This window comes from Algoriphagus sp. 10J20-15 (assembly GCF_055809615.1).
The window spans coordinates 56,565-114,235 of sequence record NZ_JBVVUG010000019.1 but is presented as its reverse complement, the minus strand read 5'-3'; the positions used below and the strand labels follow the sequence as shown (position 1 = coordinate 114,235).

Here is a 57,671-nt window from a genome sequence, read left to right as displayed (position 1 = left end):
TCTCGACTTTTTTCTATAATCTATTTGAGAAAAATCCAAATCAGGCAATGTGAGTACTAAATCGAATTTCTTCGCTCCAGGATCTGTCCCGGATGTGATCAAAGCTATTTTTTTATTCCTGTGACGGGCTAGTTTCATTAATTCATAGCATGCCTTACCTTCAGCAGATTGATCATCATATCTTCCCTCACCTGTAATAATTCTATCTGCCCAATTTACTTTAGATTCCAAATCTACTTTTTCAAAAAAATAATCTGATCCAAACTTAACCTCTGTTTCGAAAAAAACAGATAACCCTAAGGCAATGCCCCCAGCTGCACCAAAACCTGACTTATCTTCAAAAACTTTTTTTTGTTTGGTGAAAAGGTGGCTAACTACGGATTCACAGATTAATTCATAGGATTCAATTTGCTCAGGTAGAAGTCCCTTTTGCGGGCCAAAAACAGGAACAGCCCCCCTTTGTCCAAAAAAGGTATTCTTCACATCGCAAAGACAAGTGAATTTAACTTTTGGAATCCTGGTGGATTTCTGGATATGATTGATTTTAGATAAAAATTGAGGTGAATACTTAGTTAATTCTCTCCCATTTTTATCCAAAAATCCAATTCCCAATTCAGACAATATCCCAATTCCAAGATCAATAGTGGCGCTACCTCCCAAACCTAATATGATCTCTTCAGCTCCAAGATTAATGGCATCACGTACTAGTAGCCCCGTACCATAGCTTGAAGATACATATGGATCCAATTCCTCACTCTGCAAAGAAGCAACTCCTGAAGCCATTGAAACGTCTATATAGGCCTTTTTTAACGAGTCATCCCATCCATACGAACAAGGAATAGGTCTACCAAAAGCATCCAGAGACCATATCGTCTTTTTCTCTAACTGAAGTATTTCTGTAAGTAATTCGCAAGTACCGTCACCTCCATCTGCAATAGGAAGTAACGTAGTCGAGATATTAGGATATTCACTCTCAATATATTCTCTTATAACTTCTCCAGCTTCGCGGGCAGTCATAGTGCCTTTAAATGCATTTGGAGAAATTAAGACATTCATATATTACGCTTTTTTCATTCTGAGAAAATAATCCTTCATTGCAATCCTTACTTTGGGAGCAAGGTAAATTGTCGAAATCATCGTTGGTACGGCCATAATTGCATACATACCATCTACCAAACTGATTACCACATCGAGCGATGCTACTGCACCAGCCACTATAGTAATCAAATAGAAGTAATTGTAATAATCTGCTCTTTTTGCTCCAAATAGATAACCAAAGCATTTGTGACCATAATAAGAATAGGTAAACATGGTAGATAAAGCAAAAACTAACACTGCAATCATGAGGAGGTATCTACCATAATAAGGAAGTGCCAAGTCAAATGCTGCCAATGTTAAACGCACCCCATCTTTCTCTGTTGATTCCCAAACTCCTGTCAGCATAATCACCAAAGCAGTAAGTGTACATACTACAATTGTGTCAATAAATGGCCCGAGCATGGCAATCAAACCTTCTCGAATAGGCTCGTTATTTTTGGAAGCACCATGAACCATAGGAGCTGTTCCTATACCGGCTTCATTTGAAAAAGCTGCCCTACGGGCTCCAATAATAATTACAGCTCCAACTGCACCTCCGGCGATCGCTTCTCCAGTAAATGCATCAGTAACAATTTTCAACAACATTTCAGGCACATCACCAATGTATTTGAATACAATAATAATCACTGTGACAAAATAAAGTCCAACCATAAAAGGCACCATCTTAGAAGCTACTCCAGCAATTCTTTTGATACCTCCTAGAATTACAATAGCAACTAATACCATCATCGTAATTCCTATGATCCAACGCGTTTTATCCCCTTCATCTAAGCCGGCAGGCTCTAAAATGACTGTTCGAAGTACTGCTGTTAATTGATTAGCTTGGAAAATAGCGAGCAAACCCAAGACTCCAGCTGTACAAAAAATAATAGAAAGGAATTTCCACTTTTTACCCATCCCCTCTTCAATTACATACATGGGACCACCTTGGAGTTGCCCTTCGGAATCTTTCCCCCGGTACATGATTGCAAGGCTACAGGTGTAAAATTTGGTTGCCATACCTACAAATGCGGAAACCCACATCCAAAAAATTGCACCTGGACCGCCCATATTGATTGCAATAGCAACACCACTGATATTCCCCAATCCTACCGTTGCAGCAATTGCTGACGATAATGCCTGAAATGAGGATATCTGTCCAGGCATTAAACTATCATCATATTTTCCTCTCAGCAAACTTATGGCATGTCCAATCTTCCGAAAAGGCACAAATCCTGAATGCACCAGAAGAATAAGTCCACCTCCCATTAAAATAACAAGCATTGGTGTACCCCAAATCCAGTCAGCAAAGGATATAATATAATCGCCCATAAAAATATTCTAGTTAAAGCAATCTAATTGATTGTGTGATTTTAAAATTAAGGTCCATATTAGGTTCATTTTAATGAAAATCAAAGAATATAGAAAGCTTAGCAAACAAAAACCCGACAGAAGCCGGGTTTCAAAATTCGCTTGTAATGATTACCAATCGACTTTTGGAGAACGATAGAAATCTATCCCATTGATATCCCAACGTTTACCTTGCATTGCAATTCTTTTTTTGAAATCATCCCAATTTCTCCGTTCAGTACTTGACCAAGACACTTCAGCCAAAGCTGCCAATCTAGGAAATGCCATGTATTCGATATCCGCACGGTTAGTAATCGTTTCGGTCCATAGTGGAGCTTCTACTCCAAGAATGTCAGACTTATTTATCCCATCTGCATAGGTAGCCGGATCCCAATTATAGGAATCATCAAGCTCTATATATGCTGCCCAGTGAAGACCAATTCTTGAAGTGGAATCGTACTGCATATCTAAATAAGCCCGCTTTGCTGGTGACATCAGGATTTGATTTCCTTGTTCTTTGGCCAACATGGCATTTTCCTCCAACGCCCAAAATTGAGCCACTGAACCAGGAGCTAGTTTAGCTGTGGCTATTTCATCCCACCCTATGCTGGTCTTACCATATTTGGTAACAATCTCCTGAACTCGCTCTACGAAATAGATGTAATCATCTTTTTCAGTCACATGCGATTCATCACCACCAATGTGAATGTAGGGTCCAGGTGTAAGTTCCACAAGTTCTTTAATCACATCTTCTACAAAGGTATAAGTAACCTCTTTATTGGTCGCAAATGTACTGAAGCCCACTTCAATGCCCGTATAAAGCTCTGCTGGTTGAGGGTTCTTATCAAGGATATCAAAGTCAATTTGCCCTTCCTTCAGGGTAGCAAAATCTCCATCTGGTAAATTCACTCCTGGGTTTAATTCCGCATAAGATGCCAATGCAGCATTTGTATGGCCTGGCATATCAATTTCAGGTACAACAGTAATAAATCGATCTGCTGCGTATTTTACAATCTCTTTGTAATCCTCTTGAGAGTAAAAACCTCCCTCGGTACCGCCAACTTCAGTTTTGCCTCCAATTTCAGTCAATTTCGGCCAAGATTTAATTTCTACTCTCCATCCTTGATCATCTGAAAGATGCAAATGCAGGTAATTCAATTTCAAACTTCCCATGTGGTCGATGTAATGCTTTACGTCTTCCAAACTTATAAAGTGTCTGGCTACATCTAGCATTGAACCCCTGTAAGAAAATTCAGGCTGATCTTCAATCTTACCATTCCCTATCGTCCAATCTATATCTACTACAGAAGTATTTTCAATTTCAACAGGTAACGCCTTAATTAATGTTTGCATGCCATAATAAAGGCCAGCTGCAGAGGTTGATGAAATCTTCACATGTTCATCCGAGATTTCAATCGTATATTTCTCAGAAGCCGCTCCAGAAGTCAACTCTAAAATCAAATCACCATTATCAGCTGAAACCGGAAGCTCAAAACCAGTTGCAGGACGTAATCTATCAGCCAAATAACCTCCAACTCTCGCTAAATCTTCGCCACTGCCAATCAATTGAATCGAGGAATTCGAAGTGATTTTCAAAACCACCTGATGATGGAGCTATTGAAGTTGGAATAGGAATGATGCCAGTTTCATCCAGTTTTACAGCTATTGGTGATTGGCAGGAACTGATAGAAAATGCTGCAAGTACAGCAAATGTCCAAATAGAGTATTTCATAAAGTTAAGATTTGGGTAAACTTAATTTATTTTTTTTAATAAGCTTACAGTAGCTAATTGAAATTATAATAAAACGGAATAATTGCAGTTCATTAAAAGTTGAACTCCAGTATTACCAGCAGTATTTTTATAAATGGGTTCGGTGATATGCTCAGTTTTTGATGATTTCAAATTTCGCTTAGTCAGATCAATTATTCATTTTAGAAAGTAATTACTGAAAAATTTCAAAAACCCTCTTTAACATAACTAGTAAACTAATGAAAAATAATAGCTCAGGTTCTGGGAGCTCTGGAGAAAATTCCTTAAGGGTGCTGCCTTGACTGCTGCCGGATTTTACATTGTCCCAAGAAATGTCCTAGGTGGACACAGGTTTTATTGCTCCAAGTGACAAACTTCGAGTAGCAAGTATTGGAGTTGGTGGCATGGGTGGTGGAGATGTCCGCGGAATTACCCGAACTGAAAAGGCTGATTTTATTGCCCTTTGTGATGTGGATGACTCTAGAGCAAAAGGTAGCAGGGAACTACATCCTAAAGCAAAATACTACAAAGACTTCAGAGAGATGCTGGAGAAGGAACAGAATAATATTGACGCAGTCACAGTTTCTACTCCTGATCACACCCACGCTGTAGCGGCTATGGCAGCCATGAAGATGGGAAAACATGTCTATGTACAAAAACCCCTTGCTCACGATATCTACGAGGCTAGAATGCTTACACAGGCTGCTGAAAAATACAAGGTCGTCACTCAAATGGGAAACCAGTTCTCAGGAGATGGGGTTCGTAAAATGGTTGAATGGTATGAAGCTGGACTAATAGGTGAAGCGACTAAGGTTTACTCTTGGACAAATAGACCTGTTTGGCCACAAGGTATCCAATGGCCAAAAGAGCCAGTAACTCCTCCATCCGATTTGGATTGGGATCTTTGGCTAGGAACTGCTCCTTATAAAGATTATGTAGGAAACTTGGTGCCGTTTAATTGGAGAGGTTGGTGGGATTATGGAACTGGTGCTCTTGGTGATATGGCTTGCCATATAATGGAACCACCTTTCCGTGTTCTTGGATTGGGCTATCCGAAATCAGCTGAATGCTCAGTTGGATCTGTGTATGTTGGAGAATTCCAGAGAGGATATTTTCCTGATAGCTGCCCTCCCATCTTCTCACATTACTTTGAGATTTGACAGACCAGGCAAGGAAGATCTTGAATTCCACTGGATGGATGGTGGTATTCAGCCAAACAGACCTGAAGAATTAGCTCCTAATGAACAAATGGGTGATGGTGGAAATGGAGTAATCATAGAAGGTACAAAAGGAAAAATGATGTGCTCTACCTATGGAATCAATCCACAACTTCTTCCAACTTCCAAGACAAAAGATATAAATGTACCAGAGACACTTTATAGAGTGCCGGGTGGAGATAATGGTCACTACAATAACTGGGTTGAAGCTTGTATTGCTGGACATGGATCAAAAGAGTATAAGAACCTGAGTTCGCCATTTTCAATTGCAGGACCATTGACAGAATCAGTTTTGATGGGTAATCTTGCAATTAGAAGCTATGACTACAGAACTCCTACTCCTGGAAAGCCTGATCAATACGATTACCCTGGAAGAGGTATCAAACTTGTATGGGATGGACCAAATATGAAGGTCACTAATTTCGAGCCTGCCAATCAATTTGTAAAGAGAGATTACAGAGGAGACTTTTCTCTATAAATCGAAAAGGGCTTTGAAAATTGATTTCAAAGCCCTTTTTTAAAAACTATCAATACTGCTAATATTTTTCCTATCAAACTGAGACTGAAAACTGAAACTGAAAACTGACACTGGCAACTCCCTACCGTTCAACCTCCAGCTCCACCCTTCTATTCTTAGACCTACCCGATTCAGTCGCATTTGAGGCAGTCGGTCTCGTTCCTCCCCAGCCTGAAATCCTCAAACTTTCAAAAGGCACTCCTTGCTCTATCAAAAAATCTCGTACACTTCCTGCTCTGTCCAGTGAAAGTGCCTTATTCAGTCCCGGATCTCCAGCACTATCTGTATGTCCATGAATTCTGAGTTTCATTGCAGGGTTTTCCAATAGGAACCCTGCTAGTTCAGTCAAAGAGGCTTTGGTGTCGCTTCCTTCCAATTCTGCTGTTCCTCGTTTAAAACTTACTTTGTCAAGTAAAAGCATGCTTCCTGACTCAGCTTTAGTCATTAGTACCACTGTCGGTTCTGCAGTTTTGATTTCACTGACTAAAACTGACTTAGGAAAATATCCTTCAGCACTGATCTTCACTTCTTTTTGCTGTGTTACTTTCAAATCTGATAATTTAAGAGAATCAGAAGCATTCTTTGAAATTGTTGTTTCGCCTACTTTCCAACTGATAGAAAAAGGAACTAGAGTTTTATTTTTAGCATCTACCACAAACCAAGAAATCGGCATTTCTATCTGCTCAACTTCCTGTTCCGTCACTTTTACTTCTGGAAAACCTACAGCTGAGGAAGGGTAAATTGGAACAATTGACACAGTTTTAGATTTAACTGGATTTTCAATTGGTGCTGAAGGTTCAGGAACAGCTGCGACAAATTCATCTGGAATCTCAAGTGGAATAATTGTCTCGAAAGTCAATAAATCTGCGAATCCATCACTATTCTGAGTACTTGTCCAAATCACCTCTTTCTCAGTTATGAAGGTGACAGAAACTTCTGATCCAGGAGAGCTTACTTGCTCCCATAGAACAGGCTGGCTCCAGTTGTTCCATCCTTCCCCCAACCTTTTGGCTATAAATATATCTTTGCCCTCTGCACCTTCGTGCATGTTGGAGGAGAAATACAATTCACCTGATTTATTGTCGTAATAAGGACTCATTTCCTGTCCAATCGTATTTACTGCAGACCCTATATTTACTGGCTTAGACCACTCTATAGGACTAATTTTTTCACTCACATAGATATCCTCATTCCCTTTTGAGTCTTTTGCTTTTCCAGAAAGAAAAATCACTTTCCCACCAGACCCTACTCTACCAGTGACTTGACCGGTTAGACCAGCTAGCCCCTCCATAGATACCTGACGGAGGAAATTCCAATCTTTTCCAAATTTCGAATATTGATAAATCCCGAATCGTTCTCCGCCTGTATGATAAACCAGAAGCGTAAGAAAATCTTCTAAACCCAAAGAAAAATCATAGCCATCAGTGCTTAAATCAGCTCGGTGAACAGCCTCTTGCCATTCGCCAGATTCTGATTTTTTGGTCATCCAGATATCTCCCGGATCGGTGATTCCGCCGATATTATCAGGGTGAAAAGCTCGGGTAAAAAGTAAGGTATTATCTCCAATCCAAACAGGATTCATATCATCCTGCGGACTATTAGCGCCAGAAAGTGAAATGACTTGCTGAGCTTGAAGATTAAATGAAAAGCAAAAAGCAAGTAGCATTGCGCCACTTGCTTTTTGAAATACGTTATTGAATTTTCTCATAATTTATTGATCCAGCACAATGGCAAATACCAAAGGTGCTACGATCGTTGCATCAGACTCGATAATGAACTTCGGAGTATCGATACCAAGTTTGCCCCATGTGATTTTTTCATTTGGCACAGCACCAGAATACGAACCATAAGAAGTGGTCGAATCAGAAATCTGGCAGAAATAACCCCACAGAGGCACATTTTCCCGTTGAAGATCCTGATGCAACATCGGCACCACACATATAGGGAAGTCTCCTGCAATTCCCCCGCCAATTTGGAAAAATCCGATAGTACTTTCGTCAGTAGCTGTATTTGTATACCATTCTGCGAGGTACATCATGTATTCAATTCCAGTACGAACTGTATGCACATTCTTCACATCACCAGAGATCACATGTCCTGCAAACATATTTCCCAAAGTGGAATCTTCCCACCCCGGAACAATAATTGGAATGTTCTTTTTGGCTGCTTCAAGTAACCAACTGTCTTTTGGATCGATTTGATACGAGTCTTCAAGCTTGCCTGAAAGTAAGATCTTGTAGAAAAATTCATGTGGAAAATAGGCTTCTCCCGCTTGATCTGCTTTCACCCACTCTTCCAAAATCACATCTTCAATTCTCCGCATAGCTTCCATTTCCGGAATACAAGTATCAGTGACACGATTCATATGCCTTTCTACCAAATCCTGCTCCTGAGCTGGAGTAAGCTCACGGTAATTTGGAATTCGCTCATAATAATCATGAGCTACCAAATTGAAAACATCCTCTTCCAAGTTTGCACCTGTACAGGTAATGATTTGGATTTTGTCCTGACGGATCATCTCAGCAAGGGAAATACCCAGCTCAGCGGTAGACATAGCACCTGCTAAAGTTACCATCATCTTACCACCATTGTCTAAATGGCTTTTATAACCTTCAGCCGCATCGATTAAGGCAGCTGCATTGAAGTGTCTATAATTGTGCTTTAAAAATTCAGTGATTTTCATTCTATAAATTTTCGTTGGAAGATCAAAATTACCCAATTTTTCCCCACAAAAAAACCCAGCCAAAGCCGGGTTTTAATAATTAGGGAAATGTATGTCAGCTTATTTTGCTGAATCTGCAGGAGCTGCAGTATAATCTTTATTTAAACCTTCAATAACAGACTCAGTGATATCCAAAGCATCATTACCATACCATACCGCACCACCTCTGGTGTAGCTTAGAATCATGGTAAGCTCATTTGTTTCAGCGTACTTTTTAAGGTAATTCTGAACCCTATCATAAACTTCACTATAAAGGGCTGCTTCGTCAGCAGATAATTCCTGCATCAAATTATCACGGTAAGTCATTAGATTTTGCTCTTTTTTAGCCAACTCTTCCTGCTTTGCTCGCTGTTGGTTTACAGTCATGTTACCGCCAGTTTGTTGGAATGTTTGAACTTCTTGCTGAAAACCTGTAGCTCTACCTTGAAGATCGCCTTCAAATTTCTTTCCTTTTTCAGTTAGCTCTTCTGATTTAGTTTTGAAGTAATCATATTTATTGATCACACTATCTGTATAAACAAAAGCAACCTTAAGATCGCCTTGTTTTACTTCAGTTGAAGTGGTTCCTTCAGACGGAGTAGAAGTTCCTGCAGTTTCGCAGCCGTATAAAAGCACTGTAGCTAGGCTCAATGCACCGATTAAATTTAGTCCTCTTTTCACTTTGTTGATGTTATTGATTACAAGGGCGCAAATATAAAGAAAGTATTGATTTTACAAGAATTGTGAGTTGATCTATGGATAAAATAAAGATTTGCTGACTAAAAAAAGATATCCTGAGCTAGCCTATAAACTTGAGTATGTGCATCTACTATTTGGGATACTTTCGATGAATATCCGCCTCCCATGCAACACATAATTGGCGAATCGAGTGATTTAGCAAGATTTAGAACCATAGCATCCCTCCTTTTTACTCCATCTAACGTCATAGACAACCTACCCAATTTATCGGTGGCCAATACATCTACTCCCGATTGATAAATAATAAAGTCAGGTGTAAAATTCTTCAGAATAACTTCAAGTTGAAATTCAAGAATCTTTAGGTATTCCTCATCTTTTGTCCCATCCGGAATAGCACAATCCAAGTCAGAAACTTCCTTTCGCATTGGATAATTCTTTTCTCCATGCATGCTGAAAGTAAAAACGTCTGGGTTTTCAGCAAATAAACTTGCTGTGCCATTTCCTTGGTGGACATCAAGATCAACAACTAGGACATTTTTAGATAATTGATTATCAATCAAATAATTAGCCGTGACTCCAATATCATTTAGCAAACAAAAACCTTCGCCGCGATTTGCATAGGCATGGTGAGTCCCGCCAGCAATATTCATAGCTATGCCGTATTTCAATGCAAATTCAGCAGCTTGGACAGATCCATTTAATATGGTAATTTCTCTATCCACCAGTTCTTTTGACAGAGGAAAACCTGTGGCTCTAACTTCAGATTTTGTTAAGGTCAGGTTTTTAAGTTTGTTCCAATATTCTTCGGTGTGGGTATTCAAAATCCATTTTTCCTCAATGGGTTTTGGTTCAAAAAAATTCTCCTCCTTTACTACACCTTCGTGGAGCAATTGTCCGGGAAGCAACTCATATTTCTCCATTGGAAACCTATGGCCCTCAGGCAAAGGATGCTTGTAAATAGGTGAAAATGCAATTTTTAGCATAAAAAAACGCTTGGGTTTAGCAAGCGTAGTAACTTAATTCTGTTTGAAATGGATCAATCTTCGATGTCTTCTTCTTCAGATTGAAATGCATACATAGTGTCGTCTAATTCCAGGGTATCATCATTGAACTCTCTGATAAAGTTAGAAATCACTTTCTCATCGATATGGTCAATATTCAAAGCTGCGTCTAGGCCAATTCCAAAATCGTGATGCGTATCTATATCCACGAATTCCTGAACTTTCACACTTTCTTCCTCCTCTATTTCCATGATGATCTCTGTGATAAACCAACCAATCTCTTCCTCTTCACTGGTCAATGGTTTTAAATTCCCATTTTCATCTTCTTCATAGGATATTCCTTTGAAATTCGGGAATTTCTGAGCGGCTTTATGTTCTGCCAATTCATATACCTCACTTGAGTGGTGCAACCTGAGCGTATACAAGGCAGCATCATAAATCACTTCTTTGCCTTGATACATTCCTATGAAATAGAAATTTACAAATTCATCAGTATTTTCTTCGTCGGGAATAATTTTAAACGTTTTATCGAGCTTCCCCAGCTCTTCCTTCAACGCAGCTATGCGAGTCGGTTCAAAACCTGGATTTGATATTGACATTGGGCAAATATTTAAAGAATATAAAATAGTAAGTGATTAGAAATTCAATAGTAATAAATGAAATAGTAATATAATACCAAAATCTAATTGAATTTCACCAATTGATCAAAGGCTTAACCCAAATTGAGTATTTTAAGCGATTACATTATTGAAAACGAGGTGTTTTTATTTTTGAACCTCAGCAATTAGGAGAAATTTTATCAAATTCCACTCTTTTTATCAATACGCACTCTTCTAACAAAAGAAAGGATAAAAGAGTTAACCTTGAAGAGATTATTTTCTATTTGATTAAAAATCTCCCTTAAACATAAATATTAATCACTGTTAATCAAATATTTACACTAAGCAGGTTTAATCTGTAGCATTCAAATTATTCCCAAAAAGCGAATTGATGATACTTAAGACAATGGCAAATAAAATTGCCCACCAAAAGCCATCAACTTGAAAGCCTGGAATAATTCGATCTGCAAGCATGATCATCAAGGCATTGATCACCAATAAAAACAAGCCTAGAGTCACTAGGGTAATAGGAAAAGTCAAAATGATCAATAGAGGTTTAATCGTGATATTGATTAAAATTATGACTGCAGCTAAAATGAATCCAGTTATAAAGGTGTCAATGTGAATACCTGATAAGAAGTATTCTGCAATCAAAACTGAAATACCTCCCAAAAGGATTTTAACTAAAAAATTCAAAGGTTTATTTGTGCTTTCCATAAGACTAAAAATACTGATTTACATGAATAATTGGTAAAACCTGACAAATATCATCTGCCAAAATGGAATGGAACCTGATCATAATTCGTTCATTGGAATACGATACACTATATTTGTAGCTTTAACATAAAACCTAGACTGAGTGATAATCATCATTTTCTTCCTTCTGCATTGGTATTTCTCTTTGTTTTGCCAAAGCTTCTTTCTACACAGATACGCTGCCCATCAGATGTTCTATATGAACAAGTATTGGGAGAAATTCTTCTATTTCTTTACTTGGATGTGGCAAGGCAGTTCTTACCTATCACCAAGAGCTTATGCTATCCTTCACAGAATGCATCATGCCTATAGCGATACACCTAAGGATCCGCATAGCCCACATCACACCGAAAATTTATTCACTATGATGTGGAAGACTAAAAATATTTATAACGAATATTTTTCATTCCGCCTGAAGCCAGAAGAGCGATTTTCAAAGGATATTCCTGATTGGAATAGGTTTGATAAATTTGCAGATACGATGCTGGTAAGAGTTGGCTGGGGCTTATTATATGTCTCCATCTACGTTCTTTGTATCTCAGTTTTCGATTTGCCGGGAACGCACTGGTGGATGTATTTTCTGCTACCAATACATTTTTTAATGGGCCCAGTGCATGGAGCCATTGTCAATTGGAGTGGGCATAAGTATGGGTATTCAAATTTTGATAATAATGACCATTCAAAAAACAGTCTATTATTAGACGTGCTGATGCTTGGGGAATTATTCCAAAACAATCACCATAAGCTTCCTAACCGTCCAAATTTTGCCGTGAAATGGTACGAGTTCGATCCTACTTACCCTATTGTCAAACTACTCCACCTAACACGAATAATTAAATTAAGATCTGCATAAATTGATGTCCACAAATGAGGCCATTTTTATGTGAAATGTTTAGATCAATATGCAAACTCCAAATCTAGTTGCATAAAAAAAATTAAAAGTAAAGGTGGTTTTTTTTGCAATTGTGAAACTAAACGAATAATTTTCTTTCAATTAAAACTTAACGCCTTATTTATGAAACCATTAACAAGAGCCGAAGAGGAGATCATGCAGATCCTCTGGCAAATCGAAAGAGGATTCGTCAAAGACATCCTCGATCCAATGACTGAACCTAAGCCTGCATATAACACTGTTTCAACCATTGTGAGGATATTAGAACGCAAAGGTTTTGTTAGTCACAAGTCTTACGGTAAAAGTCACGAATACTTTCCTATAGTATCAAAAGATGAGTATCGTTCTTTCATTATTAAAAAGATGTTGGATGGCTACTTCGAAAATTCTTTTGGAAAGCTTACTGATTTCTTCAAAAATGACGAAACGTTGAACACTAAGTCTTATCAATAAATTTTATTGATAGCAATGAAAAAAACCTGTATTGCTACCAGGCTTTTTTTGTGCTTAAAATTTTCAGTTTATCACTTTAAGCAATTCTTCAATTGCCTTTTCCAATTGTTGATCCACTCCTTGATCAATTTTTCCAGGCATATTTTTCACTATAAACTGCGGCCTAGTTTCGTTGTTTTCCAACCACTCTCCTGCTTTATTTTTGGCAGAAATAGGTACTGCTCCCCACCGGGATCCATCCGGTAATCCTTCCCATCCGGCAAATGAACAAGTACCCGGTGTAGGCATTCCGACTGTTTTACCAATATTCAAATCAGTATATCCACAAGCAAAACAATGACCGTCCGAATAATTGGCTTCATTGAACATAGCAAGTGTTGGCTTAGTCCAACGAGCAGTCGGCTCATACCCTACCGCCCTAGCTTCGGTAGCATAGGTTAAAAACTTTTCACCAGTAAAGAACATAGCCAAATCTGCTACCAAATCTCCGCCACCGTTAAATCTGGTATCTACTACTACTGCTTCTCTATCGTGATACTTTCCCATCATTTCTTCATACACATTTCTATACGGGCCATCACTCATCCCTGGAATATGTACATACCCAAGCTTGCCTCCAGATAAGCTATCCACCTCTGCTTGATTCATTTTGACCCAACGCTTATACAGCAACTGATTTTCTGCTCTAAGAGAGATTGGTTTGATGGTGAATTGTGTTCTTGCATTAGTGGTGGTAGGATTGAGAAGTTCAATCAATGTAAAAGTGTCAGCTTTTCGATTTAAATGCTTAGCAAGGTCAGTTTCCTCAGTTAACGCAATCCCATCGATTTTCTCGATGATCATCCCTTTTTTGATATCCAAATCGGCTTTATCCAAAGGTCCTCCAGCAATTACCTCTGTGATTTTGATGCCATTTCCATCGAAACCATAGTCCCAAAAGACACCTAAAGATGCTGTGGCATCAGCCATATCTATGGAGCGAGAATATCTAGAGCCGGCATGTGATACATTTAACTCACCAATCATCTCGGAAATCATTTCGGAAAATTCGTAGCTGTTACCAATCGAAGGAAGATATTTTTTATAATTAACTTTTGCTGCGTCCCAATCTACTCCATGCATGTCTGGCGTATAGAATATCCCTTTGGTACGCAACCACACGTGCTCAAACATATAGGCCATTTCTGCTTCCTTGTCATAGGTCATCTCCCCAGATATCTTAATAGCCTCTTTCTTCATTCCCTCTGGATTGATCTTGGAAATCGTTCCATTACTAAGTAGGTATAAGTTTTTCTGCTCCTTATCCCAAATTAAGCTAGCAGAATTGGCATCAAGACTAATCTCCTGCTTTGTTTCTTTTGTCCTGAAATTGGTACTCCATAGGTTCATTCCTTTCTCGAATGCTGCCAAATAATACAGTTTTTCTCCATCCTTTGACAAGACAGCGTCTCCCAAAGAAGAAGAATGTATGGTCAATTTAGCTTTGCGTTCCTCGATCCCATCCCAATCAAACTTCAGGTCCTCAACCTTCTTTTCTTTTTCCTTCTCGTCCTTAGCTTTATCGTCCTTTTCCTCTTTCTTATTCACCTTTTCAATTTCCTTCATCAAGTCAAAATCCTCCTTGGACATGCTGAATTTATCCCAGGCAGCCTCATCGAAAAATAATGTGTAAACATCATTTTGGCTTTGCCCACTTGTAGCATAGCTTTTCAATCCGTCTCTGTTGGAGAACCAAAGCATTTGCTTGCCCTCGTTCACCCACATTGCATTGTCATCACCGTAACCACTATTCGTTAGATTTCTCTTTTTTTGCTTTCCAGTTGCATCCAGTAATACAACTTCGGAGTTTGCCATCGTAGGTCTATACGTAGCCAAAAGCCATTTACTATCAGGCGCCCAAGTAAAGTATTGATCACCATCCCGCATATGAAATAGTTCATCAGGAGTCATCAATGTCACACTAGTATTCGTAGCCAAATCAAGAACTTTCAAAGTCCTTCTTCCTTCCACATAAGCCAATTTTTTACCATCAGGCGAATACTTAGGTAGATATGCATCAGACTCCACACTCACCAGAGGCTTTTCCTCAAGCAATGTAGAGGCAAAAAAGAATGGCTCCTCTGCTCTTACTTTTGAAGATTGGTAAATTTGCCATTTGCCATTTCTTTCACTGGCATAAACCAGGGATTTACCATCAGGAGCAAATTCCACGAATCTCTCTTGCTCAGGGGTATTAGTGATTCTCTTCGTCAAAGAACCATCTACAGAAGTCACAAAAACCTCTCCTCTGGCTACAAAAGCTATTTCTTTCCCATCAGGCGAAATAGACATTTCGCGGACTCCACCATTGATTGAGATATAATTATCAGAATTAGAAATCGCCTGAGTCTGGATAGATACTGCGACTTTCTTTGGAGATTCACCTTTGCGCAGCGTATAAAGTTCGCCATCGTATCCAAAACTCATCAATCCATCATCTGAAATACTTAGAAAGCGAACAGGAAAATCCGCAAGAGAAGTTAAGGCTTCAGTTTGAGTTGGATTGGAAGCATTCATGGAAAAAACATTGAAGCTCCCATTTGTTTCACTCAAGTAATAAATCTCTGATTCGTCAGGAGAGAAAACTGGATTTCTGTCTTCTCCATAGAAAGTGGTAAGCATCTCATGCGTATTATTTCCGGCATGCATTACCAACCATATATCCCGTGCAATTCCGGATTGATGATGCTTTCTCCCATTCATTTTCGCCTCCTTTTTTATCGTGATAAAGCATTTTGCTCCCATCCTTACTTACAGTTACATATTCGGCAGGAATAGTAAAAACCTGATCCACCCACTCTACCACCCTTTTTGGGGACAGAATATAACTCAGGCTGGGATCCAGTGGGATATTGCCTGTGTTCTGCGATATCCATTCGTTGACTTCCAAAAATAACCGATTTGATCATCCGCTGAGAATTCAAAAGGTTGTTCATCATTGGAGTGAAAAGTAAGTCTGGTGGCTGGACCACCTTCGGGGCTCATCGCAAATATGTCAAAGTTACCATAGCGATCCGAAGCGAAAGCCAAGGTTTTCCCATCTCCTACTCCATACAGCTTGGTAATCATGGGCCTCATGAAAAGTAATCTGTCGAGCTGCCCCGCCAGCGCTAGGAACTATGTACAAGTCACCTTTGAACGTAAACACAATCTGGCTACCATCAGGAGAAATAGCCGGATATCTCATCCATTGGGGTGAATTCTGGAGCCAAAGTGCAGTGGCCAAATAAGCAACTCAAAAGAATTGCAAAAATCTTAAGTCTAGTAAGTCATACGGTTCCGTGGATTTGGCTATTAAAGTAATCAAAATCACAAATTTTATTAGAGGACATTTTTTCGTATCGGAACTTTTCACGGCCCTAGCCATTAAAATACTTCAAAGGATTACAGGTTTGCTTCATTCCTTAGGCTGACAAGACTATATTTGCACCTCGAAAAATCAACTCATTAGATGAATTCATTCATAGAAGAATTACGCTGGAGAGGCATGCTCCAGGCCCTACATGACTCCCGATATTGAAGAACACCTTACTAAAGGAATGACTTCTGCCTATCTAGGATTTGATCCGACCGCAGATTCTCTACATATAGGTCACCTGGTCGGAGTGATGACCCTACTACACTTCCAGCGAGCTGGTCACAAGCCATTTGCTTTAGTTGGCGGTGCAACTGGGATGATTGGTGATCCTTCTTTCAAGTCGGCAGAACGTAATCTTTTAGACAAAGCCACTCTGGATCACAATATCTCTTGTATTCAGGATCAATTAGCCAAATTTCTTGATTTTGCTGGTACTACTTCAAATAAAGCCGAGCTGGTCAATAACTACGATTGGATGTCCAAATTTAGCTTTTTGGACTTTATCAGGGATATCGGCAAGCACATCACAGTGAACTACATGATGTCCAAAGACTCTGTTAAAAGACGTCTGGAAGATGGAAATGGACTTTCTTTTACCGAATTCACCTATCAGCTGATTCAGGGATACGATTTTTATCATTTGTGGAAAAATGAAAATTGCTCTATTCAGCTGGGTGGTTCTGACCAATGGGGAAATATCGTAACAGGTACGGAATTGATCAGAAGAATGGGCGGAGGATCTGCCTATGCACTGACTGTTCCTTTGATCACCAAAGCTGACGGAACGAAATTCGGTAAAACTGAGGGCGGTTCTGTTTGGCTGGATCCAGAAAAGACTTCTCCATATGCATTCTACCAGTTTTGGCTAAATGTATCTGATGCAGACGCTTCCAAATACATCAGGATTTTCACCATTTTGGATCAGGAAACCATTGTAAAACTTGAAGCTGAGCATGCAGAAGCTCCTCACCTCCGTATATTACAAAAGGAGATCGCTAAGCAAATCACAACGATGGTTCACGGCGAATCTGAATTAGAAATGGCTGTGAAAGCTTCTGATATCCTCTTTGGTAAATCATCTACTGAAGACCTAGCAGCTTTGAATGAACGTACTTTCTTGCAAGTTTTTGATGGAGTCCCGCAAGTTCAGGTTAGCAAATCTGACTATTCCGAATTAACGTCGATTTTAGATCTTTTCGGAGAAATTACTCAAGGTGTTGTTTTCTCGTCCAAAGGTGAAGCTAGAAAGATGATTCAGGGAGGAGGAGTTAGTATTAACAAAGAAAAGTTGTCGGATCCTAATGCCTCCATAAATTTGACTCTTCTTCAAAACAAATACCTTTTTGGTACAAAAAGGTAAGAAAAATTATTACATCGTAGAAGTGAAGTAAGTCTATGATAATCACTATAGAAAAGGCCTTAGGATTATCCTAAAGCCTTTTTTTTGTGAAATTATTCCAAATTAAAAAACATTAAAACCCGGTTTTTGACCCAAGTTTAATATCTTTGAATTTGATTTTTAGAAAATGAATATACCCCATGGCAGGAGATAAAAATAAAGAAAAACTCATTTTAGATTCGGCAGTTTCACTTTTCACTTCCAAAGGCTATTTGGCTACTCGAATGGAAGATGTAGCTAAAACAGCTGGAATAAGTAAAGGCCTTACCTACTTCTATTACAAAAACAAGGAGGATCTTTTTATGGCACTGACCAAAAAAGCCTTTGACCAATTCAAGGATGAATTTCGCGATGTGTATAGATCTAAAGGAAAGTCGGGCTTGGAAATGCTGAGTGATCTTTTGGTGAAAATCGTTGTCTTTGCCAAAGCAAATCAGGTCTATTACGATGCCATTCTTAATTTCTTGGATCTTCTGAAGAAGTACAATAATCCAGAAACCCGAAAGCTGATTGATCCCAAAACACTGGAATCTTCACACTTTCAAAAGCTTTTGGAAATTCATCATGAGCCAGCCAAAATCGGAATCATGATGGTGAGCCAAGGTATCAAAGACGGTAGTATTCGTGCAGAATTGCAGCCTGAAATCACCTTCTATACTGTTTGGAGTATGATTATAGGCTATGAAAAAATGCTGGGACCTATAGAGTATGAAGGCAAAGATCTTAAAATTCATTCTGAGAATTGGGAGCCCTGGATTTCTGCGATTGATGCAGGAAATGCTCAAAGGAACAATTCAAGCAACGAAAAAGACAACTGTCCAAGGAAGCCTTTTCTGATCATGAAAATAAAAAACATTCTAGTGGCTGGACTGATTGTCTCAGGATGCCATTCAAAAACGAACGTAGATCTTGTCATCAAGAATGCAACCGTGTTAAATATCGAAGCAGGTTCTCAAGTTGAGAACCGCTTTATTTTTATAAGCTCCGACAGCATTGTTGAGGTAGGTGATGAGTCCCTTCTGGAGAAATATAGGGCAATCAAAGAAGTCGATGCAGCAGGTAGATTTCTAATGCCAGGATTATGGGACAACCATGTACACTTTGGCGGGGCAGAATATATTGACGAAAATGAGCAGCTCTTGCCATTATACCTAGCATTTGGGGTGACCACTGTTCGAGATGCCGCAGGAGATATAAGTATGGAAGTGCTCAAATGGCGGGATGAGATAAATAATGGTCAGCGAATTGGACCTAAAATCCTGACTTCGGGGCCTAAGCTGGAAGGGATAGAATCTATTTGGCCAGGTGATCTGGAAGTAGGGACTGAAGAAGAACTCGATGCCGCGCTTGACTCTCTGGATAAATTGAATATTGACTTTGTCAAAATCACAGACAACACGCTAAAACCAGCACTTTTCCTTAAAGCAGTAGAAAAGGCTAAAGCTAGAGGATATAGCGTTTCCGGGCATATTCCAGCAGCATTGACACTGGATCAGGTCTCCAAGGCTGGACAAAAAACGGTAGAGCATTTGTCCTATATGATGAGAGCTACTACGCCTTTGGAAGCCGAAATATCCAACGGAAGGGCAAGTGGAAAACTCTCGGGATCGGAGGCAGCAGCACTTCAGGCTGATACATATAGCGATTCCGTTGCCTTTGCCAATTTCCAGCAACTTGCAAAGCAAGGTACAGGTGTTGTCCCTACTATTTTGATCAGTTATAATATCGCCTACCTGGATGAAAATGAGTTTGCCAGTGATACTATTCTCAATTATTTAGGACCAAAACTGAAAGAAAGTTACCAGTGGAGAATTGAAAGAATGGCCGGTGAATCTCCTGAAGTTACCCAATCTAGAAAAGAGAATTTCAAAAAAGTCTCATACCTCCTGCCTATGATCCAAAAATCAGGGATGAAAATCATCGCAGGAACAGACGCTGGATATTTGAATACCTATGATTTTCCAGGGCTAGCCATTCATCTAGAATTACAAAAGTTCGTGGAGTTTGGACTGACTCCTCAGGAAGCATTAGTCGCCTCAGTTATCAATGGTCCAGGTTGACTTCGGAATAACGGACTTTGAAACAGTAGAAGCTGGAAAGAAGGCAAACCTGATTTTATTGAATAAAAACCCTCTGGAAGATATTTCTGCTACCTTAAGTATCGAGGATGTGATTAAGGACGGGAAACTTTTTACTAGATCTGACTTGGACAAAATGCTATCCGAGATCAAGGCATGGGTAGCCGAAAAGGAGGGCAAGTAATAAACGTCGATGTTCTGATTTTTAGTAAAATCCATCACAATAAAAAGAGGCAATTGAATATCAATTGCCTCTTTTTAGTATAAGTAAGTCCTTTTATATCTAGTGTATGTCCCCCATTAATTTTTTAATAAAGGGAGAAGCAATCAGTATTAAAAGCCCTGCTCCTACCGAATACATTGCGATTAGTAAAAAACCATCAGTATAAACTTCTAGAGTTTCAAAACCTCCGATGTTTTTATCTGTACTTTCAATAGCTAGTTGTTTACCAATAAACCCTACTACTTGAAAAGCAAAGGCAGAGGATAAAAACCAGACACCCATCATAAAAGCTACAATTCGCTTAGGAGACAGATCGGTTATTTTAGATAGACCAACAGGAGACATAAAGAGTTCTCCAATAGAGATCAAAAAGTACATCAAGAGTAAGTAAGCAAACGGTACCAAACCAGCTTCATTTGCACTATTCTTACTAATATGTAAAATATAGAAGCTGAGGCCAGCAAATAAAAGTCCCATTCCAAATTTGAAAGGAGTTCTTGGATTCAGGTTCTTTTTGGATAAAAAAGTCCAAAGTAGTGAAATCGGAATTGCCAGAATTATAATCCACATTGAGTTTAATGAATTAGTCTGGGAAGCCGTCATAATCCCTCCCAAATCAATATTTCTAGCTGCAAAAAGTGTAATCACACTGCCCGAAAGCTCATGAAAGCCCCAGAAAATCGTCATAAAAACAGTAATAAGAACTGCCACTATTAACTTGCCTCTTTCCTCTTTAGTGGATTGGAAAATGATATATGCCAGATATCCCAAAATACTCACTCCAATAATTTTAAAGATTATGTTTACGATATTCTGGTCGCCAAAGAATCCCCCTTCGCTTCCAAAGGGCTTATAGGATGACAATAAGTACGCAACAACTGGCACAGTCAATACAGATAGCAGCGGAATTAGATACCTGTTTTTAATACCTAATACTTTTTGATCAATCTCTCCGCTTACTGGAGGCATTCCCCTATCGCCAAATACACCATTTCGAATCCCCGTCCAGAAGAAAATAAGACCTGAAAGCATGCCAAAACCTGCTAACGCAAATCCATAATGCCAGCCATAGGACACTGCAAGCCATCCACACAATAAGGGAGCAATCCATCCGCCGATATTTATACCCATATAGAAAATAGTAAATCCAGAATCCTTACGTGGATCACCATCTTGATACAATGTGCCGACAAAAGTTGAAATGTTTGGTTTGAAAAAACCATTTCCTACGATTATGAGAGATAGAGCAAGAAAAAAAGCAATGTTATGTTCTATTGCCAAAACAAAATGGCCAAGTGACATCAATATTCCACCTAGAAAAATAGAATTCCGCATGCCAAGAATCTTATCGGAAATCCTACCTCCAATGACTGTAGAGGCATAAACTAATGATCCATAAGAAGCATAAACAGCTGCCGTTGCATAATCCCTATCACTCAAAGCTTCAAAAATAACCTCAACCATGTACAAGGTGAGTAAAGCTCGCATACCGTAGAAACTAAATCGTTCCCACATTTCTGCAAAGAATAAGTAAAATAAGCCTTTAGGATGGCCAAACATCGTTGGCTCTTTCAATTCTGTGTTAAGGTCTTTTTCCAAGGAGAGTTTTATTTGGGTGAAATCAATTTTACAATGATAAAGCTTTTTAGCGCTTGTTTCCAAAGTTAAAGATGCTGAATTATAGCCTCATGATTAAAAATTACACTTTTGGAATGAAGGCATATCCCGACTTGACCACTACCCTAACCAGTAAACAAAATAAACATCTGTTTTTTCTACGCAACCGATTGTATTTAAAAATAAAGCACTTTTTATTGGTTTATTTAGTGTGTATTTGAGTAATTTTGTGAAGACAATTTTCAGATTGTAAACCCAAATACTTATGCAGGAACTAGATCTGGCTACCCAGACTTCTCCCCTGGCTTTTCTCAATCTACCCCAGAAAGAAAAGTTCATATCAACCTTCCACCAGCAGCACTGGTTGAATTTGCTTTGAAGCGAAAGGAAGGAAAACTCACATCCACTGGCGCTCTAATGGCTGACACTGGCAAATTCACTGGCAGATCACCAAAGGACCGATACATTGTCCAGGATGACAAGACCAAAGATGCAGTTTGGTGGGGTGATGTTAATATCCCTTTTGATCCGAAGAAATTTCAATCGCTACTAGGGAAGATGCAATCATTTCTTGCAGACAAAGAGCTATTTGTAAGAGATGCATATGCAGGAGCTGATGAAAATCATCGACTCAAAATAAAGGTGATAAATACCAAAGCTTGGCACAATCTATTCTGCCACAATATGTTCCTTAGACCTTCTGAGGATGAATTAAAGAGCTTCGAGCATGACTTTACCATTATTTGTGCTCCCGAATTCGAAAGCTAATCCTGAGACTGATGGCACCAAAAATTCAAATTTTGCTATTCTAAATTTAACAGAACGCATCATCCTAATCGGAGGTACCGGGTATGCCGGAGAAATGAAAAAAGGAATTTTCTCTGTTCTAAACTTCATTCTTCCCCACGACAAGCATATTCTTTCGATGCACTGCTCCGCAAATGTGGGTTCTAATGGTGATACAGCGATCTTCTTTGGGCTATCAGGCACAGGCAAAACCACCCTTTCTGCCGATCCAAAAAGAAACCTGATTGGGGATGATGAACATGGCTGGACAGAAAATGGAGTTTTTAACTTTGAGGGTGGCTGCTATGCAAAAGTAATTGACTTGAGTAGAGAAAAAGAGCCTGAAATCTGGGATGCAATTAGATTTGGGTCTATTGTGGAAAACACTAGATTCAAAGAAAATTCCCGAGAGGTAGATTTTGCAAACAAATCTGTAACAGAAAATACCAGAACTGCTTACCCAATTGACTTTATTCCAAATGCTCAAAACCCATCAGTGGGAGGTATTCCTAAGAATATTTTCTTTCTAACGGCAGATGCATTTGGAGTGATCCCTCCTATTTCTAAACTAAATAAAAGCCAGGCGATGTATCATTTCATTTCTGGTTACACAGCTAAAGTTGCTGGAACCGAAATGGGTGTTACTGAACCAAAATTGACATTTTCGGCCTGTTTCGGAGCTGCATTTCTGCCTCTTCACCCTGCCAAGTATGCTACCTTATTTGGTGAAAAAATGGAAAAATATGATACGAATGTTTGGCTGATCAATACTGGCTGGACTGGTGGACCATATGGAGTTGGCTCCAGAATGAAATTAGCTTACACTCGCGCCATGATATCTGCGGCATTGGAAGGGAAATTAGACCAAGTGGAATATAAAAAGCATCAGGTTTTCGGATTCGAAGTCCCTCAAGATTGTCCAAATGTCCCTTCGCAAATACTTAATCCACGAAAAACGTGGGCAGATACCGAAGGATATGACAAGCAAGCGAAAATTCTCGCAGAGGCCTTCAATTCAAATTTTGAAAAATTCAAAGAGTTTGCAACAGTTGAAATTCTAGACGGAGCTCCTCTACTATAATATTTATAAACCCTAATAACACCTGAGTCTGCATTTGGAATGCAGACTCTTTTTTTTTATAGGGCATTTAACGTATTGAGAGGCAATATCTAGAACTCTATTTTTGGATAGTATTATCTCTAACTATTTAAAAACTATGAAAAAAATTATTTTATCAACCATTGCATTTCTTTTTGCAGTCACAGTAATTAATGAGGTTCAGGCACAGCAATTTCAGCAAGGACAAATGGATCTAAATATTGGAGTTGGGTTAGTCCCTACTTTTGGTACTGGAGATGTAGGGATTCCGCTCAGCGCTTCTCTTGACTATGGTATAACTGACCAAATATCAATCGGAGGATATTTGGGTTACGCAGGTTCCAATGACAACATACCCTTCCTAGGCAAGATATCTTACACTTATTTGATTTTTGGGGCTAGAGGTGCTTATCATTTTGAATTAACAGAAAAACTCGACACTTACGCTGGCCTACTGCTGGGGTATAATGTAGCTTCAGTAAGTATAGAAAACTCTTCCCCTGGAAATGCCGGAACCTGATGCTGCCGGTGGATTCACTTATAGTGTTTTTGGTGGAGCACGATATCATTTTAATGAAAAAATAGGTGCATTTGGAGAGATTGGCTATGGCATTTCAGTTTTAAACTTAGGATTAACAGTTAAATTGAAATAGCTATCTGCACAACAGATGCTTTTAAATAGGATTTTAAAAACATTTTTCTGCACAATAAATTCAAAGTATGAGTTATTTTTGCTTCCATAAATTTTTATCAAAAACCTGAAAAAATGAAGACAGCGGAATTAATTACAGAGAAGGGAACAATGAAAGTTGAGTTTTACGAAAAGGACGCGCCAATTGCAGTTCAAAATTTCGTTGACCTTGCTAATAAAGGATTTTACGATGGATTGACTTTCCATAGAGTTATCCCAAATTTTGTAATTCAAGGTGGCTGTCCTAAAGGAAACGGAACTGGTGGGCCTGGTTACCACATTAAATGTGAACTAGACGGAGAAAATCAGTATCACGACCGAGGAGTTCTTTCGATGGCACACGCAGGTAGAAATACCGGCGGATCTCAGTTCTTCATTTGCCACAGCCGAGACAATACTGCTCACTTGGATAGAAACCACACTTGTTTTGGGAAAGTCGTTGAAGGGCTGGATGTGATCGATGAGATAAGAGCTGGAGACAAAATCGAAAAGATTGTCGTGTCAGAATCTTAATTCAACATAGACTATAATTACAAATGCCCTCATTAGCAATTAGCTTTTGAGGGCATTTTTTATAGGTATTGCAGAGAAAATCAAAGGTTGGAATAGTTATTGAACATGGGTCATTCCTTTTTGAAATCACTTATGAATAAACGTTTAGCTCTCCTCATACTTGTTATTTTCTTTAGCATCTCTTTAGCTAAGGCCCAGCGATATGGAACTGCAGTTGGGCTGAGATTCGGAAACAGCAACCAGTATAGAACCGTAGGATTCACAGCTCAGCAGCGAATTAGCAAGCGGCTTTCTATTGAGGGGATTATCCAATCCGATTTCAAGTTGAACACCACCCTTTCGGTGTTGATGGAAAAACACCATCCGATCATCTCGAAGAGATTCAATTATTATTATGGAATAGGGCCTTCCATCGGTGTAGAAGAAAGCTTTGTAAAAGATCCAGAGACCATGCAGATTTTGCATACTTATGGAAATTCCACTGTTGGACTAGACTTAATTGGTGGGTTGGAACTTACTGTCTTAAATACGGTAATCTCTTTAGACTACAAACCCAATATTAATTTGATGGGACGAGAAGAGTTTTATAGAGGTCAAGTCGGTATCTCTGCCCGGATGGTATTAGTGAAAAGTAAGGAACAAAAGAAAAAGCAACGGCAGCGTCAAAGAGCGAAAAACAAAGCTCAAAAAGTGCCTTTAAATGAACAGATCAACACGCTATTCACGAAGAAGAATTAACGATTTTTAGACTGTAAGTAGGCTTTTTCATGCAAATCAGCTCGTTTCACAACTGATTTGTACCACTTCATCCGGAGGCGTTGCTTTTCATCATCTGTTAAGAAAAAATCAGGATGATTATACTTCTCAACTTTTTTGACCAACTCGTAAAGAGAGATGGAAGCTGCCACGGAAATATTAAAACTCTCAGTGAAACCAAGCATAGGAATATGAACTAATCCGTCAACATTTTCCCGAACCTCTTCGCTTATCCCTTCATGTTCATTTCCAAACACAAGAGCAATCTTCTCATCAGGCTCTAAATCATGAATGGAAATTGACCCAGGTAATGGACTAGTTCCATAGATTTTATAACCATTTGCTTTTAGACTGGAAAAGCAATCCTGCACGGCTGACCCTTCTTTATTGTAATATTTATGCAAATCAATCCATTGGGATGCTCCTCTGGTCACAAAGGGGTTCACTTTATATTGATTTACCTTTTCAATGACATGCACATCTTGAATCCCAAAACAATCGCAGGTTCGAAGAACTGCACTTGCATTATGAGGCTTAAAAATATCTTCTAGAACAACCGTCAGGAAACGGGTTCTTTGCGCTAGAACCTTTTCCATTACCGATTTCTTATGGTCAGTAATGTATTGGCTCAAATAATCCAGCCAACCTTGATCGATAGTTTCTAATTGATTTGGGGTTTCCATTTAAAAAGTGGGACTAAAATAGCCCCAGTTGTTCTTCATCATCTTTTTTCACAGATAAATCTATAGTAGAGCCTACTTCAAGATTGTCCTCCGAATCGCTGTCATCTTCATTTTCTTCGGATTCGGAATCTTTCCCTTTATCTGATTTTTTAGATTCGATTAAGCTGACAGATTTAATCTCATATGTACTCAACTTATTCCCTAAGGCTTTCCATCCCTTCACATCGATGAGCATATCCAAATCGTATTCCATCTCCTCTTCTTCTTTTCCCTTAATCAGAGTAACCCGAGCCTGGGGCTGTTTTTCAGTGGAAATAAGTTTGAGATATGAGTTTTTGTGATCAGAAATAAAATTAAAATTCTTGTTTAGCGTCAGTTGTTTCTATCTGAAAACGCTTTATATAAAAGGTTTTACTACCACCATCAAAGTATATGGCAGACAAGACTTTATCAGGATCAAATTTCTCAATCAATACAACATTTGGAGCGTCATATCTATTTGTGGTTTCAAAGCTGGTTAATTCATAATCACCACTTTTGTAACATACCAAAATCCGATCGTCTCCCAGGAAATTGCCTATTAATTTGCCACGCTCATCCGTATTCAAACGGCCAACCGTAGGGTCGTAATAGATATTCAAACCTCCTAAAGTCGATACACCTTCCATTTTCAATTGGATCTTGCGGATAGGGTGTCGAGTTAAAATATTACCGCCTGCTCCTCTTCCTTTGATATCTATTGAGGCAAAGTCGAAGTCAAAAACCTTCACTCTGGCTTTCGCACCCTGAGTCAAATACACTGTAATGATTTCAGCTTCACCATTTGAATTGGCAGTCAGGTAAAGTGTCTTACTTCCTTTACTACCCTTGGTGAGCATATATTCTTTGTCTCGCGTAACAGCCAGCACCTGGAATCGCTTAACCATGGCACGGCCAGTTCCTCCATCCAAATAGATGAAGTTATAAACCATACGTTCATCACCCTTTCGGAATACCGCAACATGCAGAATATCCTTTCCCATGAAATTCTTCTCCTGGATCTTGGATACTACACAAACGCCATCCTTCCGGATCACTATGATATCATCCAGATCAGAGCAGTCGCAAACAAACTCATCTTTCTTCAAGCCATATCCGACGAAACCATCTGCTCGATTCACGTATAGTTTTGCATTGTTTGCGGCTACTACATTGGCCTGGATGGCATCAAAAGTTCTAATTTCTGTCTTGCGCTCTCTTCCTTTACCGTATTTTGTTAGGAGGTTTTCATAATATGCTATCGCAAAATCTGTCAAGTGTCTTAAGTGATGATTTACTTCCTTCAATTCATCCTGAAGGCGCTTCATAAGCTCATCTGCCTTGAAGGTATCAAATTTGGAAATTCGCTTGATCTTGATCTCAGTTAATCGAACCAAATCATCTGTTGTGATCTCTCTATAAAAATCTGGCTTATAAGGCTCCAAACCATCATCTATCGCCTTCAACACATCATCCCAAGTAGTACACTCTTCGATGTCACGATAGATTCTATTTTCTATAAATATTTTTTCCAAAGAGGAGAAGAGAAGCTTCTCCATTAATTCACCCTTACGGATTTCTAACTCCCGTTTAAGAAGTGATTCTGGTTTGCTTCGTATTATATTCCAGGATTTCATTGACTGTCAGGAACACAGGAGTATCCTTGATAATCACACAAGCATTTGGTGAAATAGAAACCTCACAATCAGTAAATGCATACAGCGCATCAATAGTAACGTCCGGCGAAACGCCTGGGGCTAATTGAATAGCAATCTCTACGTCCTTGGCCGTATTATCGACCACTTTTTTGATCTTAATCTTACCCTTATCGTTCGCTTTCAGGATAGAATCGATCAATGTATCCGTAGTCACGCCAAATGGTATATCCTTAATTAATAACGTCTTACTATCTTCTTCTTCAATTCTTGCTCTAACCTTAACTTTACCTCCTCGGAGGCCTTCGTTGTACTCAGAAAAGTCAGCATAACCACCAGTGATAAAATCAGGCAGCACATTGGTTTTGTTGCCTTTCAGAATCTCTATAGATGCAAGAATTAACTCGCAAAAGTTGTGAGGAAGTATTTTAGTCGAAAGCCCTACTGCAATTCCTTCTACACCTTGAGCCAATAAAAGTGGAAATTTGACAGGTAGCGTGACTGGCTCTCTCTTTCTACCATCGTAGGAAAGTTGCCACTCCGTAGTCTGGGCATTAAACAATACTTCAAGCGCGAATTTTGAAAGTCTCGCCTCAATGTATCTGGCAGCTGCAGCGCGGTCACCCGTTCTTACATCCCCCCAGTTTCCTTGGGTTTCAATGAGAAGGTCTTTTTGCCCGATATTTACAATGGCATCGCCAATAGAAGCGTCTCCATGTGGGTGAAATTGCATGGATTGACCGATGATATTGGCGACTTTATTAAATCGACCATCATCCATTTCCTTCATTGCGTGCAAAATTCTTCTCTGCACAGGTTTCAATCCATCCTCGATAGCCGGAACAGCTCTTTCTAGAATTACATAAGATGCATAATCCAGAAACCATTCCTTGTACATTCCAGTCACTGGGACTGAAGTGTGCAGGGATTCATCTCCGTTCGTAGGTAAATTGTTTTCTTCACTCATATTGTCGTACAGTATCTACAAAGTTGAAAGGTTCACACCCCTTCAAATCAAAATCATTTCTTGTGATCCCACTTTAGCTGATTGTTAGCTAAGCTGCTTCATTATCTTCTTCCGGCTCATCTGCTTTTTTAGGATCTTCAAGCGCCAAATCCTTCTCAATCTTTAAGTTTTTGATAATGAAGTTCTGACGGTTAGGGGTGTTTTTACCCATATAGAAAGTAAGCAAATCAACAATCTTGGTCTCCTTATTCAGAATGATTGGTTCCAAGCGAATGTCTTCACCTATAAAACCTCCAAATTCCTCTGGAGAAATCTCTCCCAACCCTTTAAATCGAGTGATTTCAGGCTTATTTCCAAGTTTATGAATCGCGCGTTGTCTTTCTTCGTCAGTATAGCAATAGATGGTTTCCTTCTTATTTCTCACGCGGAAAAGCGGCGTTTCCAAAATGAATAAATGTCCATTTTTCACCAAATCAGGGAAAAATTGCAAGAAATAAGTCATGATCAGCAAGCGAATATGCATACCATCGACATCGGCATCTGTTGCTATTACAATCTTTCTATATCGAAGGTTTTCAATTCCATCTTCTATATTCAAAGCATGTTGTAGAAGGTTGAATTCCTCATTCTCATACACCACTTTCTTAGTCATCCCAAAGCAATTCAAAGGCTTTCCTCGCAGGGAAAAAACTGCCTGAGTCTGCACATCACGGGATTTGGTAATAGATCCTGAAGCAGAGTCACCTTCCGTAAGGAAAAGCATAGTATTCGCCTTCACATCATCATTTGCCTTTGGATCGTCGTAGTGCACTCGGCAATCCCTTAGTTTTTTATTATGAAGATTGGCCTTTTTAGCACGCTCATTTGCTAATTTTTTAATTCCGGAAATCTCCTTACGCTCCCGCTCTGACTGTAAAATTCTCTTCAAAAGTGCGTCCGCAACAGCAGGATTTTTATGAAGGTAATTATCCAGTTCGGTTTTTAAGAAATCGTTGATAAACGTTCGCACAGTTGGTCCATCTGGTCCTACCGATTGAGATCCTAGTTTGGTTTTAGTCTGGGATTCGAAAACCGGCTCCTGAACTCGAATAGAAATTGCAGCTACGACACTTTGGCGAATGTCAGAAGCATCGTAATCTTTCTTAAAGAATTCTCTTACAGTCTTTACAACCGCCTCTCTGAATGCTGCCAAGTGAGTTCCACCTTGAGTGGTATATTGCCCATTTACGAAGGAATAGTACTCCTCCCCATACTGATTAGAGTGCGTGAGTGCCATTTCTATGTCATTCCCTTTCAGGTGAATGATTGGATAGCGCTGGCTTTCCTCGTCTATTTTATTAGATAGAAGATCGTATAATCCTCTGTCTGAAAAATATTTCTTACCATTATAATTGATCGTGAGACCGGCATTTAGATAAGCATAATTCCAGATTTGGTTTTCCAAGTATTCAGGAATGAAATGATAGTTTTTAAAAATCCCTCCATCAGGAGAAAAAACCACTTTGGTACCATTTCGATCTGAGGACTTAATTATTGGTGCATCATTGACCAAAATTCCCTTTTCGAATTCAGCAACTTTGGTTTCGCCTTCGCGGTAAGCCTGTACTTTGAAAAAATCGGAAAGTGCGTTCACAGCTTTTGTACCCACCCCATTAAGTCCTACTGACTTTTGAAAGGCACCAGAATCATATTTTCCACCTGTATTTATTTTGGACACACAATCGATGACTTTACCAAGAGGAATCCCACGGCCATAATCACGGACTTCCACTTTATGGTCAGAGATTTTGACATCAATAGTTCTTCCGTAGCCCATCATGTGTTCATCGATGGAATTATCCAAAACTTCTTTTACCAATACATAGATCCCATCATCCTGAGCGCTTCCGTCTCCCAATTTACCGATATACATACCCGGTCTTAGTCGGATATGTTCCCTCCAATCCAGGGATTTAATACTGTCTTCTGTGTATTTTACTTCTCCAGCCATAGTTTAATTGACGCTTATTCTGCTCAAGAATTATTTTTAACCTGATTGAATTTCCCTACTAGAATACCAAACAAACCTAACACCCATAGCACAAAAAGGCCTGGAATGAGGTAGAAAAAGAAATTAAATTGACTTGCTGCTATTACTTCCTGATTATTGATGGCATGGGTATAAAATATCAACATTGCTAAGCTCATATTTAGAATTCCACCAAAGGAATAAAACCAAGCCAAATAGTAATCGCGAAACTTATCACCAATAGGAAAAATGCGTATCAATCCTTTGTGGTTTTTGGTTTCAAGCAGTTTTGGAGGCAACAGGACAAACACATTCATAATAATAAATATGGCAATCATTCCATAGAAAAATGTGCCCTTACTTAGCTTTTCCGGCGATAATCCATTTTCATCGTAATTATAGCTGACATTTTCTGGTAACGCAGAGTAGAAATAAAGCAAGAAGAAAATGAAGAGGGTAACACTAAGGAAATAAAAGGCTTTTCCGAATCGGTAATACATAATTGAGGGGAATTGAATGTGCTAATATAAAGGATTTGAGCAAACAGAAACCGACTTCTCGATGTTCCTTTTATCATTATCTTTGACAAGTAGCTTCAGAAAAACACCCAAAATAATGAACCTCAGTCCAGTAGTGATCGCGATCCCGATGTATTTCATCTTGATGGCAATAGAAATGATTGCGCTTAGATTTCAAAAACATCCCGGATATAGACTCAATGATGCCGTGACAAATATCAATTGTGGAGTAATCTCACAAGTCACTGGCGTATTCATCAAAATCCTTTCAATCGGGATTTATACCTTGATTTATCAGCATCTCGCCTTTTTTCAAATCCCCAATAACATCTGGACATTTCTCCTACTCTTCTTCCTTTATGACTTTTGCTATTATTGGGCCCACAGGATGAGCCATGAAATCAATCTTTTCTGGGGAGGACATGTGGTACATCATTCCAGTGAAGAGTACAATCTCTCCGTTGCACTTCGTCAAAGTAGCACACAAACGATATGGACTTTCTTCTTTTACTTTCCACTGGCTCTCTTAGGTTTTGATCCGGTGATGTTGGTTTTGGCGTCTGGAATTAATCTATTGTACCAATTCTGGATTCACACTGAAGCAATTGATAGAATGGGGTTCTTGGAAAAATTCATGAATACGCCTTCCCACCACCGGGTCCATCATGGAAGAAACCCAAAGTACATTGATAAAAATCATGCGGGTACATTCATCATATTCGATAAATGGTTTGGCACTTTTCAAGAAGAAGAAGAAAAGCCTACCTATGGCATCACTACTCCGGTAAAAAGCTGGAACCCTGTTTGGGTAAATGTAGCTCATTATTCCACTATGAAGGATGAGCTGAAAATGATTCCCTACTGGTCAGATCGAGTGAAATATCTTTTCAATAAACCAGGTTGGTTGCCCGATTACTTAGGTGGCTACCGAGCCCCGAAAGAGGTGGAATCAGATTATCAAAAATTTGACACCGTTGTCCCGCCCTCATTTAACTGGTATGTTTTAACTCAATATATCTTCGTGTTGTTACTGACAGGTTTCTTTCTCTTCAAAGTCGAATCATTCACTTGGATGCCGAAAGTATTGGTAAGTGCTATCATCATTTGGACGACGGTAAGCTTTTCGGGAGTTTTTGAAAAGAGAGGCTGGTATTTGCCTCAAGAGCTGATAAGAATTTTAGCTTTTGTGGGAGTTGTCTTTTTCCTAATTCAATCTCTCCTACCTTTGCCGATTCTAATTGTAGTTCTAAGTACATACACGCTGACTTCCTTCTTTTGGCTCTGGAAAAATCAACAGCTAAAATCTCAAATCCCTTCTATTTCCTTATAGACATGAATAAATCTCTTTTACTTTTCTCTGCCCTTATTCTTTCCGCATCTCTTTCTTGCAGCTCCAAAAGAGATACAGGAAGCATGAATATGGAAAACTGGAAAGCTGACCATTACGGATGTAAGGGATTAAGAATGCAGGATTTAGAAGAGCTAGAGCGACTCAAAAACACATTTCTAGGAGTTGACAATCAAGCTTTGATCAAGACATTTGGACGCCCTGACCGAGTGGAATTGGTGGACAAAAGCCAAACTTTTTTCTTCTACTTCCTTGAGCCAAGCAATGCCTGTGAAGGGGTAGAAATAGAAAAAGAACCCCTAAGAGTTCTTTTTCGCTTGAATGCTATAAGTAAAGTTTCGGAAGTTACTATTACAACCCTGAACCCATAAAACAAAGCGCAGCGGCTCCCAAAGTTCCTGCATTGTTTTCCAAAGTGGCTTTTTTCAGGACCAAATCCTTACCGTAATATTGCGTTAAATATTGCTTGATCGTTCGGTCAAGTGTAGGCATCATAAACTCCAGACCTGCTGAAATCCCACCACCGAAGAAAACATCCGTAACATCTAAAATCCTGATTGCGGATACTATGGCTTCTCCAAGTATTCGAGCTACTTCTTCAAAAACCATTATAGAGACTGGGTTTCCGGCCTTTGCAGTATCCACGAGAAGGTGAGTGCCTAGCTCTGCTCCCACCAATACGCCTGCTTTTTCAGGGTAAGCATCGATCAGACGAGCCATAATATTCAATATCCCTTGTCTACCTATAAGAGTTTCAAGTCTTGCTGCTCCTTTTGATAGCATATGGCCCATTTCCATGGCGTTGCCTCTTGATCCTTTGAACACTTGTCCATCTAGAACCAAGGCACTTCCTATCCCTGTTCCCATAGTGATAAAAAGGAAATTTTGAGGAGGATCATCTTTGCCAAAATAAAACTCTCCGATAGCCGCAGCAGCAGCGTCGTTCTCTAAAGCAAAAGAATGTTTCGGGTATTTTGATTCCAAATTCCCCTTCAAGTCAAAACCATTTAAACTTGGGATTGCTGGAATTTCCAAAGGAGTAGTTCTGTCTTTCGAGATCATTCCAGGCAAGCCAATTCCTACTTCCTTAACTTGCGGATACTTTTCGATATACTTGCCCAAACCTGCAATAAATGCAGGCCCAAAACCTTCAGGATGGTCACGATATGAAGTGGTATCTTCCTTTACAAAGTCTAAAATATTGCCTTCTCTGTCAACAAGGCCAATTTTCAAGTGAGTTCCCCCCACGTCCACTCCAAGGAAATGCGCTTCCTGATTTTGCATAGTATTGTTAATAGGTTTACGGTTTCAAAAAAGCAAAAAGAAAAGTATTACTTCCTATAATCCTTCCCAATCTGCTGGAAAATTTTGAAAACTGCAGGACAAACGAGGGTATTTTTAAGTGAAAGCTCCAAAATACCATGCATTTTTTTACGATCGGTATGTGGATATTCTCTGCAAGCCTTTGGACGATCCTCATAGACCAGGGATTTATTATCTGCTCCCAAAAAAGTACAAGGAGAAGAATTAAGCACAAAATCTCCTTCTTCATCTCGATGTAAATATGCATCGATGAATGCACTGCTTCTCATTCTAAAAACCTTAGCCAATCGATCTATATCAGTATTCAGAAAAATTGGACTCGTAGTTTTACAACAGTTTGCACAGTCCAAACAATCTATTTCTCGAAAGGCTTCCTTATGCAGTTCTTCGAATTTTTCATCCAAAACCTTGGGCTTTACTTTTTTGAGCCTAGCCTTCAATTTTTGATTAGAAGAATATTCTGATTTACTCTCTTTATTGAAATTTTTAAGGTCTATTTCCAAAATCCATAAAAGTTAATTAATGAAAATATTCATTTAGAGAAAATAAATTCTTTTATAAAAGATAGATTTTCAGTACCTTATACAGGCAACAAACTCTAAAAGCCATGAGAACTCATCCTTCAGAATTATACTTCTATCATAGCCCAGCACAACCTGTAGACAAACAAACCCTCGCATATGCGAAGTCTATAGCTCAATTTGTCAATTCCATTGATATCAGCAAGGAAAAACTAACAGCTACACAATGGAATAGCCTCTTGATCAAATTAAACTTAAGAGCTAAAGACTTGCTAAACCGTGCCCATCCAGACTACCAACGATTCATTGCTGGTAAAAACTGGGATGAAGAAAAGCTGGCTGAACATCCTGATCAAATCTCCCAATCTGATCAAAGCTCCCATCGCTACTTTGCGTAATAGGGCGATTATGTGTAGTACACCAACTGATATTTTAAAGCTTAATTCGATGCATTTAGTCTAATACCATCCGGTTCTATTTGAATCATTCTGGCTTTATATAACTGTCCTATGCATTGTTTGAAATGCTTTTTGCTCATGCCTAAGTGTTGCTGAATTTCTTCAGGAGCAGACTTATCATGCAAGGGCATAAAACCTTTAGCTTCTAATATTGCTAGTATTTTTTCTAACCCTTCATCATATTTTATCCGACCAGGAGGCAATAGCTGCAAATCCAGTTTTCCGTCCTCGCGATTTTTTTTGATGAAAACCTTCCTTTTTTCGCCAAGCTCCAGAGGCTGGAAAACTTCATTTTTAAAAAGTAAGCCTTCGTACTCATTATCGATTAGGACTTTGAATCCCAGATCAGTTTCTTCGAAAATTACTCCTTCGAGCTCCTTTCCTTCTTCCCAATCCATTGGAGCCAAGCGCAGAAAATCTCTATACTTATTGACTCCAATTAATCTATTGGTCTTAAAGTCCACACAAACTTTAACTAAGTATTTCTGGCCAACTTCCATATTTCTACCCATTTCTGATTTGGGAACAAATAGATCTTTTGGCAATCCCCAGTCAACAAAAGCTCCAAAAGAGGTGACTTCTTTGGCCTCCAAAACAGCAAACTCGTCCAGAAGTGCAAGAGGTTTTTGCGTCACCGCAACTGGCCGATCCTCGCTATCTGTATATACAAACACTTCGATTTCGTCTCCTTCTTTTTCTTCGCCTTTGAGGTATCCTTTTGGGAGTAAAAGTTCTTCGCCAGAGCTCAAGGCTAAGTAAGCCCCAAAATCCGTGAATCTATTGATGGGTAATTTTGAAATTAAACCTAGTTCTTTCATGTGGCAAAGGTAGCTAATAATCGCAGTTTGAAACTGAACTTTTGTGACAAACAAAGTCGAAGATCGAAAGTTAAAAAATTGGATTTGCTACAAGTCGGGAGTAGCTTTGAGGTCTTCAACTGATAAAAACCGGTGGATCTAAACCCAAATTCTAACTTTAATTTTTAATCATTTATTATGAAAAACATCTCAGTCATTGGTTCTGGTACTATGGGAAACGGCATAGCACACGTATTTGCGCAGCATGGCTATGACGTAAGCCTTATTGATATCAAGCAGGAATTCTTAGATAAAGCGTTAACAACTATCACCAAAAATTTAGATAGACAAGTGGGTAAAGGTTTGGTTAGTGAAGAAGACAAAATCGCAGCTTTAGGTAGAATTCAAACTTTCACAGCTTTAGATCAAGGAGTGAAATCTGCCGATTTGGTAGTGGAAGCTGCTACCGAAAATATGGAGATTAAACTGGATCTTTTTCGCCAAATCGACCAATACAGTCCTGATTCAGCTATTCTAGCTAGCAATACTTCTTCTATTTCTATTACAAAAATAGCCGCTGCTACAAAACGTCCTGAGCAAGTGATAGGGATGCATTTCATGAATCCTGTACCAGTAATGAAGCTCGTAGAAGTTATTCGAGGGTACGCAACTTCAGATGAGGTCACTGCAAAGATCATGACTTTGTCCGGTAAACTTTCCAAAGATCCTGTGGAAGTTAATGACTATCCAGGCTTTGTCGCCAATAGAATACTGATGCCAATGATTAATGAGGCGATCTATTCTTTGTTTGAAGGTGTGGCAGGCGTAAGTGAAATTGACACTGTAATGAAACTTGGGATGGCTCACCCTATGGGTCCGTTGCAATTGGCAGATTTTATCGGTTTGGACGTCTGCCTTTCTATTCTTAGAGTCCTTCATGAAGGTTTTGGCAACCCAAAATACGCTCCTTGTCCCCTATTGGTAAATATGGTTCAGGCAGGCTATAAAGGGGTGAAATCCGGAGAGGGTTTTTATAAATACACGGCTGGAAGCAAAGATTCAATCGTGTCTCCTCGCTTTTCAAAATAAGAACTCATGCACATCGCAGTATCTGGAAATATAGGCAGCGGAAAAACTACGCTCACCGAAAAATTGGCCAAACACTATGGCTGGAAAGCTGAATTTGAAGCTGTAGACAACAACCCTTATCTTCCTGATTTCTATGAGGATATGAAAAGATGGGCTTTTCATCTACAGGTCTATTTTCTCAATTCCCGCTTCAATCAAATTAAGAAGATCCAAGAAAGTGACACCCCTACTATACAGGATAGAACAATCTATGAAGACTCATACATTTTCGCGACTAATCTATATAAAAGTCAGCTTTTGACAGAGCGGGATTATGAAAACTATCAAAGCTTGTTTTCGAGTATGATTTCTCATGTGAAAGCTCCAGATCTTTTAATCTATCTAAAAGCGGATATCCCCAAATTGGTAGGTCAAATAGAAAAAAGAGGGAGATCCTATGAGACTACAATGCGAATAGATTACCTGAAAAATCTTAATACGCACTACGAAGAATGGATTGCAAATTATACTGAGGGTAAGCTTCTGATAATTGACGTCAATAACCTTGACTTTGTCGAGAATCCTGGAGATTTCTCATTCGTAGTGGAAAAAGTAGAACGGGAAATTTTCGGATTGTTTTCCTAATTTGATTTCATTTCAAGAAAAAAAGAGTCCCGCATGTTCGGGACTCTTTTTTGTTTAGGACTGATATTTCCGATTAAACCAATTCAAAAGCATAACACGTTGTTCTTCTTTTGGGTTAATAAGTAATTGGTCCAAGCGCTTCAAAGATCCTCCGGTCATCAGGGTTTCGAAAGGTGTAATTCTAAAAAGTTTGTACCCATGAATCCTAGTCTGCAAGTCAAATTGAGCATCATTATACGCTGTAAGCTTCCATCCTATTGCCCCATTTCCTGAGAAATCTCCTGGCTCACTAGGCTCGCCGAAACAATACTTTGCAACGGGAGGACCATTCCATATTCTTTGTTGCATTCCTACCTTCAGGCATTCCTTCTCATAAGTTCGGCAAAGTCTTTTTTGCGTTTCCATGAACGGAAAGTTTAACTCAGCATATAGATCCGACCTAAAAGTTACTTGTCGGTACCTGTTAAAATGCAATTCTTCATCATAAACGAAAAGGTTTCTGCCAATTTTAAAATCAAACTTTAGCTTTTGCAACAAAGGAATTTCACCTATGCCAGCAAGGTCAGAATAGATCTCTGAAAGCCAGTTTCTACCCTTTGTGTCTAAATATTTTGGTTCTAATTCCAATTCAAAATCCCGCTCAAAATCTACCTCTCCCTCACGTAAAATAAGGTCGAGTTGGCGAGTCATTAAGTTATCCATTGGGTTGGTTTTATAAAACAGGATTGCGCTGTTAGTCTATGCAATTGAAAGCAAAGGGGGAAATTATCTACTTTTCATCCTTGTCAAGGTCGTCACCTATGCGTTGTTCCAGGTTTCCTTTTGACCCTGGGAATGTAGTTCTCTGGGAAATATCATATCCGATCCAAAACATGATTAACATGAAAATCACAAACAGGACCAAAAAGATCTTTTTATTCCGCTGCATTTGCATTAATATTTAATTCTATGACACGCAAAATTAACCAATCATAAGAATTCTCAGACCATTGTTCATGAAATGTTGAATGAACCTGCCATAAAATTATACTTTTTCAAAATTGTGTTTAATTTTATGAAGACAGGACCAAACGTACTTTTTACTTCCAATACCCTTTTTCATCCGATCATGTATCAATCAATAAGCGAGCAATCAATTTATCAGTACTTTGGCGAAGATGAGCCAGAGATGATTAAAGAGATGATTGAGATAATTCTAGAAACCAACATCAAAGATTTAAGTGAATTAGATAAATTTCACAACCAGAATGATTTCCCAACAATTAAAAAACGATGCCACAAAGCTAAACCTAGCATGAGCTACATAGGAGCTCAAAAAACTCGTAAATTATTGGAAGAAATGGAGAACAATCCTAATGATTTCCTAGTACTCAATAATGACCTACAGACTCAACTATCTACTATAGAAAAGGAACTTAAACTGTTTCTGGAGGATCTAAACTAAATCACAGAATAAAAACCCTAATGAAAATTCAGCGAAAACTACTGTCTTTGGCTTTGCTTTGCATTGTCTTTTTGCAAGCTCATGCGCAGTCAACTTTAAGCGTAGATTACATCATGCGAGATCCTAAGTGGATGGGAACTTTCCCTTCTTCTGCATCTTGGAGTGATGATTCTCAGACGATTTACTTCAGATACAATCAAGCAAATGATCCTGCCGATTCCCTGTACAAACTTACATTAGCCAATAAAGCAGCAATATCAAAAGTGAGCTGGACTGAAATGAGAGCCAATGAGCGAAATGGAGAAGAATTCAATGCAGACAAATCGCTCCGAATATTTCAGGAAGGCAAAAAACTGATGCTTGAGACGATGGCTACTGGCGTGTCAACATTACTATTAGAGTGGCCTGAAAACTTTTCTAATGCTAAGTTCATGGCTAATGAAAACGAAATCTCATTCGCATCTAAGAACAATCTTTATGTGTTCAACAGATCCTCCAAAACTGTTAAAAAAGTCACCAACATTTCTACCGAATCTAAGCCAAAAGAAAAATCTAAATCAGCGGAGGAAAAAGTGGCTTGGCTTGAATCTGAAAACCTGGAACTACTGAGTGTGGTGAAAGAACGTAAAGAAAAGGATAAAATGCGTCGCGAATATCGTGATGCTTTTCGCGATTCAGAAGAAGAAGAATTCACTTACTATACAGAAGGTAAAAGCCCTGTGAACCTTCAATTGTCACCTGACGGCAATTACGCCACCTTTTCCATATATACTTCTTCAAGTAATAAGAACACCATAGTTCCTGATTATGTGGATGCATCAGGCTACACCACTGATCTTAATACGCGATCTAAAGTAGGAACAACCCCTACAAAAATGGAAGTTGGGATTTATGATTTGACTCGTGATACAGTTTATTTTATCAGTACGTCGGACCTTCCTGGAATCAAAGATTTGCCGGATTATGTGACAGATTATCCAGATAAAACCTGGAAGGAAGAAGAAAGAGAGGTATCCTTATCGAGTCCATATTTTTCTCCTGATGGAAAAAATGCAATTGTCAATATTGGATCGGCAGACAACAAAGATCGTTGGATCGCTGCAGTTGATCTCCACACAGGAAAATTGAATACACTTGATAGACAACGCGATGAAGCTTGGATTGCAGGTCCTGGGATTGGAAGATCCTTCTATGGTGGCACGCTAGGGTGGCTCCCAGACAATAAGCACATATACTTCCAGTCAGAAGAAAGTGGATATTCACATCTCTATGTGCTAGACATAACTACTGGAGATAAGAAAGCTTTAACTTCAGGGTCTTATGAGGTTTTTGACCCCTTTCTTTCTAAGGATAAAAAGTCTTGGTACCTGACTACTTCTGAGGTAGATCCGGGAGAGCGTCATTTTTATAAAATGCCTTTGATGGGGGGAAAAATGCAAAAACTCACTTCCATGACTGGAAATAATGACGTAACTCTTTCTCCTGATGAAAAAAAGCTTGCCATAATCTACTCCTACAGTAATAAGCCCGCAGAGCTTTATCTTCAAGACAATAAAGTAGGAGCAAAAGCCGAGCAACTGACTTCAGGTCAAAGCGATGAATTCAAAGCATACAACTGGAGAGATCCCGAAATCGTACGATTCCAAGCAGAAGATGGTGCCCAAGTTCCGGCTAGATTGTATACTCCTGACCCTGCCAAAAGCAATGGAGCAGCAGTAGTTTTTGTCCACGGTGCAGGCTATTTGCAAAACGTCCACAAATGGTGGAGTAGCTACTTTAGAGAGTATATGTTCCACAACTTACTCACTGATCTAGGTTATACAGTTTTGGATATTGATTACCGTGGATCTGCTGGTTACGGCCGTGATTGGAGAACAGGAATTTATCGTCACATGGGTGGAAAAGATCTATCTGATCAAGTTGACGGGGTAAGATACCTAGTTGCTAATCATGGAGTAGACCCAGAGCGAGTTGGCTTATATGGAGGTAGCTATGGTGGATTTATTACCTTGATGGCACTATTCAATGCTTCTGAAACTTTCAAATCAGGTGCTGCCCTGCGCTCGGTAACTGACTGGGCACATTACAATCACGGCTATACCGCCAACATTCTGAATACTCCAGAAGAAGATCCGATTGCCTACCGTCGTTCCTCTCCTATTTACTTTGCGGAAGGCTTGAAAGGAAATCTACTTATGGCTCACGGAATGGTGGATGTCAATGTTCACTTCCAAGACGTGGTTCGCCTTTCTCAGCGTTTTATTGAGTTAGGAAAAGATAATTGGGAAATGGCAATCTATCCAGTGGAAGATCACGGGTTCGTAGAGCCCAGTAGCTGGACAGACGAATACAAGCGTATTCTGAAGTTGTTTAATAGCACCTTATTGGAAGAGTAAAAATTCAATTTTTAGAAAAAATAGTGGCTGGTCTATCGATCAGCCATTTTTTTTCCTTGTACAGATCAATTCTGAAGATAAATTAATCTGATTAATTGGACTAGTAGTATTGCAATAATAGTTTAATACTATTTTATTAGCAGAACTAAAAAAATATCTATTACTACAAGTCCTACTTTCTTAAATTCATGCGAAAAATTCTCTCAATTCTAGTTGTCACGTTAACATTGCTTTCCTGTACAAGTGAAGAAAATCCTGTTATACCACCCACCGAACAGTTTTCAATTTATGTGGCGAAAGAATATAAAGCAGACAGTCAAACCATATATGCTGTCTTACACAATGATGATGGAAGTGTCCTTGATTTTAAAGAAGTAGTCAATGATGATACCTTAAAGTTTACTTTGCCTGAATCCGCAACCTATCATCTAACAATCCATAAGGGTCAAATAAATAAAGGAATTAAAACTAGTAATTTAATAACCTATATGGACATCCCAACGGGTCAAACTATTTCACTTGGGTTACCAACTGAATCCACACTAATTTCTGCAGAACCAGATGAATCTTTTGAAGTAAATGTGAAACATAGTGGATCAATAAAAATCATTAACATTTGCAATGCAATTGGTAATAAATCAAATTTTAGTTCCGTTACGAACAATGTCGCACAAGCAAAAATGCAGAGTAACAAAGGATTGGATGAGCATCTTATCTCAATTGTGGATAAGGAAGGAAAGTCTTTCTATAAGACCTTCATTCTCGATAAGGAGAAAAACAACTACTCATTCGATATAGACGAGTTTAAAAACTATGATTTTGAAGTTCAAATCGAAAATCAAGAGTTAAGAATTGTGAATTTTCTGATTCAAGGAATGGTTTATAGAGACAATGAACTAAAAAGAGCATTTTCCACATCTGTATTTATTTCAGAATATTCTGGAATTGATTCAGAAAGGTATACATTAGGCTATTTAAATCGATATCCACTATTTGAGACAAATATTTTCGCTAAGGTAAAAAATAATGAAAATCAGTCCTTATCTATTGCCTCTAGATATTCAGCTCCCCCATTACTCGATTTAGCTACCCCACAACCACTTCAGGTCCAATCTAAGAAAATTTCGAATTTCAGTTTAATTCTACCTGCCTCCTTCGAAAGATGGAATGCTAGCTGGCTGTACCAAGAAAATAATGACATACCAATAGCATGGAGTATACATGGTAATACTACCGAAATACCTGAATTTAAAATGCCCACAGAACTTGTAGCGGAAAACGATCAACTACAGATGATTTCAGAATTGAAACTTTCGTATACAAAAATGATCAAAGGTAAGTTTAGCTATAAGGAATGGTTATTAAATGAGTTTGTTGAACGGAATGATCCATTAGAATTTCAGGAAGTCACATGGACTGAATTATATTAAGCGAATAAAAAATTGTTGTTAATCAATCGTTGAGAAGCCATAAAAAAAGAGTCCCGGACACCCGGGACTCTTTTTGGTAAATACGGACGAAAGATTTTTCGCCTGTACTTTAATTAACTCATCAACAATTCAATAATCTGGGCGGGTGCTTGCACACCTTCAACTTTGTCATCCTCAATCTGTTTTCTCAATTCATATTCCAGTTCGAAGATCAATCCGGATACAAAAACCTTGTCCATTCTCAAATCGCTTTCAAACGAAGCGTATTTTCTTTTTCCTGTCAGGTCGATTCCATATTGATGGAAGACCTTGGAGATTTTGCGTAAATCAGTATAATTTTTCATGTGCTTAAATTTTTTCAAAGGCCACCTAGCCTGTCCCGAGTTTAATTCAGGGGAATCTCACCTAGCATGCTCATCTCGATAAATTTCGAAAAAAGCATACTCGATTTCAGTGGGTATATAGTTTAAACCCTTGCTAATCTTGCCGACTAGCAAGGGTAATTAATTCAATTTTTGCTTAAACGTATGCGGCAGCTTCTGACTCAAACTCTTCCACATTAGTATCTTCGAGCTCGATGTGCTTTTTCTCTCCTTTACCGATTTTCACCATAAATCTGTCAAACAAGTAATAGATTACCGGCACCACGACCAAAGTCAGGAACATGGAAGAAAGCAAACCTCCGATGATTACCCATGCCAAGCTGTTTTTCCATTCAGCACCTGCACCAGTTGCCAAAGCAATCGGCATCATACCTATCACCATCGCAATCGTAGTCATCAAAATCGGTCGGAATCGGATCTTCACAGCTTTTTCTAATGCTGCTTTCACCTCTACTCCTTCTTCTTTCAGCTGATTAGTGAAATCGACCAAAAGGATCGCATTCTTCGCTACCAGCCCCATCAGCATGATCAGACCCATGATGGAGAAGATACTTAGCGTTCCTTTCGTAAGTGCCAGAGCAAGCAAGGAACCGATCAATGCCATAGGAAGTGAGAACATCACTACTAGTGGATAGATATATGAATCGTACAATGCAACCATGATCAAATAGATCAAGATGATGGATGCCAATAGCGCGACTCCCAAGGATCCGAAACCTTCACTTTGGTTTTTCATGTCACCGTCATAGTTGATCTGAACTTGTTGTGGAAGTGTCATGGCATCTATCGCTGCAGTCAATTCAGCACCGACTGTACCCGAAGGCACACCTGCTACCTGAGAAGTGATTTTCACGGAAGAAACCCGGTCTCTTCGCTCCAACTTAGTTGGACCTTCTGACTGATTCACTTTTGCAAACTGCTCTAGCTTCACCAGTTTTCCGCTTCTATTCAAGAACGTAAGGTTCTGAACATCCGAGATTGATTTTCTGTCAAACTCATTCAGTTTCACCAAAATGTCATATTCGTAATCACCGTCCGTGAATTTGGAATCATCATTTCCATTGAAAGCCACCTGAAGTGCTCCACCCACCATATCCATGGAAAGACCAAGCTCATTCATTTTGTAGCGATCTACTTCTACTCTAATCTCTGGATTACCATCTTCAAGAGAACTCTCGATTTTACGGGTTCCTTTAAGACCAGCAAGAATCGCTTCTATTTTCTCAGAAACTACTCGAATGGAATCCTTATCCGGTCCAGATACAATCACTTGAATCGGTGCATCATTCGCAGTACCCATGATGGAAATCGGAACACCTGTGTACTCTGCTCCTGTGATATTTTCCTCCAAGTAATTCTCTAGTGTTCGTGCATAATCAGGACCTGTCATCGATCTGTGTTCCGGATCCACCAATTTCACCAATATCTCAGAAGTAAAAGGAGAAGACTGAGAACCTGTAAACTGACCAGAAGCTACACCAACAGTCGTAAATACCTCGGTCACTTCCGGTAGGGTTCTTAAGTAATCTTCCACCTCACGAGTCTTAAAGTTGGTTTGCTCCAAGGTTGCATCTTTTGGAAGCTCCAGTCTCAGTAGGAATTCCCCTCTATCACCTTCAGAAACGAATTCCGAACCAATAAAGCCTTTGATCACCAAGAAGAAAGAAGAAATAAAGAGGACGAAAGTGATTGCGAGCAAAGCGACTTTATGCGCAAATCCCCATCTTAAAATTCCAACTAACCAATCCACAAATGAATCCAATCCAGACTCGAACCCATAGACGATTTTTCCAAAGAAGGAATTCTTGTCCAAATGCTCCAGCTTCGAGAATCTTGAGGTGAGTAGCGGAATTAACGTAAATGCAACAAGCAAGGAAATCAAAGTAGCTGTCGCAACTGTAATACTGAATTGAGCCAAAATACCTCCAATCAAACCTCCGGTCATTGCCAATGGCACGAATACCACGATAATCACCAAGGTGATAGAAACTACTGTTGCCCCAATTTCACGAATACCATCGTAGGAAGCCTGAGCGATAGTTTTACCCATTTCCAGGTGACGGTAGATATTTTCTATCACCACAATGGCATCATCCACTAGGATACCAACCACTAGTGAAAGTGCCAGCAATGACATGAGGTTTAGGGTAAATCCTGCCAAGAACATGACCGTGAATGTCGCCACAATGGAAGCCGGCACAGCTACCATCACGATAACTGCATTACGGATACTGTGTAAGAACAACAGCATGATCAAAGCCACCAGTACAACTGCAATAATCAAATCAGTAATTACATGATTGGCTGCTTCCAGAGTAAACTCAGAAGTATTTTGGGAGATCTGGAAAGAAACACCTTCAGCAGTATAGGTCTGCTCCAAGATTTGGAGTTCTTGCACTAATACTTCAGAAACTTCCACTGCATTGGCATCGGATTGCTTTTGAACAGTCAAACCAATAGCCGATTTACCGTTAAGTCTGGTAAGAATATCTTCGTCTTTGTAAGAATCGGCTACTTCCGCCACTTCTTTCAGCTGAATCGGTGATTCATCTGATCGATAAGCGATCACCAGATTTTCAATGTCCTGAATGTTCTGGAATTTTCCAGCAAGGCGGATCAACACCTGACCTTCGTTGTCTTTCAATCGTCCGGTAGGAAAATCAAGATTACTGGAATTGATAGTCTGAGCTACAGTAATCGGCGAAATACCATATGCATCCAGCTTGTTTCTATCCAAGTTTACTTTGATCTCACGTTCAGTACCGCCCAGCATATTCACTTGGGCCACACCTTTGATCTGTGCCAAAGAAGGCTGGATTTTATTTTTCACCAAATCATAAAACTCAGAAGGCTTCAAATCTGAATAAATAGCCAATTGCATAATTGGCAAATCATCCAGATCAAACTTGCCCAAGCTCGGCGGATCAGCGTCTTCAGGTAGATCACCCAAGATCGCGTTGATCTTGCGCTGTGCATCCTGCATGGAATAATCGACGTCTTCTCCAGCTTCCAACTCTATCGTGATAATAGAAATACTCTCCTGAGAAATGGAATTCATGGATTTGATACCTTCCAATGAAGCCACCGCATCCTCGATTTTCTTCGTTACAGAAGTTTCCACTTCAGATGGTGCAGCACCGGGATAGATGGTAGAAATGGTCACCACATTGGTTTCCATTTTTGGCAAAAGCTCGTAGGACAATTGCGTGTAGGAAAAAATCCCCAGCAAAGTCAGTACGGTAAACAGTACGACCACCATGGTCGACCGTTGTATTGATATTTTAGTGATTTGCATAGTTTACTGAACTTTCACTTTAGTACCTTCTTTCACATTAATCAAACCTGAAGCAATCACTTCGTCTCCAGCTTTCAAACCATCCAAAATCTCTACAGTTCCGTCATCCAATGGGTTGATTTTCACAGGGCGATATACGGCAACACCGTCTTTGATCAAGTAAACTCCTGGATCTTTTAAGCTTCCAGAAATTGATTTTCTATCGATTTTCAACACTTTCTCTTCTTGGGAAAATTTGAATTGAGCCGTTCCAAACATACCTCGCTTGATTTCATCCTGGTTTTTGCTGTTCATGATCAACTCCACTTGGTATTTGAAAGAGGCATCAGCTTTGTCAGAAATGAAGTGAACCTTGCCAGTGAAATCCTGATTGGCCATTGCGTTGACACGCACTGCGATCTCATCACCTTTATTTACTTTGGAAATTTCAGTTTCAGTGACGTTCACGGAAAGTTTCAATGGATTTTTGTTGATAATGTCTACCAAAGGCATTCCTGGGCTCACCAATGTTCCCATTTCGTAGTAATCTTCATTGATAAAACCTGCGATGGGACCAGTCCACCTGCGTGTCGTCCAATCTCTTTTTCAAAGCTGAAAGTTGGGCATCGGCTATTTTGAAAGCGTTTTCATTTTCTTCCAATTGCTTTTTAGTGATCGCATCCGTAGCTGCTAGATTTTCAAAACGCTTCAAATCTTTCTCAGCTTGATCTCGCCTTAGTTTAGCAATGGTGTAATCAGAACGTATCAATCGATCATCGATTTGTACAATCAAATCGCCTTTACGCACGTAATCCCCTTTTCTTCTTTGGATCTTCACGATCGCACCAGAAGTCTCAGCCATCAATTTCAATTCCTGCGATGGTTCGAAAATCCCGTTCGCTTCAAAATTTCTATTGACGGTCTTCTCCTCCACTTTTTCCACAGTCACTGAGATATACTCACTTGACTTCATGGCAAGGGTGGCCGCTTCGTTCATTTCTTGCTTGTTGTTGTAAAGCGTGAAGGCTACCGCTCCTACACCTACCAGGAGAAGTACTATGATTATTAATTTTTTCATCGTTTCGTTGGTATGAGTTTTCTATTAGAGTAAAAGGTTTTTGATTTTTCCAGATGAGTTCAGAATCTCTAATTGAGCGATTCGAACCTGTATGATTTGATTGTTGTAATTGGCTTGCGCTTCACGCTGAGTAGTCTCCGCATCCAGCAAATCAGTCAATGGGCTTAGCCCTTCCTTGTATAGCAAAGTGGTCTCGCTAAGTACATCATTTGCCAAATCCAGGTTACTATCCAGAGATTCCAGTGTACTTAAGGAATTGTAGTATTTGTTCAGTGCATTTTTGTATTCCAAATCTGCAGCATCTTCAGCCTGAAGACGATCGAGGCTTAACTGCTGGGCAGCAACCTTTGACTGGGCGGCTTTGTATTTAGTCTGCATTCCGTCAAAAATCGGAATCTGAAGTTTCACACCAATCAAAAATCCTTGGTACCAAACTTTGTTTTGACTTAGGAAATCGAAACTGTCAGAGAAGGCATTCTTATTGAAATCTGCAAAACCAACCAATTGTGGCTGATGAGCCGCTTTGATATTTTTGTATTCGTATTCGTACAATTTCTCCTGTACTCCCAACACCTGGATATCTTTTCTATCAAAAATGTTAAAATCATTGATTTGAAAATCCTTTACTTTCTGGTTCATGTCCGCAACTGAGTGATCCAAAGTGATCTCCGTATCAACAGGAATTCCCATCAATAACTTCAAGTAACCTTCCTGTTGGTAGATAGCGATATCAAGATTTTCCTGCTCACTTTTGATGGAAGTAAGGTTTACCTTCACACGATTGAGATCCACTTTTCTAGCCAAATCATTCTCATATTGAGATTGAAGGATTTTCTCCAAGCTTTCCAACTGATCTATATTTGCCCGTAAATTTTCTTTCTGAAGCTCCAATTGAATCACTCCCAAGTAATTCATTGAGATCTCATGAATTACGTCTTCTTCAGACTTCTCAGCCAAAATTCGGTAAAACTCTTCTCCAGTTTTCGCGGCTTTCAAACCAATCAAATAGGAATTGCTGAAGATCAACTGGTTCAATTCAAAACCAGCCTTTAAGGACTGAGGAACGCCAAGAGAAATTACCTGAATGTCATTTGGGTCTCCACCAAAAATCCCGCCTGGCACTGCCTGAGGAAATACGTCCAAGAAATTATTGTACTGACCGTAGGCAGAGAACTGCGGAAGACCTGCTCCTCGGATCTCATTTCGCTGATACTTAGCTTTCTCCTCATCCAGAATCGCCTTTTTCAGCGTTCTGTTGTTTTCCAAACCGATCTCAATACTCTCTTTCAAAGTGAGGGTATCCGGGAGGTTAAATTCTTGCACCATCTCTTGCCCCATTGCCATTGCAGGAGCAATCAAGAAAAATGCATACGTTAAATACTTCTTTAACATGTCGCTGAATAATAGTTAGTTATAAAATATATAGTTGGTTCTGTTTTTTATGAACTTACTGTTCAAATTTTTTTAAGCCTGTTGTCTTTTGAAGCGCTCAAACAAAGCTGGAATCTCCTTTTTGAAGAAGCCTAAAAAATTAGAAAAGTCTTTCATATTGCAGTTGAATTCTGGATTCTTATCCGTTCTAATTTCTAGTACTTCATCTATGAATTTCTGGATCTCAGAAATGTTTTCTAAATCTTTTTGGAAGTCCTCTCTCCAATCGCTCACCTTCAGAGCAAAATATCTTTTACGATCACCTGGACGTGTAGAATAAACACATCTTCCTTTAGCCTGAAGGAAAGTAAGCGCATTACTCACCGCACTTTTACTTACGCTGAGCTGCTCCACGATTTCGTCAAATGAAACCTCACCTTCTTCATGAACCAATAGAAGACCAATAATTCTACCTACCAATGGCTGCATTCCTTTATGCTCGTGAAATACACCAATTCGTTCGATTAATTCTTTATGTCTTTCAGTTAATACCATCTTCTTTCTATTTGGGTTATGGGCTAGTAACGGGACAAAGGTAAACAAAGTTCAGTTAGTTCTGCAAATACAGAACAAAGTTTTATGAAATATTTTTGACAATGACTTTCTGCCCGGTTTTGAGAAGATCAACCTAAGTGATCTTTATTTACGGGTTGTTTCAGTAAGTCGTCTCCGAAAATTCTTTTCCGGTGATTCTCTCCCCATACGTGAAGTGCAGCTATTACATCTTTGAGCGTCTCACCGTACTTGGTCATGGTGTATTCTACTGTCACAGGAAAAGTATCATACACCGACCGTTTCACAAGCTGGTTCAATTCCAGATCACGAAGCTCTTTCGAAAGCATTCGGTCTGTTATCCCTGGGACTTGCTTAGAAATTTCCGAAAATCGCTTGTATCCATGCAGTAACGCTACGATAATTGGCAGCTTCCATTTTCCATTCAATACATCCAGCGCATCCTGAACTGGGCGGATAATCCCTGTGCATTGCGTATGATTTGACTTATCTAACTTTTCCATAACATCCTTTTAAATAGAATTAGGCTATACTATACCGAAGTATAGTACTATATCTTAGTATAGCACTTACAAATGTATAGCTAATTACCATAGGTTTGCAAAAAATATTTCAATCTTATGACGAACAAAATAATTTATTGGACATCCACCTCACTGGTTTCATTGATGATGCTTTTCAGCGCTTATGCTTATTTCACAGATCCAAATGTATCGGCTGGATTTACCGCAATGGGATTTAAGGACTTCTTCCGAATAGAATTGGGAGTTGCAAAAGCACTAGGCGCACTTGTATTACTGCTTCCTTTTTCCCCAAAACTCGTAAAAGAATGGGCTTATGCAGGATTTGGTATCACTTTCATCTCAGCGTTCATTGCTCATTCAGCAAATGGAGATCCCGTTTCCGCTATGATTATGCCTTTGGTAGCCCTTGCGTTATTGGCAGTTTCGAGAGTATTCTTAGCAAAAATCAGCTAATAAAAATATCTTGTCATGAAAAGCATCCTAGGAGAAGTCCACGGATGCTTTTTTAATTTAAAAATTGGAAGGCACCAGAACTTTAAACGGGTTGAATACATTTATTAAACCACAATCCTTAAAAACTATGCCGCTGATCTACGTCAAAAATATGGTTTGCCCTAGGTGCATTGCTTCGGTTAGTAAGACCTTGGATACCTTGGGCCTCTCTTATTCCTCTGTTGATTTAGGGAAAATCAGGTTAGATTCATCTCCCAATAATCAACAAAAAATAGCTTTGGCTGAGTCACTGCAGGCAGATGGTTTTGAATTACTTGAGGATGGCAAGTCCTCTTTGATTTCCCAGATCAAAAGCATTTTGATTGAGCAGATACAGCATTCTACAAATGATTTGTCTCAAAACTATTCCAGCTTTATTTCAGAAAAGTTAAATCATGAATACACATATCTGAGTAAACTCTTTTCCCAAGTGGAAGGCATCACTATTGAGAAGTACATTACTAAAGTGAAGATTGAGCGGGTAAAGGAATTAATGTTTTACAATGAAAAAAGTCTTTCAGAAATCGCCGATCTTCTCAATTATAGTAGCGTAGCCTACCTTTCTTCCCAGTTTAAAAAAGAGACTGGAATGACACCCACAGATTTTAAAAATCAAGTTAATAGTATTCGTAAAAGTCTAGACAAAATATAAACTCATTTCAATTCAGATTTTTCCGTTCTGAAATGAAACAAAACCACCAATTTCTTTAAGCTTTTCGATCCCTAATTGGTAATTACTTGCAGATAGTCCTGTAGCGTTTATCTTTGAGCCTGAAAGAAAAATCAACGGCAAATTTAACATTTCGATTTTTTCTATTAAACCTCGTATTATCAATTAATCCCTCAAATTCACATGATTTTGAACAACATGTTTGCTTGCTTACAGCTGCTCTGGCGATTCAGATCGGTTCTCTGCAAGCACAGCAAAATCCTGTCAAGCTTGATCTAAGTTCCTTCGAAGGTAACAAAGGCAGCTGGACAGAAGTAGGAAAAGTCTGGGCAAATCCAGGTATTCCTAATGAACTACAATCTACCAGCGGGTCTGGCATTATGGCAAATCTTCCTACCAAGAAAAACCATGGAGCAGACATCACAACTACTGAGAAATACGGAGACGTAGATCTTTCTTTAGAGTACATGGTCGCTCCAGGTTCTAATTCAGGAGTGTACCTTCAAGGTAATTATGAAATCCAAATCTTGGATAGCTGGGCCAATACCAACACCAAACCTGGTGATAATGGTGGAATCTATCAGCGCTGGGACGAGAGCAAGCCTGACGGCCAAAAAGGTTACCAAGGTTATGCTCCCCGCCAAAACGTAAGCAAAGCCCCTGGGGTGTGGCAAAAACTGGAAGTTTCTTTCCAAGCTGCCAAATTCGATGCTTCCGGAAAGAAAACTGAAAATGCACGTTTCCTTTCTGTGAAATTAAATGGTGTAACTATCCACGAAAACCTGGAAGCTCTTCCGCCCTACCCGCGGGTCAATGACTGGGGAAGATGTAGCTTTAGGACCTCTAAGAATCCAAGGAGATCATGGAGCTGTAGCTTTCAGAAACATTGAAATCACTCCGTTCGATGCCAAGACTCCTACCGTCTCTGGGGTAAGCTATGAAACTTCCCAGGGTTCTTTTAATAACCCTGGAAGAGCTAGCCGGAAAAACTGCTGTAGCAAAAGGTAGTGTAGCATCCCTGGATGAAGTACCTGCCTCTGTCTCTGATGTCAATCTGACAAAATATTCAGCAAACCTAAATGTAGCTGAAGCTGGTGAATACCAAATCACGATGCAAGTTCCTGGTGGACTTGCTGGTTTTGCTGTAGGAAATGAAAGCATTTCTAACCTTTCCGATAGAGGAGTGAGAGTTAGAAAGCAATTACAAGCAGGAGCTAATCCTATTCAAATTATCGCTTCCAAAAATAGAAATTGGTCTGTTGATGGATTCAACTTGGCAATTTCTGGACCTGGACTTAGAAAGTACAGACCTGCTGGTTTCCGTAGCTGGAGCAAATCAAGCTACCGATCCTATTTTGGTAGATGCTGATGAAACTCCTGTTTTGCGCAGCTTCCGGGATGTACCTAATACTCCGAGATTGAGTCATGTGGTATCTGTAGCCAGCAAAGCTCAAGTGAATTATGCCTACGACTTAGAAACAGGCACGCTCATCCAAGTTTGGAGGGGTGAATTTCTGGATGCAACTCCTATGTGGAATAGTCGAGGCAATGGGGTTTCTGTACCACTTGGTGCCGTGATCAACTTAGCCGCTCCTGCAATTAATGCCGTAAGCAGTGATTACTCAGCACTTGAGGAGTTCAGAACTAAAGGTTACCAGTTGATCAATGGTTCCGAAGATGTAGTATTCTCTTACCTTCTTTCTGGCCAATCTGTGAAAGATGAGATCAAAGTATTAGAATCAGGAAAAGGAATCAGCAGAACTGTTTCCGGTATTGGCAACGGTTTTTACAAAATAGCAGCTGGAACTGAGATTCAAAAAATCAACAAAGGCTATTATCTATTGCCTGAAACTGGTGTTTATCTAGAATATGATGAGTCTTCTTATGGACCTCCAGTGACTCATACTACTGAGGGAAATGCCGGAATTTACTTGCCTGCAAGGGGAAATATCGTTTATAATCTTCTCTTTTAATCCAGCGCGAAATGAACACATTACTAAAAAATAAATTCACAAAAATCGCCTTTGGACTAGCAGCTGTATTTCAGCTGATGCCTGGGCAGGTCGATGCACAGGAATCTCCCAAAGAAGAGGATTTCTTTAAAATCATGCGAGTTACCGCTCCAGAAGGTACACTCTTGGAAGTGGGTGGTTTGACCGTTTTGCCAAATGGCGATCTAGGTGTGGCTACTCGTAGAGGGGACGTATTTATCGTAGAAAATCCTACTAGCTCTAAGCCATTCTTCAGAAAGTTTGCTTCAGGTCTTCACGAAATCCTAGGACTCCACTACGAAGACGGAGCCTTTTATATGGCTCAAAGAGGTGAGTTGACCAAATTAGTTGATACAGACCAGGATGGAACAGCTGACTTATATGAAACCGTGTATGCTTGGCCTATTTCTGCACATTACCATGAATATAGCTTTGGCCCTAAAGTAGGTCCTGACGGTTCTTTCTTCGTTTCTGCAAACGTCGCTTTTGGCGATCAGGAATGGTGGAGAGGCGAAAGCCGCGTGCCAATGAGAGGTTGGATCATGAAGATCAACCGTGACGGAAGCATGGAACCTTATGCTACAGGTATGAGATCTCCTGCTGGGCTGGGAATGCTTGGAGACAAGTTAGTTTACACCGAAAATCAAGGTGATTACATGGGTTCTGGTGGACTTTGGTTCATCGAGAAAGGTGATTTCACTGGTCACCCGGCAGGCTTAGCCTCGCAACTGGACTTCCTGACTCCCCTTTGAAATTGACTACTGAGGAATTCAATAAAGTAGTTGATCCACAAAAAATACCGAATGGAAATGGAGGTTTTCTCAAACCAGAAAACGTGATTGATGCTCCTTACATCACGATGGCACAGGCGAAGGAAAAACTTCCGGACTTGAAGCTTCCAGCAGTTTGGTTGCCCCATGGTATACAAGGTATTTCCAACTCCGAACCAATTGTAATTCCTGAAGGAAACTTCGGTCCTTTTGGTGGTCAGGTTTTGGTAGGTGACCAAGGTCAAAGTAAGATCATGCGAGTAGTTCTTGAAGAAGTAGATGGAGTGATGCAAGGTGCTTCTATAGATTTCAGATCTGGTTTCCAGTCTGGTATTTTGAGAATGGCTTGGGCGCCGGATAAGTCTTTGTTTATCGGTGAGACCAACCGCGGTTGGGGTTCTGCCGGTGAGGCAAATGAAGGTCTTCAGCGTTTAGTATGGAATCACAACATTCCTTTCGAAATGAGAACTGTTAAGGCTCAGCCTGATGGTTTCTTGATTGAATTTACCAAGCCGGTGAACAAAGCAACTGCTGAAGATTTGACTTCTTATGCAGTAGAAAGTTTTACTTACAAATACTATCCAGTGTATGGAAGTCCACCTGTAGATAACAAAACACTAAAAATTCTAGGTGTAGAAGTAGCTGCAGATGGCATGTCTGCAAGAATTGCAGTGGAAGGTTTGAGAGAGAGTTACGTACACAAGCTTAGCCTAAACGGAGTAAGAGCTGCTGATGGAAGCTTCTCACTTGTACACCCTGATGCTTACTATACGCTTCACAATATTCCTGCTGGCACTAAAATGGTAATCAAAACACCGGTGGCTCCGGAGACTAAGAAAGAAGTTGCAGCAGCTGCGAAGCCTGCACCAGTTAAGGCAACTTCAGTTACTTCTGCGATACCTTCAGATGCTGAGATCAAGACTTTATTAGCAAAAAATACCTGCTCAGCATGTCATATGAAAGACAAGAAAGTAATAGGCCCAGCTTATACAGATGTAGCAAAGAGAAGATATTCTGACGAGAGAATAGTGGAGTTGATTTATAATCCAGAGCCTCAAAACTGGCCAGATTATGCTACACCTATGCCTCCAATGGCTCAGGTATCAAAAGAAGATGCGATGAAAATCGCGAAATGGATTAATTCATTGAGATAATTTTTAGTCCACAGTAGTTTAGATTTAAAGGCTTAGCGATTTACTTCGCTAAGCTTTTTTTAGTTTTTCTAGTACCCGCGTATCCCCCCCCCTAGACGGCTATGGTCTATGGTCTGTTGACTTTTAACTACACAAAATCTTATAACTTCTTCACATAATTCCATAACACTTACCTCCCTAAGTCTCGCTAAGTTTGTATTGTCAATCAAAGACAAAACCTATGGAAGAATCAAATCAAGTAATACATAAAGAGACTTTTCCGGTAACTGGCATGACCTGCGCTGCCTGCGCTTCTAGCGTAGAAACAATTCTTTCCTATACAGATGGAGTTAAATCCGCTCAGGTAAACTTTGCTTCGAGTACTGTCTTAGTAGAATACACAGACGAAATCAGCCCTGCAGGTTTAAATGATGCGCTTGAAGCAGTTGGATACGGACTGATCACCGAGAAAGAAAATGTAGAAGAAACTGTTTCGACTAATCAAAGAGAACATTATCAAGAGCTCAAAAAACACACAATTGGAGCGGCTATTCTAACCCTTCCAATATTTATCCTTGGAATGTTTTATATGCATTGGGAGCCCGGAAACATGGATTTCCTTAGCATTGGCTATTCCAGTTCTTTCTGTTTTTGGAAGAAGATTTTTTACCAGTGCTTGGAAGCAAGCAAAAAATAAAAGTGTCAATATGGACACACTGGTTGCGCTAAGTACTGCGATCGCTTTCATATTCAGTTTATTCAATACCATTTTTCCTGAGTTTTGGATCAGTCGAGGCTTTGAGCCACATGTGTATTATGAAGCGGCTACGGTGATTATCACTTTCATTCTTTTTGGAAAATTGCTGGAAGAGAAAGCGAAGTCAAGAACTTCTACAGCACTCAAAAACCTAATGGGACTTCAACCCAAGACTTTAAAGGCCTTGATTAATGGAGCTGAAAAAGAAATCCCCATTTCTGAAGTTCAAAAAGATTATGAAATCATAGTCCGTCCTGAAGAAAAAATTCCTGTTGATGGAAAAGTGATCTCGGGAAATTCCTTTGTGGATGAAAGCATGATTAGTGGGGAACCTTTGGCTGTGGAGAAGTCTGAAAGTGATAAGGTTTTTGCGGGCACTATCAATCAAAAGGGAAGTTTTCATTTCAAAGCAGAGAAAGTTGGAACTGAGACATTGCTTTCGCAGATCATAAAACGAGTGCAAGAAGCTCAGGGATCTAAGGCTCCAGTTCAGAAACTGGTCGATAAAATCGCTTCCATTTTTGTCCCCACTGTCATAGCGATAGCAGTTTTGACCTTTGCTGTCTGGATGATTATCGGCGGAGAAGATGCACTTTCTCATGCGATTCTAAACTCAGTCGCAGTTTTGGTTATTGCCTGCCCCTGTGCACTTGGTTTGGCAACTCCAACTGCTATCATGGTTGGAATCGGAAAAGGAGCTGAAAATAACATCCTTATCAAGGATGCTGAAAGCTTAGAAATCGCTCATAAAGTCAATGTAATCATCCTCGACAAAACCGGTACAATCACTGCCGGGAAACCAACTGTCTCCAATATTCATTGGGAAACAGAAGAGTTGAAAACCAAGTTTGCTCCTATCCTACTTGCCATTGAATCAAAGTCAGAACATCCTTTAGCAGATGCAGTCAGTAAAAAATTGAGTGGAGAAGGTTTCAAATCTGCGGAGCTTAAAGACTTCCAAAGCTTAACCGGTAAAGGCGTAGCAGCTAAAAACCAATCTAGTGAAGCCTTATATGTAGGAAATTTAAGCCTGATCAAGGAACAGGGAATTTCATTGAATTCAGAAATTCAAGACAAAGTAAAAGTCTGGAGTAAGGAAGCCAAAACAGTTGTTTTCTTCGCAAATGAAGAATCCGTTCTTGCAGTCATTGCAATTTCTGATCAAATTAAACCAAGCTCGAAATCTGCTATAGAGAAGCTTAAAGAAAAAGGAATTGATGTTTACATGCTTACTGGCGACAATCAACAAACAGCTGAAGCGGTGGCTCAGGAAGTTGGGTTGACACATTTCAAAGCTGAAGTGATGCCTTCTGACAAATCTGACTTTGTCAAAGACCTTCAGGCGAAAGGTAAAGTAGTTGCGATGGTAGGTGATGGAATCAATGACTCAGAAGCTTTGGCACAAGCCGATGTTAGTATTGCGATGGGCCACGGATCAGATATCGCAATGGATGTAGCAAAGATGACGATCATTTCCTCGGATCTTGAAGCCATTCCAAAAGCTCTAAATTTATCACACATGACCGTAAGAGGAATCAAAGAAAACCTGTTTTGGGCCTTTATTTACAATTTGATCGGAATTCCAATTGCTGCAGGCGTGTTGTATCCAATCAATGGATTTCTGCTCGATCCCATGATCGCAGGAGCTGCGATGGCGTTTAGTTCTGTTTCTGTTGTGTTGAATAGCTTACGATTGAAGGGAAAAAGAATTTAGTGTTCGTGTATTAAGTACCATGTCCAAAGTACCAAGTATCAAAGATCATGGACAGAAACTATTACTGCTTTACCACATTAAAACCTTCGAA

General features: G+C 39.5%; 47 protein-coding genes and 7 pseudogenes (1 of these 54 only partly in view). 26 read left to right on the top strand and 28 right to left on the bottom strand.

What is annotated here, in order from left to right; translation table 11 throughout:
• The 4 genes from AC0L6R_RS08470 to AC0L6R_RS08455 all read right to left on the bottom strand — a co-directional run.
• On the bottom strand, window positions 1-1,056 hold the 5' portion of the coding sequence (locus AC0L6R_RS08470) for a glycerate kinase (RefSeq protein ID WP_473270783.1). The gene continues 48 nt to the left of window position 1, outside the view; the window shows 1,056 of its 1,104 coding nt (coding positions 1-1,056); it begins with the start codon at window positions 1,054-1,056; the stop codon falls past the left edge of the window.
• Between the two features lie 3 nt (window positions 1,057-1,059).
• On the bottom strand, window positions 1,060-2,409 hold the full coding sequence (locus AC0L6R_RS08465) for an alanine/glycine:cation symporter family protein (RefSeq protein ID WP_473270782.1): 1,350 nt from the start codon (window positions 2,407-2,409) through the stop codon (window positions 1,060-1,062).
• A gap of 150 nt (window positions 2,410-2,559) precedes the next feature.
• On the bottom strand, window positions 2,560-3,951 hold the full coding sequence (locus tag AC0L6R_RS08460; RefSeq protein WP_473270781.1) for a family 20 glycosylhydrolase: 1,392 nt from the start codon (window positions 3,949-3,951) through the stop codon (window positions 2,560-2,562).
• Window positions 3,944-4,159, bottom strand: coding sequence for a hypothetical protein (locus AC0L6R_RS08455; RefSeq protein ID WP_473270780.1), 216 nt, complete (start codon window positions 4,157-4,159; stop codon window positions 3,944-3,946). The genes AC0L6R_RS08460 and AC0L6R_RS08455 overlap by 8 nt, the downstream gene beginning before the upstream one ends.
• A 316-nt stretch (window positions 4,160-4,475) precedes the next feature.
• Here AC0L6R_RS08455 and AC0L6R_RS08450 point away from each other — a divergent pair.
• Window positions 4,476-5,872, top strand: a pseudogene (locus tag AC0L6R_RS08450) (Gfo/Idh/MocA family protein).
• Window positions 5,873-5,993: 121 nt separating this feature from the next.
• On the opposite strand, the gene AC0L6R_RS08445 reads toward AC0L6R_RS08450, so the two are convergent.
• The 6 genes from AC0L6R_RS08445 to AC0L6R_RS08420 all read right to left on the bottom strand — a co-directional run bounded on the left by AC0L6R_RS08445 (window position 5,994) and on the right by AC0L6R_RS08420 (window position 11,628).
• Window positions 5,994-7,619 carry an OmpA family protein gene (locus AC0L6R_RS08445; RefSeq protein ID WP_473270779.1) on the bottom strand — a complete coding sequence of 542 codons (1,626 nt, stop codon included), beginning with the start codon at window positions 7,617-7,619 and terminating at the stop codon, window positions 5,994-5,996.
• Window positions 7,620-7,622: 3 nt separating this feature from the next.
• Window positions 7,623-8,594, bottom strand: a complete 972-nt coding sequence (locus tag AC0L6R_RS08440) for a deoxyhypusine synthase family protein (RefSeq protein ID WP_283411009.1) — start codon at window positions 8,592-8,594, stop codon at window positions 7,623-7,625.
• A 99-nt stretch (window positions 8,595-8,693) separates the two neighbouring features.
• Window positions 8,694-9,293, bottom strand: a complete 600-nt coding sequence (locus AC0L6R_RS08435) for an OmpH/Skp family outer membrane protein (protein WP_283411010.1) — start codon at window positions 9,291-9,293, stop codon at window positions 8,694-8,696.
• A gap of 98 nt (window positions 9,294-9,391) precedes the next feature.
• Window positions 9,392-10,294, bottom strand: coding sequence for a histone deacetylase family protein (locus tag AC0L6R_RS08430; protein WP_473270777.1), 903 nt, complete (start codon window positions 10,292-10,294; stop codon window positions 9,392-9,394).
• 53 nt (window positions 10,295-10,347) lie between these two features.
• Complete coding sequence (locus AC0L6R_RS08425) at window positions 10,348-10,911, bottom strand: hypothetical protein (protein WP_283411012.1); 564 nt, start codon at window positions 10,909-10,911, stop codon at window positions 10,348-10,350.
• Window positions 10,912-11,262: 351 nt separating this feature from the next.
• Window positions 11,263-11,628 (bottom strand): phage holin family protein, encoded by a 366-nt coding sequence (locus AC0L6R_RS08420; protein ID WP_283411013.1) that lies wholly within the window; start codon window positions 11,626-11,628, stop codon window positions 11,263-11,265.
• Between the two features lie 142 nt (window positions 11,629-11,770).
• Between AC0L6R_RS08420 and AC0L6R_RS08415 the strand changes: the two genes are divergently transcribed.
• Together AC0L6R_RS08415 and AC0L6R_RS08410 are read left to right on the top strand one after the other, a co-directional pair.
• Window positions 11,771-12,520, top strand: coding sequence for an acyl-CoA desaturase (locus tag AC0L6R_RS08415; protein WP_283411014.1), 750 nt, complete (start codon window positions 11,771-11,773; stop codon window positions 12,518-12,520).
• Window positions 12,521-12,682: 162 nt separating this feature from the next.
• Entirely contained in the window at window positions 12,683-13,012 is a 330-nt protein-coding gene (locus AC0L6R_RS08410; protein ID WP_473270775.1) for a BlaI/MecI/CopY family transcriptional regulator, read from the top strand.
• A gap of 63 nt (window positions 13,013-13,075) precedes the next feature.
• Here the strand turns inward: AC0L6R_RS08410 and AC0L6R_RS08405 are convergent.
• Window positions 13,076-16,238, bottom strand: a pseudogene (locus tag AC0L6R_RS08405) (S41 family peptidase).
• A 264-nt stretch (window positions 16,239-16,502) separates the two neighbouring features.
• Between AC0L6R_RS08405 and tyrS the strand changes: the two are divergent.
• The 3 genes and pseudogenes from tyrS (at window position 16,503) to AC0L6R_RS08390 (ending at window position 20,070) form a co-directional block, all read left to right on the top strand.
• Window positions 16,503-17,800 (top strand): annotated as a pseudogene (tyrS, locus tag AC0L6R_RS08400) (tyrosine--tRNA ligase).
• A 148-nt stretch (window positions 17,801-17,948) separates the two neighbouring features.
• The gene (locus AC0L6R_RS08395; protein WP_473270773.1) at window positions 17,949-19,868 is read left to right on the top strand and encodes a TetR family transcriptional regulator; all 1,920 of its coding nucleotides are present in this window, start codon (window positions 17,949-17,951) and stop codon (window positions 19,866-19,868) included.
• Window positions 19,855-20,070, top strand: a complete 216-nt coding sequence (locus AC0L6R_RS08390; protein WP_473270772.1) for a hypothetical protein — start codon at window positions 19,855-19,857, stop codon at window positions 20,068-20,070. Before AC0L6R_RS08395 ends, AC0L6R_RS08390 begins: the two co-directional genes overlap by 14 nt.
• Window positions 20,071-20,169: 99 nt before the next feature.
• Here the strand turns inward: AC0L6R_RS08390 and AC0L6R_RS08385 are convergent, their stop codons facing one another.
• Entirely contained in the window at window positions 20,170-21,708 is a 1,539-nt protein-coding gene (locus AC0L6R_RS08385; protein ID WP_283411019.1) for a peptide MFS transporter, read from the bottom strand.
• 283 nt (window positions 21,709-21,991) lie between these two features.
• Here AC0L6R_RS08385 and pckA point away from each other — a divergent pair.
• The 5 genes and pseudogenes from pckA to AC0L6R_RS08360 all read left to right on the top strand — a co-directional run bounded on the left by pckA (window position 21,992) and on the right by AC0L6R_RS08360 (window position 25,553).
• A pseudogene (pckA, locus tag AC0L6R_RS08380) lies at window positions 21,992-23,593 on the top strand (phosphoenolpyruvate carboxykinase (ATP)).
• A gap of 136 nt (window positions 23,594-23,729) precedes the next feature.
• Complete coding sequence (locus AC0L6R_RS08375) at window positions 23,730-24,131, top strand: hypothetical protein (RefSeq protein ID WP_473270770.1); 402 nt, start codon at window positions 23,730-23,732, stop codon at window positions 24,129-24,131.
• A complete protein-coding gene (locus AC0L6R_RS08370) occupies window positions 24,118-24,264 on the top strand; it encodes a hypothetical protein (RefSeq protein WP_473270769.1) in 147 nt (48 codons plus the stop codon). The genes AC0L6R_RS08375 and AC0L6R_RS08370 overlap by 14 nt, the downstream gene beginning before the upstream one ends.
• A gap of 113 nt (window positions 24,265-24,377) precedes the next feature.
• The gene (locus tag AC0L6R_RS08365; RefSeq protein WP_283411022.1) at window positions 24,378-24,815 is read left to right on the top strand and encodes a peptidylprolyl isomerase; all 438 of its coding nucleotides are present in this window, start codon (window positions 24,378-24,380) and stop codon (window positions 24,813-24,815) included.
• Between the two features lie 132 nt (window positions 24,816-24,947).
• Complete coding sequence (locus AC0L6R_RS08360; protein WP_473270768.1) at window positions 24,948-25,553, top strand: hypothetical protein; 606 nt, start codon at window positions 24,948-24,950, stop codon at window positions 25,551-25,553.
• Here the strand turns inward: AC0L6R_RS08360 and AC0L6R_RS08355 are convergent.
• The 4 genes and pseudogenes from AC0L6R_RS08355 to AC0L6R_RS08340 all read right to left on the bottom strand — a co-directional run bounded on the left by AC0L6R_RS08355 (window position 25,550) and on the right by AC0L6R_RS08340 (window position 31,402).
• Window positions 25,550-26,254 carry a TrmH family RNA methyltransferase gene (locus tag AC0L6R_RS08355; protein WP_473270766.1) on the bottom strand — a complete coding sequence of 235 codons (705 nt, stop codon included), beginning with the start codon at window positions 26,252-26,254 and terminating at the stop codon, window positions 25,550-25,552. The two genes, AC0L6R_RS08360 and AC0L6R_RS08355, sit on opposite strands and share 4 nt — an antisense overlap.
• A 13-nt stretch (window positions 26,255-26,267) precedes the next feature.
• Window positions 26,268-28,894: pseudogene (locus AC0L6R_RS08350) on the bottom strand (DNA gyrase/topoisomerase IV subunit A).
• Window positions 28,895-28,982: 88 nt separating this feature from the next.
• Entirely contained in the window at window positions 28,983-30,884 is a 1,902-nt protein-coding gene (locus AC0L6R_RS08345; RefSeq protein ID WP_473270764.1) for a DNA topoisomerase IV subunit B, read from the bottom strand.
• A gap of 23 nt (window positions 30,885-30,907) precedes the next feature.
• Entirely contained in the window at window positions 30,908-31,402 is a 495-nt protein-coding gene (locus tag AC0L6R_RS08340; RefSeq protein WP_283411027.1) for a DNA topoisomerase IV, read from the bottom strand.
• A gap of 115 nt (window positions 31,403-31,517) precedes the next feature.
• On the opposite strand from AC0L6R_RS08340, the gene AC0L6R_RS08335 reads away from it, so the two are divergent.
• Both AC0L6R_RS08335 and AC0L6R_RS08330 read left to right on the top strand, forming a co-directional pair.
• Entirely contained in the window at window positions 31,518-32,750 is a 1,233-nt protein-coding gene (locus AC0L6R_RS08335; RefSeq protein ID WP_283411028.1) for a sterol desaturase family protein, read from the top strand.
• Window positions 32,751-32,752: 2 nt separating this feature from the next.
• On the top strand, window positions 32,753-33,139 hold the full coding sequence (locus AC0L6R_RS08330; protein WP_283411029.1) for a hypothetical protein: 387 nt from the start codon (window positions 32,753-32,755) through the stop codon (window positions 33,137-33,139).
• On the opposite strand, the gene AC0L6R_RS08325 is transcribed toward AC0L6R_RS08330, so the two are convergent.
• Both AC0L6R_RS08325 and AC0L6R_RS08320 read right to left on the bottom strand, forming a co-directional pair.
• Window positions 33,120-34,052 (bottom strand): ROK family protein, encoded by a 933-nt coding sequence (locus tag AC0L6R_RS08325; RefSeq protein ID WP_339865534.1) that lies wholly within the window; start codon window positions 34,050-34,052, stop codon window positions 33,120-33,122. The two genes, AC0L6R_RS08330 and AC0L6R_RS08325, sit on opposite strands and share 20 nt — an antisense overlap.
• A 47-nt stretch (window positions 34,053-34,099) precedes the next feature.
• A complete protein-coding gene (locus AC0L6R_RS08320) occupies window positions 34,100-34,594 on the bottom strand; it encodes a YkgJ family cysteine cluster protein (RefSeq protein WP_473270763.1) in 495 nt (164 codons plus the stop codon).
• Window positions 34,595-34,698: 104 nt separating this feature from the next.
• Here AC0L6R_RS08320 and AC0L6R_RS08315 point away from each other — a divergent pair, with 104 nt between their 5' ends.
• Complete coding sequence (locus AC0L6R_RS08315; RefSeq protein WP_473270761.1) at window positions 34,699-35,010, top strand: arsenate reductase family protein; 312 nt, start codon at window positions 34,699-34,701, stop codon at window positions 35,008-35,010.
• Between the two features lie 41 nt (window positions 35,011-35,051).
• Here AC0L6R_RS08315 and AC0L6R_RS08310 read toward each other — a convergent pair whose 3' ends face one another.
• On the bottom strand, window positions 35,052-35,888 hold the full coding sequence (locus tag AC0L6R_RS08310; protein WP_473270758.1) for a CvfB family protein: 837 nt from the start codon (window positions 35,886-35,888) through the stop codon (window positions 35,052-35,054).
• A 177-nt stretch (window positions 35,889-36,065) separates the two neighbouring features.
• On the opposite strand from AC0L6R_RS08310, the gene AC0L6R_RS08305 reads away from it, so the two are divergent.
• Window positions 36,066-36,956 carry a 3-hydroxybutyryl-CoA dehydrogenase gene (locus AC0L6R_RS08305; protein ID WP_283411033.1) on the top strand — a complete coding sequence of 297 codons (891 nt, stop codon included), beginning with the start codon at window positions 36,066-36,068 and terminating at the stop codon, window positions 36,954-36,956.
• Window positions 36,957-36,962: 6 nt separating this feature from the next.
• Window positions 36,963-37,580 (top strand): deoxynucleoside kinase, encoded by a 618-nt coding sequence (locus AC0L6R_RS08300; RefSeq protein ID WP_473270756.1) that lies wholly within the window; start codon window positions 36,963-36,965, stop codon window positions 37,578-37,580.
• Between the two features lie 54 nt (window positions 37,581-37,634).
• On the opposite strand, the gene AC0L6R_RS08295 is transcribed toward AC0L6R_RS08300, so the two are convergent.
• Both AC0L6R_RS08295 and AC0L6R_RS08290 read right to left on the bottom strand, forming a co-directional pair.
• Window positions 37,635-38,270: a DUF7255 family protein gene (locus AC0L6R_RS08295; RefSeq protein WP_473270755.1), complete on the bottom strand. Its 636-nt coding sequence runs from the start codon at window positions 38,268-38,270 to the stop codon at window positions 37,635-37,637.
• Between the two features lie 79 nt (window positions 38,271-38,349).
• Window positions 38,350-38,508, bottom strand: a complete 159-nt coding sequence (locus tag AC0L6R_RS08290; protein ID WP_339865541.1) for a hypothetical protein — start codon at window positions 38,506-38,508, stop codon at window positions 38,350-38,352.
• 126 nt (window positions 38,509-38,634) lie between these two features.
• Between AC0L6R_RS08290 and AC0L6R_RS08285 the strand changes: the two genes are divergently transcribed.
• The 3 genes from AC0L6R_RS08285 to AC0L6R_RS08275 all read left to right on the top strand — a co-directional run bounded on the left by AC0L6R_RS08285 (window position 38,635) and on the right by AC0L6R_RS08275 (window position 42,850).
• Window positions 38,635-39,024 carry an Hpt domain-containing protein gene (locus AC0L6R_RS08285; protein WP_283411036.1) on the top strand — a complete coding sequence of 130 codons (390 nt, stop codon included), beginning with the start codon at window positions 38,635-38,637 and terminating at the stop codon, window positions 39,022-39,024.
• Between the two features lie 20 nt (window positions 39,025-39,044).
• Complete coding sequence (locus tag AC0L6R_RS08280; RefSeq protein WP_473270752.1) at window positions 39,045-41,420, top strand: S9 family peptidase; 2,376 nt, start codon at window positions 39,045-39,047, stop codon at window positions 41,418-41,420.
• Between the two features lie 188 nt (window positions 41,421-41,608).
• Window positions 41,609-42,850, top strand: a complete 1,242-nt coding sequence (locus AC0L6R_RS08275; protein ID WP_473270751.1) for a hypothetical protein — start codon at window positions 41,609-41,611, stop codon at window positions 42,848-42,850.
• A 113-nt stretch (window positions 42,851-42,963) separates the two neighbouring features.
• On the opposite strand, the gene AC0L6R_RS08270 is transcribed toward AC0L6R_RS08275, so the two are convergent.
• The 7 genes from AC0L6R_RS08270 to AC0L6R_RS08240 all read right to left on the bottom strand — a co-directional run bounded on the left by AC0L6R_RS08270 (window position 42,964) and on the right by AC0L6R_RS08240 (window position 50,032).
• A complete protein-coding gene (locus tag AC0L6R_RS08270) occupies window positions 42,964-43,194 on the bottom strand; it encodes an acyl carrier protein (protein WP_283411039.1) in 231 nt (76 codons plus the stop codon).
• A 175-nt stretch (window positions 43,195-43,369) separates the two neighbouring features.
• Complete coding sequence (locus AC0L6R_RS08265; RefSeq protein ID WP_339865544.1) at window positions 43,370-46,528, bottom strand: efflux RND transporter permease subunit; 3,159 nt, start codon at window positions 46,526-46,528, stop codon at window positions 43,370-43,372.
• Window positions 46,529-46,531: 3 nt separating this feature from the next.
• Window positions 46,532-47,044, bottom strand: coding sequence for an efflux RND transporter periplasmic adaptor subunit (locus AC0L6R_RS08260; protein WP_473270750.1), 513 nt, complete (start codon window positions 47,042-47,044; stop codon window positions 46,532-46,534).
• 13 nt (window positions 47,045-47,057) lie between these two features.
• Window positions 47,058-47,585 carry an efflux RND transporter periplasmic adaptor subunit gene (locus tag AC0L6R_RS08255; RefSeq protein ID WP_473270749.1) on the bottom strand — a complete coding sequence of 176 codons (528 nt, stop codon included), beginning with the start codon at window positions 47,583-47,585 and terminating at the stop codon, window positions 47,058-47,060.
• 24 nt (window positions 47,586-47,609) lie between these two features.
• Window positions 47,610-48,977: a TolC family protein gene (locus AC0L6R_RS08250; RefSeq protein WP_283411042.1), complete on the bottom strand. Its 1,368-nt coding sequence runs from the start codon at window positions 48,975-48,977 to the stop codon at window positions 47,610-47,612.
• Window positions 48,978-49,049: 72 nt separating this feature from the next.
• Entirely contained in the window at window positions 49,050-49,511 is a 462-nt protein-coding gene (locus AC0L6R_RS08245) for a GbsR/MarR family transcriptional regulator (RefSeq protein ID WP_283411043.1), read from the bottom strand.
• A 128-nt stretch (window positions 49,512-49,639) separates the two neighbouring features.
• Entirely contained in the window at window positions 49,640-50,032 is a 393-nt protein-coding gene (locus AC0L6R_RS08240) for a winged helix-turn-helix transcriptional regulator (protein WP_283411044.1), read from the bottom strand.
• 117 nt (window positions 50,033-50,149) lie between these two features.
• On the opposite strand from AC0L6R_RS08240, the gene AC0L6R_RS08235 reads away from it, so the two are divergent.
• The 7 genes and pseudogenes from AC0L6R_RS08235 to AC0L6R_RS08205 all read left to right on the top strand — a co-directional run bounded on the left by AC0L6R_RS08235 (window position 50,150) and on the right by AC0L6R_RS08205 (window position 57,580).
• Window positions 50,150-50,506, top strand: a complete 357-nt coding sequence (locus AC0L6R_RS08235; RefSeq protein ID WP_473270747.1) for a DoxX family protein — start codon at window positions 50,150-50,152, stop codon at window positions 50,504-50,506.
• 127 nt (window positions 50,507-50,633) lie between these two features.
• Entirely contained in the window at window positions 50,634-51,197 is a 564-nt protein-coding gene (locus tag AC0L6R_RS08230) for a helix-turn-helix domain-containing protein (protein WP_473270745.1), read from the top strand.
• A 224-nt stretch (window positions 51,198-51,421) separates the two neighbouring features.
• Window positions 51,422-52,105, top strand: coding sequence for a 3-keto-disaccharide hydrolase (locus AC0L6R_RS08225; RefSeq protein WP_473270744.1), 684 nt, complete (start codon window positions 51,422-51,424; stop codon window positions 52,103-52,105).
• 47 nt (window positions 52,106-52,152) lie between these two features.
• Entirely contained in the window at window positions 52,153-52,584 is a 432-nt protein-coding gene (locus AC0L6R_RS08220; protein ID WP_473270743.1) for a hypothetical protein, read from the top strand.
• Window positions 52,478-53,188: a hypothetical protein gene (locus AC0L6R_RS08215; RefSeq protein ID WP_473270742.1), complete on the top strand. Its 711-nt coding sequence runs from the start codon at window positions 52,478-52,480 to the stop codon at window positions 53,186-53,188. Before AC0L6R_RS08220 ends, AC0L6R_RS08215 begins: the two co-directional genes overlap by 107 nt.
• Window positions 53,189-53,199: 11 nt before the next feature.
• Window positions 53,200-55,130, top strand: a pseudogene (locus tag AC0L6R_RS08210) (c-type cytochrome).
• A 220-nt stretch (window positions 55,131-55,350) separates the two neighbouring features.
• Window positions 55,351-57,580, top strand: a pseudogene (locus AC0L6R_RS08205) (heavy metal translocating P-type ATPase).
• The last annotated feature ends 91 nt before the right edge of the window (window positions 57,581-57,671 follow it).

What these genes read in the sequence shown, in the direction of transcription:
- AC0L6R_RS08465 (WP_473270782.1), bottom strand. Translation starts at nt 2,409, where the DNA reads ATGGGCGATTATATTATATCCTTTGCTGACTGGATTTGGGGTACACCA.
- AC0L6R_RS08455 (WP_473270780.1), bottom strand. Translation starts at nt 4,159, where the DNA reads ATGAAATACTCTATTTGGACATTTGCTGTACTTGCAGCATTTTCTATC.
- AC0L6R_RS08445 (WP_473270779.1), bottom strand. Translation starts at nt 7,619, where the DNA reads ATGAGAAAATTCAATAACGTATTTCAAAAAGCAAGTGGCGCAATGCTA.
- AC0L6R_RS08440 (WP_283411009.1), bottom strand. Translation starts at nt 8,594, where the DNA reads ATGAAAATCACTGAATTTTTAAAGCACAATTATAGACACTTCAATGCA.
- AC0L6R_RS08430 (WP_473270777.1), bottom strand. Translation starts at nt 10,294, where the DNA reads ATGCTAAAAATTGCATTTTCACCTATTTACAAGCATCCTTTGCCTGAG.
- AC0L6R_RS08425 (WP_283411012.1), bottom strand. Translation starts at nt 10,911, where the DNA reads ATGTCAATATCAAATCCAGGTTTTGAACCGACTCGCATAGCTGCGTTG.
- AC0L6R_RS08420 (WP_283411013.1), bottom strand. Translation starts at nt 11,628, where the DNA reads ATGGAAAGCACAAATAAACCTTTGAATTTTTTAGTTAAAATCCTTTTG.
- AC0L6R_RS08410 (WP_473270775.1), top strand. Translation starts at nt 12,683, where the DNA reads ATGAAACCATTAACAAGAGCCGAAGAGGAGATCATGCAGATCCTCTGG.
- AC0L6R_RS08395 (WP_473270773.1), top strand. Translation starts at nt 17,949, where the DNA reads ATGGCAGGAGATAAAAATAAAGAAAAACTCATTTTAGATTCGGCAGTT.
- AC0L6R_RS08390 (WP_473270772.1), top strand. Translation starts at nt 19,855, where the DNA reads ATGGTCCAGGTTGACTTCGGAATAACGGACTTTGAAACAGTAGAAGCT.
- AC0L6R_RS08375 (WP_473270770.1), top strand. Translation starts at nt 23,730, where the DNA reads ATGAAAAAAATTATTTTATCAACCATTGCATTTCTTTTTGCAGTCACA.
- AC0L6R_RS08370 (WP_473270769.1), top strand. Translation starts at nt 24,118, where the DNA reads ATGCCGGAACCTGATGCTGCCGGTGGATTCACTTATAGTGTTTTTGGT.
- AC0L6R_RS08365 (WP_283411022.1), top strand. Translation starts at nt 24,378, where the DNA reads ATGAAGACAGCGGAATTAATTACAGAGAAGGGAACAATGAAAGTTGAG.
- AC0L6R_RS08360 (WP_473270768.1), top strand. Translation starts at nt 24,948, where the DNA reads ATGAATAAACGTTTAGCTCTCCTCATACTTGTTATTTTCTTTAGCATC.
- AC0L6R_RS08355 (WP_473270766.1), bottom strand. Translation starts at nt 26,254, where the DNA reads ATGGAAACCCCAAATCAATTAGAAACTATCGATCAAGGTTGGCTGGAT.
- AC0L6R_RS08345 (WP_473270764.1), bottom strand. Translation starts at nt 30,884, where the DNA reads ATGGCTGGAGAAGTAAAATACACAGAAGACAGTATTAAATCCCTGGAT.
- AC0L6R_RS08340 (WP_283411027.1), bottom strand. Translation starts at nt 31,402, where the DNA reads ATGTATTACCGATTCGGAAAAGCCTTTTATTTCCTTAGTGTTACCCTC.
- AC0L6R_RS08335 (WP_283411028.1), top strand. Translation starts at nt 31,518, where the DNA reads ATGAACCTCAGTCCAGTAGTGATCGCGATCCCGATGTATTTCATCTTG.
- AC0L6R_RS08330 (WP_283411029.1), top strand. Translation starts at nt 32,753, where the DNA reads ATGAATAAATCTCTTTTACTTTTCTCTGCCCTTATTCTTTCCGCATCT.
- AC0L6R_RS08325 (WP_339865534.1), bottom strand. Translation starts at nt 34,052, where the DNA reads ATGCAAAATCAGGAAGCGCATTTCCTTGGAGTGGACGTGGGGGGAACT.
- AC0L6R_RS08315 (WP_473270761.1), top strand. Translation starts at nt 34,699, where the DNA reads ATGAGAACTCATCCTTCAGAATTATACTTCTATCATAGCCCAGCACAA.
- AC0L6R_RS08310 (WP_473270758.1), bottom strand. Translation starts at nt 35,888, where the DNA reads ATGAAAGAACTAGGTTTAATTTCAAAATTACCCATCAATAGATTCACG.
- AC0L6R_RS08305 (WP_283411033.1), top strand. Translation starts at nt 36,066, where the DNA reads ATGAAAAACATCTCAGTCATTGGTTCTGGTACTATGGGAAACGGCATA.
- AC0L6R_RS08300 (WP_473270756.1), top strand. Translation starts at nt 36,963, where the DNA reads ATGCACATCGCAGTATCTGGAAATATAGGCAGCGGAAAAACTACGCTC.
- AC0L6R_RS08295 (WP_473270755.1), bottom strand. Translation starts at nt 38,270, where the DNA reads ATGACTCGCCAACTCGACCTTATTTTACGTGAGGGAGAGGTAGATTTT.
- AC0L6R_RS08290 (WP_339865541.1), bottom strand. Translation starts at nt 38,508, where the DNA reads ATGCAGCGGAATAAAAAGATCTTTTTGGTCCTGTTTGTGATTTTCATG.
- AC0L6R_RS08285 (WP_283411036.1), top strand. Translation starts at nt 38,635, where the DNA reads ATGAAGACAGGACCAAACGTACTTTTTACTTCCAATACCCTTTTTCAT.
- AC0L6R_RS08280 (WP_473270752.1), top strand. Translation starts at nt 39,045, where the DNA reads ATGAAAATTCAGCGAAAACTACTGTCTTTGGCTTTGCTTTGCATTGTC.
- AC0L6R_RS08275 (WP_473270751.1), top strand. Translation starts at nt 41,609, where the DNA reads ATGCGAAAAATTCTCTCAATTCTAGTTGTCACGTTAACATTGCTTTCC.
- AC0L6R_RS08270 (WP_283411039.1), bottom strand. Translation starts at nt 43,194, where the DNA reads ATGAAAAATTATACTGATTTACGCAAAATCTCCAAGGTCTTCCATCAA.
- AC0L6R_RS08265 (WP_339865544.1), bottom strand. Translation starts at nt 46,528, where the DNA reads ATGCAAATCACTAAAATATCAATACAACGGTCGACCATGGTGGTCGTA.
- AC0L6R_RS08260 (WP_473270750.1), bottom strand. Translation starts at nt 47,044, where the DNA reads ATGGGAACATTGGTGAGCCCAGGAATGCCTTTGGTAGACATTATCAAC.
- AC0L6R_RS08255 (WP_473270749.1), bottom strand. Translation starts at nt 47,585, where the DNA reads ATGAAAAAATTAATAATCATAGTACTTCTCCTGGTAGGTGTAGGAGCG.
- AC0L6R_RS08250 (WP_283411042.1), bottom strand. Translation starts at nt 48,977, where the DNA reads ATGTTAAAGAAGTATTTAACGTATGCATTTTTCTTGATTGCTCCTGCA.
- AC0L6R_RS08245 (WP_283411043.1), bottom strand. Translation starts at nt 49,511, where the DNA reads ATGGTATTAACTGAAAGACATAAAGAATTAATCGAACGAATTGGTGTA.
- AC0L6R_RS08240 (WP_283411044.1), bottom strand. Translation starts at nt 50,032, where the DNA reads ATGGAAAAGTTAGATAAGTCAAATCATACGCAATGCACAGGGATTATC.
- AC0L6R_RS08235 (WP_473270747.1), top strand. Translation starts at nt 50,150, where the DNA reads ATGACGAACAAAATAATTTATTGGACATCCACCTCACTGGTTTCATTG.
- AC0L6R_RS08230 (WP_473270745.1), top strand. Translation starts at nt 50,634, where the DNA reads ATGCCGCTGATCTACGTCAAAAATATGGTTTGCCCTAGGTGCATTGCT.
- AC0L6R_RS08220 (WP_473270743.1), top strand. Translation starts at nt 52,153, where the DNA reads ATGAAACTTCCCAGGGTTCTTTTAATAACCCTGGAAGAGCTAGCCGGA.
- AC0L6R_RS08215 (WP_473270742.1), top strand. Translation starts at nt 52,478, where the DNA reads ATGGATTCAACTTGGCAATTTCTGGACCTGGACTTAGAAAGTACAGAC.